Origin of the sequence: Rhizobium sp. NZLR1b (assembly GCF_019685155.1) — a bacterium.
Lineage (GTDB): Bacteria > Pseudomonadota > Alphaproteobacteria > Rhizobiales > Rhizobiaceae > Rhizobium.
Window position 1 is genome coordinate 1 of the sequence record NZ_JABDWC010000016.1, and the last position, 54,808, is coordinate 54,808.

Consider the following 54,808-nt stretch of genomic DNA (forward strand, 5'->3'; position numbering starts at 1 on the left):
TCGACATACGAAAACAGCGACCCCGTCCGATCATCCCCGCCGCGCATCCAAATTCCCTCGAAATCACTTGCAAGATGGAATCATGTGTCCAGCCCAAAAGCCAGTGGGTTTTTCAGCAGCCTGCTAGGCGCTATTCTAGGGGCACGAACAGGCCGAGTTTGACGTCGCGCAGCACGACATTGGTGTGCATGCGGCGGATCTGCGCGTTTTCCGCCATGATCAGAGCCGCGATGTCGTCATAGTGCTCGACGTCGCGGGCGGTAATGATGGCGATCAGATCGACCGCGCCGGTGACGTAATAGACCTGTTGGATATGATCCTGCTTCTCCGCCCAAAGGCGGAACTTCGCCAGTGCGTCGTAATTGTCCCGCTCGATCTCCATCCCGACGATGAACACCATCGATGTTCCCGTCGCCTTCCGGTCGACGACGGCGACCTCCGCCTTGATGATCCCTTCCTCGCGCAACCGCTTCAACCGTCGCTGCACGGCCGAGACCGACAACCCGATCCGTTCGGCAATCGTTTCGGCCTTCAGCTGGCAGTCACGCTGAACGATGTCGAGAATGTCACGGTCAAAACGATCCAGCTGTTCCATCATTCAGTCCAATTCCAGTTGCGGCACTTCATACATTCTGCCGCATTCGATGCGCGAGGAAGATTATTTTGCACATAATATGCAAAAGAGGTGATAATTGCGCGAAAAAACCGCGTTATTTTATCATTATCCTTCGCAAATTCAGTTCAGCCGGACCACTGCATGTCGGATCAACCCTTTCCTGCTCTTCGCGTCGAAGATCTCCATAAAAGCTTCGGCTCGCAACAGGTCCTCAAGGGTATCTCGACGGAGGCCCACAAGTCTGATGTGATTTCGATCATCGGCTCGTCCGGCTCCGGCAAGAGCACCTTCCTCCGATGCATCAATTTCCTGGAAACGCCGGATCGCGGCCGCATTGCGGTGAACGGCGAGGAAGTCGCGCTGAAAATCGGTCGCGGCGGCCGGCTGCAGCCGCAGAGCTGGCGGCAGATCGAACGGCTGCGGACAGGGCTCGGCATGGTCTTTCAGAGTTTCAATCTCTGGGCCCATCGCACCGTGCTGGAAAACGTCATCGAGGCGCCAGTGCACGTCATGGGCATTTCAAAGCGCGAGGCGATCGAAAAGGCCGAAGCCCTGCTCCACAAGGTCGGGCTCTTTGACAAGCGCGACGCCTATCCCGCCTTCCTGTCCGGCGGCCAGCAGCAGCGCGCGGCGATTGCGAGGGCGCTCTGCGTCGATCCCGCCGTCATGCTGTTCGACGAGCCGACATCGGCGCTCGATCCGGAGCTGGTCGGCGAGGTTCTCAAAGTCATCCGCGATCTTGCGGAAGAAGGCCGGACCATGCTGATCGTCACGCATGAAATGCGCTTTGCCCGGGATGTTTCGAGCCGAGTTCTCTACCTGCATCAGGGACGGATCGAGGAAGAAGGTCCGCCGGAACAAGTTTTCGGGGCGCCGGTCAGTGCCCGCTGTCGGGAGTTCACCCGTCTCAGCGACCATTGATCACACCAGCCATCATCGACACCACACGAACCAGGAGAATCCCGCGAATGAAACTGCTCCCCACGCTTTTCGCCGGCGTTGCACTTGCGCTTTCCGCCGTCACGGCACAGGCCGAAGTCCGCTTCGGCGTCATGAACGAATCCTATCCGCCCTTCTTCGCCAAGGATGCCTCTGGTGAGTGGCACGGATGGGAAATCGATCTGATGAACGCCGTCTGCGACGAGATGAAGGAGAAATGCTCAATCGTCGAGATTTCCTGGGATGGTCTCATTCCAGCTCTCCAGAGCAAGAAGTTCGATGTGATCTGGTCGTCGATGTCGAACACCGCCGAACGCTCGAAGGTGATCGATTTCACCGACAAATATTACAATACGCCGAGCACACTGATCGGCCCCAAGGACCAGAAGCCGGGCGCCACTGCCGAGGACGTGAAGGGCAAGACGATTGGCATCCAGGTGTCGACGATCCAGTCGGAATATTACAAGAAGTATTTTGCAGGCGCTGCCGAGGAAAAGACCTACCAGACGCTCGACGAGGCTTTCCAGGATCTCGCCTCCGGCCGCATCGACTACGTCTTCGGTGATTCACTGGCGCTCGACGCTTTCCTGAAAAGCGACGGCGGCAAAGATTGCTGCGCCAAGATGGGTGATGTCGCCGACGACAAGGAGATTCTCGGAGCCGGCGTTTCGGGCGGGTTGCGCAAGGAAGACACGGCGCTGAAAGCCAAGCTGAATGCGGCGATCGCTGCCGTTCGCGCCAACGGTCAGTATGACGCCATCAACAAGAAATACTTCGATTTCGATATCTACGGCGCGAAGTAAGCGGTCTCGTTGATGGCGACCGCGCAACAAGGCATTCTGGACCTGCTGTCTCCCTATCCTCCGGGATGGGGCGGCGTTCTTTTGACAGGTGCAGTCTCCACGGTCGCCATCTCGGCCTGCGCCTTCGCAATCGGCCTGTTGCTCGGCACGGGCGGCGCGCTTGGAAAGCTGTCCAGCAATCGCGCCCTCCGCCTGCTGCTCGATCTCTATACGACGGTGATCCGCGCGGTTCCCGAGCTGATCCTGATCGTTGGGCTCTATTATGCCGGCACCGACGGTCTCAATCGGCTGCTGGCGGCATTGGACCTGCCGCCAATCAACGTGAACGGCTTCGTCGCGGCCGTCGCCGTGCTCGGCTTCGTGCAGGGCGCCTATATGACGGAGGTGCTGCGCGGCGCGATCCTTGCTATTCCCGCCGGCCAGATCGAGGCCGCCAAGGCCTTCGGCATGGGACCGATGCTGCGCTTCCGCCGCGTCCTGCTGCCGGCGCTATTGCCGAACGCGCTGCCGGGGCTTGCCAATCTGTGGATGTCGGTCACCAAGGACAGCGCGCTGGTGGCGGTCGTCGGCTACCAGGAACTGGCGCTTGCCACCCGCCTCGCCGGGGCAAGCACCAAACATTACTTCGTGTTTTTCCTGGCTTCGGCCCTCCTCTACCTCGCCATCACGCTCGTTTCCAACGTCGCCTTCAAACTGATCGAGGCGCGGGTGCGGCGGGGACAGCCGCGCCTTGCCTGAAGAAAGCGTCGCATGAATTTCAGCTGGATCTCTTCCTATTGGCCGCTGCTTCTGACCGGCGCCTGGCAGACCGTTGCGCTGCTGGTGATCTCCGTGGTGTTCGGCTTTGCCATCGCCATCGGTCTCGCTTTCGCGCAGGTCAGCGGCGGCAGGCTGACGCGGCTGCTCGCCCGCGGCTATTGCACCTTCTTCCGCGGCACGCCGCTGCTGATCCAGCTATGGCTTCTCTATTATGGGGTCGGCTCGCTGCTGCCCATGGTTCCCGGCATCCGCCAGAGCCTGTTCTGGCCGATCCTGCGCGAGGGCTTCTTCTTTGCGGCCGTCAGTTTCACGCTGAACTATGCGGCCTATGAGGCGGAGGTGTTGCGCGGTGCGCTGCTCGCCGTTCCCAAAGGCGAGCTGGAAGCCGGCCGGGCCTTCGGCCTGTCGCCATGGAAGCTCGTCCGCCGCATCTGGCTGCCGCGCGCCATCCGCATCGCCTTGCCGACGATTGCCGGAGAGATCGTCATGCAGCTGAAGGCGACGCCGCTTGCCTTCACGGTGACGGTGATGGATCTCTACGCCGTGGCCAACAAGGTTCGCCAGGACACGCTGCTGGTCTATGAGCCGCTGCTTGTCGTCACCGTCTTCTATCTCGCTTTGACCGCAGTAATTGCCCGCGTCTTTCGAGGTCTCGAAGCGCAGGTACCCGTTCGTCGTTAGGCCGACGAAAAAGGAACCGGCCATGAACTCCCTCGCGCACCAATCACTTGCAATCCGCCCACTTTGTTATGAAAAGCCCGCCGTCGGTGACGGCGCGACAGCCTGAATGGAAACCTCTTCATGAGCACGACACGAATTCTCGATGGCGGCATGAGCCGCGAGTTGCTGCGGCTGGGCGCCGAACTGAAACAACCGGAATGGTCGGCACTGGCGCTGATCAACGCGCCGGACATCGTCCGTGAGGTCCACAAGGAATTCATCGCGGCCGGTTCGCAGGTCATCACCACGAACAGCTATGCGCTGGTGCCTTTCCATATCGGTGAGGACCGGTTCCAGAAGGAGGGGGCGGCGCTGACCCGTCTCGCCGGTCGTTTGGCGCGCGAGGCGGCCGATGCCGCCACCGATCGCAAGGTGCTGGTCGCCGGTTCGCTGCCGCCGATCTTCGGCTCCTACGAGCCGCAAAATTTTCAGCCTTCACGGGTGCAAGACTATCTCAAGGTGCTGGTCGAAAACCTCGCTCCCTTCGTCGATGTCTGGCTCGGCGAGACGTTGAGCCTGATCGCCGAGGGAGAGGCCGTGCGCCAGGCGGTGGCGGCATCAGGCAAGCCGTTCTGGATTTCCTTCACCTTGGCGGATGACGAGGCAGACATCGAAAGCGGCGGGCCGAAGCTTCGCTCCGGCGAAAGCGTCGAGGACGCGGCATCCTGGGCAGTTTCATCGGGTGCGAAGGCCTTGCTCTTCAATTGCAGCAAGCCTGAAGTCATGCAGGCGGCGGTAGAGACGGTAGCGCGCGTATTCCGGAAGACGGACGCTCAGATCGAAATCGGCGTTTATGCCAATGCCTTCGAAGGCGAACAAGGCACATCAGCCGCCAATGAAGGGCTGCATGAGACCCGTGACGATCTGAACGACGACGCCTATTCGCGCTTTGCGTGCTCCTGGGCCGAAGCCGGTGCGACGATCATCGGCGGCTGCTGCGGCATCGGCGCCGCCCATATCCATCGCCTCAGCAAGACGCTTTTAAGATAGGCTCGACGCCGGTCGGCTCATCAGGCTTGGGCGGTCTTCTGCAGCTCGAGGAGAAGCTCGATCAGCTTCGGCGCCATCTCCCTTATTTCCGAGAGGTGGGCGGCGCTCAGTCTCACCAGAAGCGCGTCGGCCTTCTCCGTCAGAAGTATCGTCTGACGGCGCCTGTCGGTCGGATCGGCATGGCGTTCGACCAGGCCCGCGTCCGACAGCCGCCCGACAAGCTCGGTCGCCGTATGCGGCGCGATGATCAGCCGCTCGGCCAGCATGCCGATGGTCATGGCATCGCCGCGGTGCCCCTTGATCGCCAGCAGCGCCTGATGCTGCTGTACAGGCAGCCCTTCCAGCTGGGCGGCAGAGGCGCTGAAGTCCATGAATTGCCGAAGTGCGAATCTGAGATCGGCGAGCGCCTCATAATCCTCGTGTCTCAGCGCCGGCACGGTTTTCTTCAAACGCATTCTCCTCTGCCGCAACGGCTGCCAAGGTCGCGAGCCATCCCGCCATCTCGAATAGATGGGCATCCGACAGCCGGTCAAGTGAGGCATCTCTACAGACATTTTCACCTTCATGCCTTCACCCATTGATTTATATCGTATCACGATATATTGACGTCGCTCAAGTGTATCCATTTCCGGCGTAGCAGAGGCTTCCATGGCGCAGCATCAACCAAGCAACCGGCCGCACGATTTCACGGGCGGCCTTTCCCGGCGCGAGGCCGGCGATTTCACCACCGACAGGCGGGTCCTCCTGCTGATCGGAATGTCCATCATCGTCGGCACCGGCGGCGCGTTTGCGGCCTGGTGTCTCGTCAGCCTGATCGCGCTGGTGACGAATGTCATCTGGTTCGGGCAGATCGGCATTCAGCCTGCTTCGCTGGCTGCCGTGCCGCGCTCGCTGTGGGTGGTGCTGGTGCCGCCGCTCGGCGGGCTGGTCATCGGCCTGATGGCCCGCTTCGGATCGGAGAAGATCCGCGGCCACGGCATTCCCGAGGCCATAGAGGCGATCCTGATCGGCGGCAGCCGGATGTCGCCGAAGGTCGCGGTCCTGAAGCCGCTGTCCTCGGCAATCTCGATCGGAACGGGTGGTCCGTTCGGCGCCGAGGGGCCGATCATCATGACCGGCGGGGCGATCGGATCGCTCTTCGCGCAATTCTTTCACATGAGCGCTGCCGAGCGGAAGACGCTGCTCGTCGCCGGTGCAGCCGCAGGCATGACGGCGATCTTCGGCTCACCGATTGCCGCGGTCATGCTGGCGGTCGAACTGCTGTTGTTCGAATGGAAGCCGCGCAGCTTCATTCCTGTCGCCGTTGCCGCCTGCGTGTCGATCTGCTGGCGCCCGCTGCTGTTCGGCACCGGCCCGCTGTTTCCGACCCATTTCCAAGTAGATTTGCCCTGGTGGGGGATCTTCGCCTGTGCGGCGATGGGCATCATATCGGGGCTGCAATCGGGGTTGCTGACGACGCTGCTCTACCGGATCGAGGACCTCTTCGAGGCACTGCCGATCCGCTGGATGTGGTGGCCGATGCTTGGCGGTCTTGTCATCGGCCTCGGCGGTCTGATCGAACCGCGTGCCATGGGCGTCGGCTACGACATCATCGATGGCCTGCTCAACAACCGGCTGCTCGCACCGGCGGTGATGTCGATCCTGCTGGTGAAGACGATCATCTGGCTGTTTGCGCTGTCGTCCGGCACCTCGGGCGGCGTGCTTGCTCCGCTTCTCATCTTCGGCGGTGCTCTCGGATGGCTGGTCGGCCTTGTCATGCCGGGCAACGATCCCGGCTTCTGGGCGCTGCTCGGAATGGCGGCGATGATGGGCGGAACCATGCGCGCGCCGCTGACGGGGACCTTTTTTGCGATGGAGATCACCGGCGATGTGAGCACGCTCGTTCCGCTGCTCGCCGCAACGGTGGTGGCCTATGCCGTCACGGTTCTTCTGCTGCGCCGCTCGATCCTTACCGAGAAGATTGCGCGCCGCGGGCAGCACATCACCCGCGAATATGGCGTCGATCCGTTCGAGCTCTCCCGTGCACGGGAGATCATGATCAGCAATGTCGACACGCTTCCCGTCACCATGACGGTGGGGGAGGCCTGCGATTTCTTCGCCTCTCAGGAGAAAACCCATCGGATCTACCCGGTGATCGACGCGGCAGGCAGATTGGCGGGCATCGTCTCGCGGGCCGATGCCCTGCGCTGGCAGGGGACGCCGGACCTGACCCTCCAGACGCTTGCCGAAAACGTCACCGACGATTCCGTTCCCGTCGGGCATCCTGATGATACCGTTGCCTTTATCGCCGACCTCATGCTGTCGACGGGCGATGGGCGTATTCCGATCGTCGATCCCGCTTCCGGCAAGCTGTGCGGCCTGATCGCCCGCAAGGATCTGCTGCGGCTACGCAGTTCCTTGAGGTCGCAGGAACTGGATCGGCGGCCGTATCTGACTGCCGGGGCGAGGAGCAAATCGTGATAGCCGCCTCAGGTTTCTTCGGCCCCGCCAATTGAACCGCTCGATCCCGCCGCTTGCAAACTCACCCCAGTCCAGTTATATAGTCACTATAGTCATTCTGGTCAGGAGCTGAGCAATGCAGCCATCACGGCAAGACAATGAAAGCTGGACCGTTGCCAGTGCAAAGGCGAAGCTTTCCGAAGTCATCGAACGCGCGCAATCCGCGCCACAGACAATCACAAGGAACGGCAAGCCGAGCGTTGTCGTCGTCTCTGCCGAGGAATGGCAGCGCAAGACCGCTCGCCAAGGGACGCTTGCCGAATTTCTGATGGAGTCGCCGCTGCGCGGCGCCAATCTGGACCTTGAGCGTCAACGCGACGAACCGCGTGATCCGGCGCTGTGAGACTTTTGCTGGACACCAACGTCCTGTCCGAGGTGACGAAGCCGAAGCCTGATGCGCACGTCTTGCAATGGTTGGACAGGCTCGACGAGGATCGCTCCTTCATCAGCATCGTCTCGGTCGCAGAGATCCGACGTGGTGTTGCCCTGATGGACGAGGGACGAAAACGCGACGCGCTGGCTGAATGGCTTGCCCGGGACCTGACGCAGCGCTTCGAGCACCGCATCATCCCGGTGGATGAATCGGTTGCCCTGGCCTGGGGGGACCTCATGGGCCATGCAAAGCGGAGCGGCCGTGGCCTGCCGTCGATGGATGGCCTGATCGCTGCCACCGCGGTTGCTCACGATCTCACGCTCGCGACGCGCAACACGAAGGATTTCGACGGCTTGGGGATCGAACTGATCAATCCCTGGATCCTTTAGTCCTGGCGAAGGCTACAGCGCAGCCGTCAATGCAATCCGAACAGGTTCAGCAACTCCTCGCGGTGGCGAACGAATTCCGGTGCGCTGCGGTCGCGCGGTCGCGGCAGATCGATGTCGATCAGGCGCGGTTCGCCGCCCTTCTCCCGTGGCAGGATGAGGATCCGGTCGGCGAGATAAATCGCCTCCTCGAGATCGTGCGTGACGAGAATGGTCGTCACATCCTCATCGCGCCAGATCCGGGCGAGTTCCTGCTGCATGCCGATCTTGGTCATCGCGTCGAGCGCGCCGAGCGGTTCGTCGAGCAGCAGGATCTCGGGCTGAACAGCCAGCGCCCGGGCGATCCCGACGCGCTGCGCCATGCCTCCGGAGAGCTGCCGGGGATAGGCGGCCTCGAATTGCTGCAGGCCGACAAGCTTGACATAGTGGCGCGCCCGCGCCCTCGCCCGCTGACGGGTGAGACCACTTGTTTCCAGCCCGAAGGCGACATTGTCGAGCACATCAAGCCAGGGCAGAAGGCGCGGTTCTTGGAAGATGACGGCGCGCTCTGCGCCGACGCCCCGCACCACCTTGCCGTCGACGAGGACCTCTCCGGTGTCGGCATCCTCGAGACCTGCAAGAACCCTGAGCAGGGTCGTTTTGCCCGAGCCGCTGGCACCGACGATGGCGAGGCTTTCGCCGGAGCGGATGTGGAGATTGATATCCTTGAGAACCTGCAGCGGCGTGCCGTTCAACTTGTAGGATTTGGAGAGGCGACGGATCGTCACCTCGCCGCGGCGAATGTCCTCAGCAATGCTCATCTCGGTTCCTCAGTTGCTTGCCGGCTTGGCATCGGCCGTGAAGAGGATGTCCTTGGCCGCCAACTGGCCTTGCTTCAGCTTGCCTTCGCGAACCAGGACGTCGATCCAGAACTGGATGTCGCGCTCGACCGGCAGACCGCCGGCGCGCACGCCATAGCCGCGGAAATATTGCGCGATATCAGCGTTCTCGCCACGCTCGCTGAGCGCCTTGGCCAGGATCTTCTTGGTTTCTTCAGGATGTTCGCGGGCATAGTCGAGCGCGCGGGCCGACTGCTCGACGAAAATCTTTGCGGCCTCGGGATGTTGCTGAATGAAATCGCGGCGCAGGACCACAAACCCCCCGGCAATGTCGCCGAGCACGTCGGTATCGTCAAAAACCGCGCGCAGGCCGCCATTTTTGAGCGCCGCACCCTCGAAGGTCGTCTGCCAATAACCGAAGGCGGCAATATCGACCTGCTTGGAGCGCAGCACCTGTTCGAGTTGCGGCCCGGGAACGACGATCTGATTGGCGGAGTCGCTCGGCAGGCCGACGGAATGCAAGGCCTCGCGGATGGTATAATCGAGGTGCGCGCCAAGCGTATTGACTGCTATGCTCTTGCCGGCAATGTCCTTGATACTCTTGATCGGGCTGTCTTCCAGCACATAGAAGGTCGACTGCACCTCGTCATCGATGCCGTTCGACGGATAGGCGGCGACGAAGTCATTGCCGCCGATGATCGAATTCAGCACGGCGGAGGTGGCCGCACTGCCGATCTCGACATCATCGGATGCGAGGGCGATCAGAGAGGCCGGCCCGCCTTGAGCATAACCGACATTTTCGAACGTGATGCCGGTGCCCTTGAAATAGCCGAGCTCGTCGGCGAGCTCATGGGCGGCAAGACCGCCTTGGCTGGCGAGGTAGCGCAGCTTGATCGTGTCGGCAGCTGCGGCCGGCGTAGCAAGGCCGAGCGCGATGACGGCCGGGAGGAGAAGGTTGCGGGGATGGAATGTCATGACGTATCCCTTTCGGAAGAGGAAAATCGGGGGAAGCAGGTTAGCGGCTCGGCTGAGACCAGCGGCAGAGACGGCGCTGCAGGAGAACGAGCAAGGCATTGGCGGCAAGCCCGAGAAAGGCGAGCAGAAGGATCGCCGCAAACATCAGCGGGATCTGGAAATTGTACTGGGCGTTCATCACCTGGAAGCCGATACCCTTGTTGGCGCCGATCATCTCGGCGGCAATCAACAGGAGAAGCGCAGTCGTCGCCGAGAGACGCAGGCCGACGAAGATCGCAGGGACGGACGCCGGCAGAATGACGCGGCGGAAGATGGTCAGCGGTCCGGCGCCATAAGTCCGCGCCATCTCAATAAGCTTCTGGTCCACCTCCTTGACGCCGCCGATCGTGGCGAGCAGCACCGGAAACAGGGTGGCCCAGAAGATCACGAAGATCTTGGAGGTTTCGCCGAGGCCGAGCAGCAGGATGAAGATCGGATAGAGCGCCAGCGCCGAGGTCTGGCGGAAGAGCTGCAGGATCGGATCGAGCGCCTGCTCGACCGCACGAACCTGGCCCATGAACAGGCCGAGCGGAATGCCGATCACGACGGCAAAGGCGAAGGCGGTTCCGGCTCGCTGCAGGCTGATGGCGATGTCGTCCAGCAGCGCGCCGTTGGCAAGATTGGTCCAAAGAGCAGACAGGATCACGTTCAGGGGCGGGAAGATGGCCGGATTGATCCAGCCCCTGGTGCTCGACACCTGCCAGAGCGCGAGGAAGGCGAGGAGCAGGCCATAACGCGGCAAAAACGATGCGAGCAACCCGCGCCCATGGGAGCCGAGAGTGGAAATGGTGCTTTCGCTGCTTTTCAGGCGGCCGAAGCTTCTCGGGAGAGTCTGGTTGATTTCATAGGCCATGGTCCGTTCCCTCATTCTGCTGCCTGGAGAGCTGCGTGTCCGGCAGCCCATCGATTGGCGGGGAAAGGCAGGCCGAGGTTTTCCCGGAGCGTCTTGCCCTCATAGGCCGTGCGAAACAGTCCGCGGCGCTGCAACTCCGGGATGACCAGATCGACGAAATCGTCGAGGGCCGTCGGCAGCCAGGGCGGCAGAATGTTGAAGCCGTCGGCCGCTTCGTTCTCGAACCATTGCTGTAGCGTATCGGCGATCTTTTCAGGCGTTCCGACGATGGTGTAGTGACCGCGGGCCGACGCGATCCATTGATAGAGCTGGCGGATGGAAAAATTGTTTTCGTCTGCGATCTGGCGGATGAGGGCCTGGCGGCTCTTCATGCCTTCCGTCGGCGGCGCCGGCGGCAGCGGCCCGTCGAGATCATAACCGTGCAGGTCGAGCGTACCGCCGGTCAGGCCGTTAAGGAGGCCGATTCCATCCTCTTCGACAATCAGCGAGGTCAGACGGTCGTACTTCTCGCGTGCTTCCGCTTCGGTCCTGCCGACGAAAGCGGAGACGCCGGGCATGACGAGGATGTGATCGGGGTTGCGGCCGAGGCCGCGGGCGCGTGCCTTGATATCGCGGTAGAATTCCTGGGCTGTTTCGATGTGCTGATGGGCGGTGAAGATGACTTCGGCCGTTGCCGCGGCAAGCCCGCGCCCGTCGTCGGACTGCCCGGCTTGCACGATGACCGGATGTCCCTGGGGCGAGCGCGAGACGTTGAGCGGGCCACGCACGCTGAAATGCTCGCCGCGGTGGTCGGTGTCGTGCAGCTTCGCCGGATCGAAGAATACGCCCGACTCCTTGTCGCGGATGAACGCGTCGTCCTCGAAGCTTTCCCAGAGTTTGCGGACAACGTCGACATGCTCGGCAGCACGGCGATATCGATCGGCATGTGGAAGCTGCGTATCGCGGTTGAAGTTCTGTGCCGTGAGGTCGCCCGTCGTGGTCACGACATTCCAGCCGGCGCGGCCCTCGGAGATCAGATCCAGCGAGGCGAATTTGCGAGCAGTCGTATAGGGCTCCTCATAGGTGGTGGAAGACGTCGCGATAAAGCCGAGATGGGTGGTGAAAGGCGCAAGCGCGGAAAACAATGTGACGGGTTCGAAGCCGGCGACGCGGGCATTGCCGCCTTCGCGCGCTCCGCCAAAACCGACAGCCAGTCCGTCGGCCAGGAAATAAGCATCGAAGAGTCCGCGCTCGGCTGTCAGGGCGAGTTGCTTGTGAAACTCGAAACTGGTGGCACCGTCGGCCGGCTGGTCAGGATGCCGCCAGGATGCAACATGCTGTCCGCCACCGGGAAGAAATGCCCCAAGCCTGATTTTGCGTGTCATTTCGCGTCCTCTCCGTTTGCCGCCCACAGCCCGGTGTTTTCCAGGGCCATGGTATAGGTTGGCTGTCAGGACTCTACACTACGTTCTCCATAAATTTTATAGAGAAACTTCATTTCATAATTTCGGAGGAAGAGTGAATAGTTTTGCGGGATTGGCTTGAATCTGGAAATCGACGATCGAGGCGGCCAACAAGAGATGTGTCGTCTTGCGGCCGTCTTTGATGTTTTCCATGTCGGACAGGTCGACGAGCGACGTCCTGTTTCGTGATATGATTTTGGGAACATGCAGCCGGGCACGGGTCATGCATGAGCGGTGCGTGCCGCCGGATAGCGGTGCCTGGCTATGCTTGGGCATCAGCCCCGTTTTGGCCGGGAAGGGGCATGCTCCAGGCCGGCGGCGGCCTTCTTCAGGCAGTCGAGGTAGCGGTCCCGGTTCGCGATACCGTCGTCGCGTGGGGTGACGAGGCAGAGCGTTGCAGCTGCATGGCCTTCCTCGCCCCGCACCGGCACGGCAAAACAATGGGTAAAGCTGTCGACGATGCTGTTGAAGGTGAAGAAGCCTTCACGCTCGGCCTGGCGCACCTCGGCGATGAAGGTCTGGGGCTCGAGCCATTCACCGCCCGGCAGACGGAAATCCTGCGACGGAATGAAGTTCAGGATGTCCTGATCCGACAGATGCGCGACGAGCAGGCGCCCCGACGCCGTCCACGGAATCGGCACCGACTGTCCCACATCCGTCGAAATGCGGAACGGCCGCGCCCCCTCGCTCATGCGCACGACCGTATACCTGTTTCCATCCAGCATGCAGAACTGCGCCGTTTCCCGCGTTTCATCGGCAAGCCGTTCCAGCGTCGCCTCGCATTCGCGGGTGAAGTCGAAATGGTTCTCATAGGCGGCGCCGAGGAAATAGAGCTTGCGGCCGAGATAGACGCGCCCCTCGCCGCCGGTGAATTCGAGAATGCCGTTACTGAGCAGCAGGTTGACGAGTTCGTAGACGGACGAACGCGGCGCACCGATCTGCGCGGCGATTTCGTTCGGCTTCAAGGCCTGCCGTTTCTGGCGCAGGAAATCGAGGATTTCGAAGGCGCGGTCGAGCCCTCGGGCGCGTTTGCCGGCTGCTTCGTCCTGAACTGCATCCATTGCTATCGTCCTGTTCTTTTGTCCGGCCAAGCTTTTCAAGCCGCCTGCCGTATCTGTCAATTGATCCCGTCATTCAATCGCGAATGAAATTTCCCCACCCCTCTTGCGGGGTAAAAAAATCGGCATAAGATCGCCTCGTCCGGTATAAAGATCACATGTACGATATATTGGACATAGATGGCAAACCGTCAAGGTTGCCGCACAAAAAAGGGGATCGACATGAAGAATTTTGAAAACAGCATTTCCGCTTCGCTGCGCCGCCGCCTCCTCGCGGGCGCTGCCGCAGCCCTCCTGGTCTTTTCCACCGGCACTGCCTCGGCCGCTGCCAATTGCATCAAGGGCGACAGAAAAGCGCCCTATACGATCGGCTGGGCGAACATCTACTCCGTGCCGACCTGGATGAAGCAGACCGAAGGCACCATTACCGCTGAAGTGGAGGAGCTGAAGAAGGCCGGCCTCGTCAAGGACCTGATGATCACTGACGCGCAGGGCAACGCCCAGACGCAGATCCAGCATATCCAGTCGATGATCGACGCCAATGTCGACGCCATCGTCGTCATCGCCGGCTCCTCCAACGCGCTCGACCGCGTCATATCGGATGCCTGCGACAAGGGCATCGCCGTGGTCAATTTCGACAGCTTGGTCAACACCGACAAGGTGACGGCGAAGATCAATACCGATTCCAGCGAATGGGGTGCGACCGCTGCCAAGTGGATGGTCAGCCAGCTCGGTGGCAAGGGCAAGATCATCATCATGAACGGCCCGGCCGGCATCTCGGTCAGCGACGACCGCCGCAAGGGCGCCCAGCCGGTCCTCGATGCCAATCCAGGTCTCAAGGTGATCACCGAGACGAACACCGAATATAACGTCGCGCCGGCACAGGAAGCGATGACCAGCCTGCTCTTCGCCAATCCCGAAATCGACGGCGTGCTGTCGCTCGGCGGCGCGCTGTCGGCCGGCTCCGTCCTCGCCTTCGAGCGCCAGGGCCGCGACCAGGTGCCGACCACAGGTGAAAATGCAAGGCAGTTCCTGGAACTCTGGAAGGAGAAGAGCCTGAAAGGCTGGGCGACGATGCAGCCCAACTGGCTCGGCGCCCTTTCCGTCTACACTGCGGTGCAGGCGCTGCAAGGCAAGGACGTGCCGGCCTTCGTCAAGGTGCCGCTGCCTGTCATCGACGACAGCACGATCGGCAGCTACCTCGCACGGGCCGACAAGTTCCCGGCCGACGGCTATATCTACTCGGATTACGACAAGGCGCTGTTCGACAAGCTGCTTGCCAAGTAATCCGCGGTTGGGGGACGCCGTCATGACGGAAGAAGCGCCCCTGCTGGAAGCCCGGCAGGTGTTCAAGGGATTTTTCGGCAATCCCGTTTTGAAGGGTGTCGACATCGCCCTTCTGCCGGGCAGGGTTCACGCCCTGCTCGGTGAAAACGGCGCCGGCAAGTCGACGCTGATCAATCTCCTGTCCGGCTCCCTCCAGCCCGACGGCGGGTCCATCCTCGTCGACGGCAGGCCGGTCGGGCGTTTCAGCCCGGCGGCGGCGCGCGCGGCCGGCATCGCTGTCGTGCAACAGGAGCTGAGCCTCACGGCCAACCTGTCGATTGCCGAAAACATCGGGATCGGCGCGTTTTCGCGCCGGTTCGGTCTCATCGATTACGGAGCGCTTCATCGCGGCGTGCAAGAGGTTTGCGACCTGGTCGGGCTGACAGAACCGCTCGACGTGCCGGTTGCCGATCTCGCGCTCGGCCGCCGTCAGATGGTGGAGATCGCCAAGGCGCTGTTCCGCAAGCCGCGTGTGCTTATTCTGGATGAACCGACCTCGTCGCTCTCCGCGCACGAAGCCGGCATCCTCGCCCGGCTGATCGGGACGCTCAAGGGTCGCGGCACGGCACTTCTCTATATTTCCCACCGCCTCAATGAGGTGCAGGCGCTCTGCTCACATGTCACCGTGCTGAAGGACGGCGGCGTCACGGCCGACCAGTCGCTGTCCGGCATCGACGGCGAGGGTCTGGTGCGCCTGATGGTTGGGCGCGAAACCGGCGACCTGTTTCCGCCGCGCCCGGCCGCGGTACCCGGCGTGATGCGCATCAGCGTCGAAGGTTTTTCGGCCGGCATCGTGCGTGACATTGGTTTTTCCGCCCGCGCCGGCGAGATCGTCGGCATCGGCGGGCTCGTCGGGCAGGGCCAAGAAGACCTGCTGCTGGGCCTCTATGGCGCGATTCCAGCCTCGGCGACCCGGGCGGAGGCAGCGGGCAAACCCCGCCTGCCCGCCCATGTCGGCGCGGCGAATGCGGCTGGTATCGTCTACGTCCCGGCGGACCGCAAGCACGAGGGACTGGTGCTGCCGCATTCGATCGCCTCCAATCTCATCCTGCCCTCGCTCGGGCGGCTTGCCCGCAAGGGGCTGCGCGACGCGAAGGCGGAAAACGGCCTGGTCGCCGATCTCGCGCGCCGGCTGACGATCAAGGGCGATGCGGCCCGGCCGGTGCAGGCGCTTTCCGGCGGCAACCAGCAGAAGGTGGCGCTCGCCAAATGGCTGCCGCTCGATCCGTCTGTGCTGCTCCTCAACGATCCGACGCGCGGCGTCGACATCGAGACCAAACGTGAGATCTACCTGATGCTGCGCGCCTTCGCCGCCGAGGGGCGGCTCGTCATTCTGGCCAGTTCCGATACGCCGGAACTCGTGCATCTCTGCGACCGTGTCGTGGTCCTGCGCGAGGGGCGCGTCGCGGCGACGCTGTCAAAAGATCGGATCAGCGAAGGAGCGATCGTCGGCGCGGCCATGGGCGTGACGACCACGACGCAGGGAGAGGCGGCATGAATACAATTTCGGCATCCCGTCTCTACGGCGCGATCCAACTCCGCCGCAACCGCGGCCTCGCCGGCCTCTATCTGGTCGTCGCTGCCTTTCTCATCCTCTATGCGCTGCTCTTTCCCGGCATCCTTTCCATCGGCGGCTTTTCGAAGTTCACGCAGAACTGGTTTCCGCTCGCGCTGGTCACCATGGCGCAGGCGCTGCTGATGCTGAATGGCGGCATCACGCTGGCGATCGGGCCGCTGGTCAGTCTCGGCGCGGTGATCGCCGCGACGACGATGGAAGGGCCGCTCGGCGTGCCCGGCGGCATTGTCGCGGTCGCCGTCGCCGGCCTATTGATCGGCGCCGTCACCGGCGCCATCGTGACACATCTGAGATTGCCGGCGATCATCGTCACGCTGGCCGGCTCCTTCATCATCGGCGGCGTCGCGCTCATCCTGCTGCCGCGGCCGGGCGGATTCATTCCCGATTGGCTGTCGACGGTGCTTGCCGGCCATACGCCCGTCGCCTTCCTGCTGCTCGTCGTCATCCTCATACTCTGGAAAGCCTTTCTGGCAACGCCGCTCGGCCTCGGCATCTATGCGGCCGGCGACAACCCGGTCGGCGCATTCCGCTCCGGCGTGCCGGTCGAACGGGTGAAGGTCGCAGCCTTCGCGCTCTCCGGCCTTCTTGCTGCTCTCACCGGTCTCTTCGTTGCGGCGCAGACCGGCTCGGGCGATCCCATCATCGGCACGCCCTTCACGCTGAACTCGATCGCCGCCGCCGTGCTCGGCGGCGTGGGTTTCCTCGGCGGCAAGGGCACGATGCGCGGCGCGATCTGCGGCAGCCTGCTGCTCTCGGTGATGATCAACGTGATGTTCTTCCTGGGCTTTCCGCCCGTCGCGCAATATGTCGCGCAAGGCTTGATCATCGTCGGCGCAGTCGCCGTTCCGGAACTTCTTGGAGTATGGAGGGCAAGACGATGAACATCATCCGGTCTGCGTTCCGCAATCCGCCGCTCCTGACCTTTCTTCTGGTCGCGCTCGTCTGGATCGTTGCAAGCTTCACGCTTCGCGGTTTCGGCGCCTACGGCCATCTGCGTTATCTGCTGGAGCTTGCCGCGGTGATCGGCATCGTCGCTGCCGGCCAGACGCTCGTCATCCTGATGGGCGGCATCGATCTTTCCGTCGGTGCTGTCATCACCGTCACGGCGATCCTGCTGCCGCTGATTTCGCCCGCCTGGGATCCAACCGGCCTTGCCGGCATCGCGGCGGCCCTTGCCATCGCCACCGGCATCGGCCTGATGAACGGCGCGGGGGCCGCCTATCTTCGTGTGCCGCCGATCATCATGACGCTCGCGATGGCGACCTTCCTGCAGGGCCTGCTCGTCATCGTCGCCGGCGGCAGCGCCGTCACCGTCAGCAATCCGGCGGTCATTCTGCTCGGGCAGGCGCGGCCGTTCGGCATCCCCTCGGGCATCCTGCTGTGGCTCGTCGTCTCGGTCGTCGTCCTGCTGCTCATTCATCGCATGCCGATCGGCGCACGGTTTCTGGCGCTCGGGGCGAACCCGCTCGCCGCCCGGCTTTCCGGCGTCAGCGTCACCCTCAACACGCTGATCGTCCATACTCTGTCCGGCTTTTTCGCCGGGCTTGCCGGCATTCTCGTGCTGGGCATGAACCGGCAAGGTTATGTCGGCATCGGCGATCCCTATCTGCTGACGTCGATCGCCGCCGTCGTGCTCGGCGGCACCTCCATCCTCGGCGGCCGCGGCACCTATGCCGGCACGATACCGGGGGCGATCCTGCTCGTCACCACGACGGCGCTGATCACCGTCGTCAACGCCTCCCCCGGCTGGCGGTCTATCATGTTCGGCACGCTGATCCTCGCCCTTCTGCTCGTGTCCGGCCGTGAGGCACGCAGATGACGGCGCGCTACGACGGGCCGGTGATCGATCCGCACCACCATCTCTGGGACCTCAGCCTGCAGCGCCACCCCTGGCTTCAGAAGGCGCGGGCTTCCGGCGAAGAGATGGTTTTCGGGAGCCTCGCGCCGATCCTGCGCGACTACGGCATCGATGATTATCGTGCCGATGCCGGGCGTCAGAACGTCATTGCAACCGTGCATGTGGAGGCTGGCTGGTCCGATGCGCATCCGTTGGAAGAGAGCCGCTGGCTGGAGGGTCTCGACCGCAGCTCCGGCGTGGCGAAGCGTTATATCGCACGGGTTCCCCTCGACGGGCCAGACGCCGCGCGCCTGCTCGAAGCGGAAGCGGCGAGCCCTTATGTCGTCGGCATCCGCGATATTCTGAGTTGGCATTCGGAGCCGGCGAAGAGTTTTGCTCTGCGCGCAGATCGCATGGCCGATCCCGCTTGGCGGGCGGGGCTTGCTCACGCTTCACAGTTGGGGCTGGTCTTAGAGCTGATGCTCTACCCCTGGCAGATGGATCAGGCCCTCGAGCTGGTGCGCGATTTTCCGGACACGCTGTTCGTGCTCAATCACGGCGGCAGCCCCGCCGACCGATCGGAGGACGGCATGGCGCTCTGGCGTCACGGCCTGCGAGCGCTCGGCAAAGAGCCGAACGTGCGGTTAAAGATCTCCGACCTCGTCGCCTACGACAATGACTGGACGCTCGAAAGCCTGCGGCCGGTGATCGAGCATTGCCTCGATTGTTTCGGCCCTGAACGTTCGATGTTCGCCAGCGACTTTCCGGTCGCGGGCCTGCACGCCTCATTCGACGAGGTCTACTGGGTCTTCCGCACGGTCGCCGCGCAACTTTCTCTCGACGAGCAGCGCGATCTGTTCTTTGCCACCGCCAACGACACCTATCGCCTCGATTTGGCCGATCCGGCCGAGATCGGGAGAGGCCGCCATGTCTGACCTTCATGCCGCGACGGAAAACGGGCTGATCGACGACCGGGTGCGCGGCTTTCCGCCGGGCAACCCTCCGCTTTCGCCTGCTGCAATCGGAACGCAGGGATGGAAGCCCTATGACGGCAGGATGGCCCTGCCGCTGATCTCGCTCGACCGCCGGGCCTTCGCCGGCAATGTCGAACTGATGATGGCCTATGTGAAATGCCATGGCGCCGACATCGCGCCGCACGCCAAGACCCCGATGTCGACGGTGCTGGCAGACGCGCTTCTTTCGGCAGGCGCCTGGGGCACGACCGTTGCCGACATCCGCCAGGCAGCCGTCCTGCTCAAGGCGGGACAACGCCGGCTGATCCTCGCCAACGAGATCGGTGGGATCGCCGCTGCCCGCCGGCTCGCTGCCTTGCTCGGCCATTATCCGGATGCGGAGTTCCACATCTTCGTGGATTCGATAACGCTCGTCGAGGCGCTCCGCTCCGCCTGGCAGGAGCGCGCAGATCTGCCGCCTCTCGGCCTATTGGTGGAGTTCGGCGCCGGCCGCGCCGGTCTTCGCAGCGCCGCCGCTGCCGAGGTAATCCTCGATGCGATCCTGGCCATTGAGACGCCGGCCTTCCGGCTGACCGGCATCGCCGCCTATGAGGGTGCGGCCGCGACCGCCAATGCCGACGAGACGATGCACCGCATCGACGCGCTGATGGCCCTGACCGCCGATTTCCTGCCGAAGATACGCGCCCGCATCGGCAAGGAGCGGCCGCTTCTCGTCACATCAGGCGGCTCGGTGTTTTTCGACATCGTGGTGGCCCGGCTTTCAGCCGCCGTCGCAGCCGATCCCGCCTGCCGGCTGGTGCTGCGCAGCGGCGCGATCTTCTTCCACGATCACGGCATCTACGAGCGTGGCCTTGCCGGCCTCGACGCGCGCGGCGGTTTGCGTATCGGCGGCGAGACGGTTTCGGCGGCGGCCGGTTTCCGTCCGGCGCTGCGCGTCTGGGCCGAGGTTCTGTCGCGGCCGGAGCCGCAGCTTGCGATCTGCGGCATGGGCATGCGCGACGTGGCAATGGACCAGGGCCTGCCGCGGCCGCTGGCGCTCTATCGCCATGGCGCCCGCCTTACCGATTTGGGAAGTGCCGACGTTCTCCGGCTCAACGATCAACATGCCTTCGTCACGCTCGCCGATGGCAGTGATATCGCGGTCGGCGACGTCATCGAGTTCGGCATCTCGCATCCCTGCACCTGCCTTGACCGGCATGCAATCCTGTATGGCCTCGACCCGGATCATTCGGTGACGGCGGCCTATCTGACCAGCTTCGGCTGAATTCTCCCTGCAAAGCCAAGAAAAGGAAAACCCGCATGATCCAGCGTTACCAGAAAGGTTCGCGCATGAGCCAAGCCGTCAGCTATGGCGGTCTCGTCTATATTGCCGGTCAGGTCGCGGAAAATCGCAAGGCTGATATCGAGGAGCAGACCCGCGACGTGCTCGGCAAGATCGACGCCCTTCTGAAGGAAGCCGGTATCGACCGCTCGCGTCTCCTCGCTGTCAATGTCTTCCTGCCGGCGATTACCGATTTCGAGGCGATGAACGGCGTTTATGACAGCTGGATCGACATGGAAAACCCGCCGGCCCGCGCCTGCGTCGAGGCGCGCCTCGCCGATCCGGATCTGCGCGTCGAAATGACCGCGGTCGCGGCGCTATAATTGCACGGCAACCGCCCGCACTGGAGACTTCATGCACAGCGGCCTCGTCAATCCGATCGACTTTTCGCGCGAGGGCCGACAGGCTGGCCATCTCGCCATTCCCTATTCGATCGATCGTTCGCCCTATTATCAGATCCGCATTCCGATCCTCCGTCTCAGAAATGGTGAGGGACCGTCTTTGCTGCTGATGGCCGGTAATCATGGCGACGAATACGAGGGCGAACTCCAGCTCGCCCGGCTGATCCGCCTGCTTGAAGTTACTCAGATCCGCGGTGCCGTCACCATCCTGCCGATGGCGAACCTGCCGGCGGTGATGGCGGCCAAACGCTGCTCGCCCTTCGACGGCGGCAACCTCAACCGGGCCTTTCCCGGCGATCCCTTGGGGTTGCCGACGGCGCGGCTGGCGCATTTCCTCGAACACGAACTCTTTCCGCGCCACGACGTCATGCTCGACCTGCACTCGGGCGGCACGTCGATGGCGCACCTGCCCTGCACGCTGATCGAGCGGCAGGCCGACGCCGCCCGCTTCGAGCGATCCGTCTCGCTGATGCGGGCGATCGGAGCATCGCATGCCTTCATCGCCGACAACGGGCCGGCGGCGCCGACATCGATGGGGGCTGCGGCACGGGTGGGGACTGTCGGTCTTTCCGGCGAGTTCGGCGGTGGCGGGACCGTGACGCCTGCGACGATGGCCTTCACCGCGGCAGCGATCGACCGGTTGCTCCTCACGCTCCGTATCGTCGAACACCCGATCCTGTCGCGAGCGACCCTCGCCGAACCGGGGCCGTTGCAGCTTCTCTCGCTGTCCCGGCACAGCCAGGGCATCTATGCCAACCGCAGAGGCTGGTTCGAACCGGCCGTCACGCTTGAAGCCACCGTTTCTGCCGGCGATCTGGCCGGATGGTATCACGATCTGGAACGGCTGGAGCAGCCGGAGGAAGAGCTCCGCTTTGCCGAGAGCGGCATCGTCATTTCCCAGCGTCTGCATTGCGACAGCCAGGCCGGCGACTGTTTAATCCAGGTCGCCGAACCCATTGCAGCTTAGGTGATGGCGGCGACGGCCGCCTTGACCCAGTCGAGACGCTTTGCGGGGATGAGGCCGTAATTGTAGAAGTTCACGCCGTCGGCACCGGCATCAACGGCCGCCTTGGAGCGGGCCGCCAGCACAGCGGCTTCACCGACCTCGGGATAGAAGACGCGCAGGCCGACCCCGAGGAACTTTTCCGATCCAAGGGCTGCCCGGCCGGTGCGGATGACATCGCCGATCGAATCCGGCTCCATGTCGTAGCAGCAGAGGATCGCCCCGTCGCAGAGCCTGCCGACGGCTGCGAGATCGACGCCGCCGAGCCAGCCATCCTTCAGGTCGATGAGCACGATGCGTGTCGCCGGATCGGCTGCCGCCTTGATCTCGCCGATCAGGCTGGTCACCGGTTCGCTGCGCCAGGCAAGAAAGGCATGCAGATCGGGGTGGTCGCGGAAGGCGTCGTTGCCCGCTGCCGGAAAGTCCGGGAACTGCCGCTCCGGGACAGCCCTTTCGCAGAGTTCGGTGATGAAGCGCTTGACCGATCGGCGCGCGCCTTCGACCGGTACGCCGGCCTTGGTGGCGCGCGCCGTGCAATGGTCGCAGAAGCAGAGCGACAGCAGGAAATCGTCTTCGGCGTTCAGGCCGACACCATCTTTTTCGTGATGGTATTCATGCGCGAAACCCATGAAGTTCGGGCTTTCGAGTTCCACCATGTCCGGCCGGTAGTTCGTCGTGATGTCGCGCACGAGAGTGACGGCATAGGCACGCGCCGCCGGGCTGGAGGGGCAAAGGTTGTAATAGTTGGGATTGCCGAAGGCGTTCTGCGTCGCGTGGTCGGGGTGCAGCATGCCGAGGCGGCTATTATGGAGGCAGACCGTCCAGCAGGAGACCTTGAGACCGGTTGTCTCACGCTCCCTGACGAGCGCTTCCAGCATGTCGCCGCGCTCGGCTACATTCCTGGCCATCAACGGCCGGATCACCTTGTCCTGCCACAGGCTTTCATCCGGCCGGAAATAAACCGTCCCGTCCTCGGGAAAATAGGCCTTCTGTTGCGGGCTGCGCGGCTGGAGAAAGCGGCCGGCATGATAAGAGGTCGCAAGGCTGACCGTATTGAGGCCGGCCCGGTTGCGAAGCTCGGCGGCAATCGTGTCGACCCCCTGATCATGGATATCCCAGGGGTAAGTCCACATGGAAAGATGCATGGCGCGCTCCCAAATCTGTCCACTTTATAGAACACGTGTCCATAATAGTGTCCAGGCTGATCTTTGGGTGCAGGCCTTCGGCGCTCCCGCCGTGCATCAAATATCCACGACAAGGCCCTTGGCTTTCAGCACCGCGTCGAGATTGCTGACCTCGATGACCGACTTGCCCTCTTTGTACGCGGCGATATAGCCGGCTTCGGCGTCTTCGCGGGCCTGCGAGAGCCGGGCGGCTTCCCGCGCTTCCTGCCTGCGCACGACCACCAGTCCGTCGGCATCGCCGACGATGATGTCGCCGGGATTGATGGTTTCGCCGCCGACGATGATTGGGTCGTTCACCGCCGCAATAGTTTCCTTCACCGTGCCCTTGATGCAGACGCTGAGCGAGAAGACCGGGAAACCGAGTTCCCGCAGTTGCAGCGTGTCGCGCACGCCGGTGTCGGTGACGAGACCGCCGATGCCCTTCGCCAGGCAGGCATTGGCGAGCACATCGCCGAAGGATCCGGCCTCCTCGTATTCCCCTGCCGATACGACGATGATATCGCCGGGCTTTGCGTAGTTGATGGCAAGCTGCAGCATGATGTTGTCGCGCGGCGCACATTTCACCGTAAAGGCCGGGCCGCACAGTTTCATGCGGTAGTCGACGGGCTTGAGGCGGGAGGAAAGTGCGCCGCGGCGTCCCTGGGCTTCGTGGATCGTCGCCGGCGAAAACTTGGAAACGGCGTCTATATCGGCTTTATCAGGCCGCTCAGTGATATCTTTTATATGGATCATGGATGCCTCACATCGTTGGTGACGGCGGGCATGCCCCGCCGTCGGATTTCGTTTGGAAATCGTCACTTGAGGACGTTGAGGCCGGGAGGCCTCACGGGATCGGGTCGAACTTCAGCTCGGAGAGCGGCACGACCTTATCGGTGCGGGTCATCTTGTATTCGGTATCCGGGCCGAGCCACTTGTCCCAGATCTTGTTGATCTCGCCCGCTGCGTCGAGCTTGCGAAGGATTTCGTTGACCTTGGCGGTCAGCGCCGGCTGATCCTTGGCCATGCCGATGCCGATCGGCTGGTAAAGCATCGGCTCCTCGATCATCCGCATTTCCTTGCCCTTGCTCTTCGATTCATTGACGAACTTGGTCGTCGTCATGGTGTTGGCCACCATGCCGCGGGCCTTGCCCTGCTGGACGGCGAGATAGGCCGAGGCTGTATCCTGGAATGTCAGCGGGTCGGATTTGTTAAGCTTGATCGACATTTCCGAGGTCGAACCCTTGGTCGAAGCGAGGCGCTGGCCTGCATAATCGGCCTTCTTCTTGCCGGCATCGTCGGCCGGCACGATCAGCATCTCCTTTGCGAGATAATAGGGATCGCTGAACTGGATCTGCTCGGCGCGGCTCACCGTATAGGCGAGGTTTGCAACGGTGATGTCGACGCGGCCGAGCTTGACCTCGGGCACGCGGGCTTCGACCGAAACCGGCTTGATTTCAGCCTTGACGCCCAATTCCTTGGCGATGGCGCCGCAGAGATCGACGTCGAAACCGGCCATTTCGCGGGTCTTCGGATCCGGCGAAGCGAAGGGGGGAACGTCGGCGAAAGTCGCGCAGCGCAGGGTCTTCGCCGACATGATGGTGTCGAGCTGATCGGCTTTCGCGGGCAAGGCGGCCGCCATGCCGGCAAATGCGACGGTGAGGCTCAGGTATTTCCAGTTCATTGCTGTTCTCCTTTGTTTTTGGTCGTTGGTCTCAATGCCTGAGATCAGCGAGGAAACGCTGAGCCCGGGGATGGGTCGGATTGTTGAAGAAGTCCTCGGGAGTCGCCGTTTCGATGATCTGGCCCGCATCGATGAACCAGATCCGATCGGCGACGTCGCGCGCGAAACCCATTTCGTGGGTGACGCAGAGCATGGTCATGCCTTCGGACGCCAGGCTCTTCATGACGGCGAGCACCTCGCCGACCATTTCGGGATCGAGCGCACTCGTCGGCTCGTCGAACAGCATCACCGGCGGTTCCATGGCAAGGGCGCGGGCGATCGCCACCCGCTGCTGCTGGCCGCCGGAGAGTTGACCCGGATAGGCCCGGGCCTTGTCGGCGAGGCCGACCCGATCGAGCAGCTTGAGGGCCTTTTCGCGCGCGACATCGGGTGCCACGCCTTTCACCCGGATCGGCGACATCGATACGTTTTCGGCGACGGACAGATGCGGAAACAGGTTGAAGTTCTGGAAGACGAAGCCGATCCGGCTGCGCATCGTATTGAGTTCTCTCGCCCGCATCGAGGCGTGAATGTTTTGCCCGTCGAGCGTGATCGATCCGCTATTGATCTCCTCAAGGCGATTGATCGTGCGGATCAGCGTGGATTTTCCCGAACCGGACGGTCCGCAGATGACCACGACCTCGCCGCGCGCAACCTGCGCATCGATGTCCTTCAGGACCGGATAGTCGCCGTAGCTCTTGCAGACCTGCGAAAGCCGGATCGTCTGCGATTCCTGCGTTGAAACGGACATGGTCATAGCTGCTCCGATACGATTTTCGACGGCGTGACCAGGGCGGCGGGGACGTTGAGAAGTCCCGCACGCCGCCGCGTGATGCGCCGCTCGAGGCGATTTGCGAAGTAGGTCAGCGTCCAGCAGATGGCGAAGTAGACGATCGCCAAGATGAGGAAGACCTGGAAAGGCTGCGTCAGCAGCTGATTGTTGACCTGGCTTGCTGCAAAGGTCAGGTCCGGCACGTTGATCACGTAGCCGAGCGTCGTGTCCTTGATCGTCGACACGAAGGTGGAGAGGATGCTCGGGATCATGTTGTAGAGCGCCTGCGGCAGGATGATGTAGCGCATCGCGCCGATATGACCGTGGCCAAGCGCACGCGCCGCATCCATCTGGCCCGGTCCGAGCGCGACGATGCCCGCACGGACGACCTCGCTCAGGAACGCGCTCTGGTAGACCACGAGTGTCGTCAGCATGGTGACGAAGCTTGGCACGTCGGCGCCGGTCAGCAGCGGAACCAGGAAATAGCTCCACAGGATGAGCATCAGCAGCGGCACGCCCCTGGTGAAATAAACAAGGGCAGTGACTGGCCAGCGCAGCAGCGGCGACTGAGAGAGCCGCGCCATTGCAAATACGATGCTGACCGGAAAGGCGAGAGCGATGCTCAGCGCCGACAGGATCAGCGTATTGGCGAGCCCGCCGAGCGGTCCGTTCGGATATTGGCCGATCAAGAGCAGCAGCCAATAGTCTCGGAGAATGGCGATCATATCGTGGATCATGCGCGCGCGCTCCTGGCAGGATCCGCGCGCATCGACAGATAGGCGCCGATGCTCATGATCACGAGCGAGAAGAAGAGGTAGAGAACGGTGCCGATCAGGTAGATTTCGAAGGTCCGGAAGCTGAGGTTCTCGATTTCCTTGACCGCATGCGTCAGTTCCGACGCCCCGATGATGACGGCGAGACTGCTGTTCTTGAACAGCGAGACACTATGATTGACGAGCGGCGGCAGCGCGTTGCGCACGCCCTGCGGCATGATGACGAAACGCATCGCCGAGACATAACCGTGGCCCAGCGCCCGAGCCGCCTCCATTTGGCCGGGACCGACCGAGCGCACGCCCGAACGAAGATCTTCGCTGAAATAGGCCGCCTGGCAAAGCCCAAGCCCGATCACCGCGAAGATGGCCTCGGCATTATGGATGGCCAGCCATTCTCCCAGCCCGCTCGGCATCAGGGTGAAGATCCCGAAATACCACAGCATCAGCTGGACCAGGGTGGGGACGTTGCGGTGGTAGGATACGTAAGCGGCAACTATCGGATCGCCGAAGCGAAAGGGCGACAGACGCAAACTGAGCAGCAGAACTGCCAGCGCCATCGCTAGCGACCAGGATCCGGCAAAGATGATGAAGGTCATCTCGATGCCATGCAGCAGCATGGCGACATATTCCGGATTTCCGAGGATTGCCGAAAGGTCGAAACCGCTCACGGAGTTGGCTCCCCGGAGGGATCTGTCTTTAGCTGCGGCCTTGCGGTCTGCAGGCCACCCATGACCTGCAGCGTCGGCGTGATCTCCATATGTCCGATGTTGACGGCGACGGGGGCCGATATGGCGAAGGCGATCGCGTCGGCGATATCGCCCGCCTGCGGCAGTTCGAAACCGTCGATGAACTTTTCCCGAATGCTCGGATCATCGCCGTGGACGTGATTGAAAATATCCGTGGCGACGCGGCCGGGGCAGATTTCCGTGACCCGTACCCGCTTGCCGAAAGCGTCGATGCGCAGCTGGTTGGACAGCATGCTCACCCCTGCCTTGGTGGCGTGATAGGAGGAATTGCCGCCGAAATTATAGGCGCCGGCGATCGACGAGATGTTGATGACGTGGCCGCGGTCCCGCGCCACCATGCCCGGCACGACCAGGCGGCAGATGTGCAGGACGGCTCGCAGATTGACGTCGACGATGAGATCGATATCGCTTTCGTCGGCTTCCAGAAACTTCTTCGGCCGGTCGACGCCGGCATTGTTGACGAGGATGTCGAATTCCACCCGACGCGCGAGCTCGGCGATCGCCTCACGGTCGGTCACATCGATGGTGTGGGCGACGCAGCCTGTGCGTGTCGCCAACTGTTTCAGTGCTTCGGCACTGCGGGCAACGGCATGGACTTCGATGTTCTCTCGGCGAAGCCGCTCAACCACGGCTGCGCCGATACCGGAGGATGCGCCGGTCACCAGTGCGGTCTTGTAGTCGGAGAATGGCATTGTCGTTCCCTTGTTGTTGAAAGAGAGAGTAGCGAAGCTTCAACCCCTTGCCTAAGACCGATTATCTCTGGAGCAATAAGCAACGGTTATGGAGCCGGTGCGGTCTGCCGAAGAAGAGAAAGCGGCGATGCCGGCATTCTCTCGCGGCCTTGCCTCAGGCCGCGTCGCGTTGCAAAAGCGACGCGCGTCTGCAAACATGCCATCCGCAGATCAGCACGGTACCCCGATCCCCATGGACATCAGACGCCTCAAATCTTTCATCGTGATCGTCGACAGCGGCAGCATCACGCGAGCGGCGGATCTTTTGCATATCGCCCAGCCGGCTCTCAGTCAGCAGCTTGCGGCGCTGGAAGAGCATTTCGGCCACAAGCTGCTGATCCGCAGCCAGCAGGGCGTCAGCATGACCGATGCGGGACACGCGGTGTATCGCCATGCGCAGATTATCCTTCGGCAGATGGAGCAGGCGCAGGCCGATGCATCGGCGGCCGGAAATTCGCTTGCCGGACGCGTCTCCGTCGGCCTCGTGCCGTTCAGCAGTGCGGCGACGCTCTCGGTCGACCTGCTGGCGGAGACCCGGAAACGGCATCCCGGAATTCTCCTGCATCTGACCGAAAGTGTCGGTCAGACCTATAGCCAGATGATCATGAACGGGCGGCTGGAGATGGCGCTTCTCCACGGAACCGGACCGATCAAGGGCGTGCGGTTCGAACCGATCCTCAGCGAAGAGTTTTTCCTGGTCGCCCATCGCGACTTTGCCATTGAAGCGGATGCGAAACCGGTTCCGGTCAACACTCTCGACGGAATACCGCTGCTCCTGCCCCCGGTCTATAATTTCGTCCGCCGCGCGGTCGATACCGCCTTCACCCGCACGCGCACCAATTTGAAAGTCGTGGCGGAAGTCGAAATCGTCCGCACGCTCGCCCGCGCGGTGGACGGCGGTCTCGGCGCGACGATCATGCCGAAAGCCATCGCCGACCGCATCGTCTCTGAATCGAGCGAGCCGCTGATTTGCCGGCTCGTCTCGCCCCGGATCGAGGAAACCCTTTCGCTTTGCGTTTCCGACCAGAATCCCTTGTCGGAACCGGCCCTTGCCGTCCGAGACATCCTTCTGGAGTTGACGGCGCGGCTGAAAGCCTGAGACGCAATTGCCGGTCAGCGCATGTCCTTGCAGAACTGGGCTATGCGCGCGCAGCCTTCATCCAGTTTCTCCATGCTCGTGGCGTAGGAAATGCGGAAGAAGGGGCTCATTCCGTAAGCGGCGCCTTGCACGGTTGCGACATGATGCTCTTCCACCAGCCCCATAACGAAATCGACGTCAGTCCCGATCTTTCGACCGCCTTTGCTGGTCTTGCCGATCAGCCCTGAAATGTTGGGATAGATGTAGAAGGCGCCTTCGGGCCGATGGCAGCGCAGCCCTTCCACTTCCGACAATTTGGCGAGCACGAAGTCGCGTCTTTCCTTGTAGATCGCCGCACGCTCCTTCAGCAGATCCTGAGGCCCGTCGAGCGCTGCGGTCGCAGCCGCCTGCGTCAATGTCGCGATGCCGCCGCCATTCTGGCCGTTGACGTTGCTGATGGCGGAGATCAGGTCTTTCGGTCCGGCGCAAAAGCCGAGCCGCCAGCCGGTCATCGCGTAAGCCTTGGAGACGCCGTTCATCGTCAGGACGCGATCGTACAGTCCGGGCTCGACCTCCGCGATCGTGCAGAACTGGAAGTCGTCATAGACCAGGTGTTCGTAGATATCATCGGTCATGATCCAGACATCGGGATGGCGCAGCATGACCTCGGCGATGGCCGCCATCTCCGCCCGGGTGCAGGCTGCTCCTGTGGGATTATTCGGGAAATTCAGGAAGAGCCATTTGGTGCGCGGCGTGATTGCCGCTTCCAGATCCTCCGGACGCAGTTTGAAGCCGGTCTGCTCGTAGCAGGGGACCGCGACCGGGACGCCGCCGGCGAATTTGACGATGTCGGCATAGCTGACCCAGGAGGGTGTGGGAATGACCACCTCGTCACCCGGATTGCAGGTTGCCAGCATGGCATTGAAGATCACCTGCTTGCCGCCGGCCGAGACGACGATCTGGCTGGCATCGTAGTCGAGATTGTTGTCGCGCTTGAACTTCCTGATGATGGCTGACTTGAGGGCCGGCGTCCCGTCCATCGGCGGATATTTCGTATCGCCGGCAAGCGCCGCCGCATGGGCTGCCTCGATCGCGTGTGCCGGAGTGGGGAAATCCGGCTCGCCGGATGAGAGGCTGACGACCTTGATCCCCTTGGCGGCCAATTCCCGGGCGCGCTGTGTCATGGCGGCGGATGCGGATATGGAGACGTTTTTCAGGCGATCCGATATGGCGGACATCACGATGGTCCTTCGATGAGACTTTGGAAGAAAGACCGCCGGCAGGCGATCGGGATTGCGTCAGTCGGCGAGTTCGGTGGCCGGAGCGAGCGTCGCGCCCGTGGCCTCGATCTCGCCGCGCACGATGCCGGCAAGCTCAAGCGCGCCCGGCGTGTCGCTGTGGACGAGAATGGAGCGCGCCGGCATGGCGATCACGGCGCCGTCGATCGTCTCGACGCTACCGTCGAGCAGGAATTTTCGGACGCGGGCGCGCACCGCAGCTTCATCCTTGATCACGGCGCCGGGAAGCCCGCGCGCAACCAGCCTGCCGCCGGCGTCATAGGCCCGGTCGGCAAGGAATAGCGCCAATGTCTTCAGGCGCGCGCGTTTCGCCGCCTGCTCAATTCCGCTGCCCGATGTGACGAAGACGACGAGATTGGCGTCGACGGTGGCAATCGAGTCCATCATCAGGTCGGCGAGGACAGGATCGCGGTTGACCATATTGCCCATGGCCGCATGGAAGCTGATATGGGAGACAGCGACCCGCTCGCTTCTGGCGATCGCCATCAGTGCGCCGAGCTGATAGAGCATCTGCTGGCGAAGCTCGTCTGCCTGGAACGGTATTTCGCGTCGGCCGAAGCCCAGCCGATCGGGCAGGCCGGGATGGGCGCCGATGCCGACACCGTTCAGTTTCGCAAGCCGCACCATGCGCCCCATCGTCTCGGGGTCGCCGCCGTGGAAGCCGCAGGCGATGTTGGCCGAGGAGACGATTTTCATCATCGCTTCGTCATCGCACAGCCGGTAAGGACCAAATCCTTCGCCCATGTCGGAATTCAGATCGATCTTCATCAGTTCCTCCTTTCGCCTCCCTTAAGCCATCGCCTTCAGGGCGCGCTTGACCATCCCCGATGTTTGCCTGACATCGTCGACATAGCGGGCGACGGCCTGTTCGACGGCGCGCGCTTCCGCATGCGTTGACCGGACGAACTTCAGGCGGGCGCCGATGCGGGCCTGCCCGAGCCGCCACAGATCGCACTCGATCACGCCGGCAATCTTCGGATATCCGCCGGCGGTGTTGGCATCGCTCATCTGTACGATCGGTTCGCCGCCCGGCGGAACCTGGATCACGCCGGGCACGACGCCATGGGAGCGCATTTCGATGGATGCGGTCGGCGTGATCGGCTCGCCGGACAGGCGGTAGCCCGTCCGGTCGCTGCGGGAGGAAATCCTCCAGGTCTGGCTCCAGAAGGCTTCGCCGTCGCCGGCGAAAAGATCGTGCTCGCCGGCAGGCAGAGCACGGATTGGCAAGGCGCCGTCGATAGGAGCCGGAAAGACTTCACGTAGCGCCACCGCGGGCTCGACGACGGCGAGACCCGAGGCGGGCAGCATGGCGATCTCCGCATCCTCGCCGACCGCGATCCGATCGCCCTTCGTCAGAGGCCGGCCGGCATTGCCGCCGAAACCGCCGCGCAGCGACGTGCTCCGCGACCCCATGACGACTGGGATATCCAGCCCTCCTCCGACCGAAATATAGGAGCGCGCGAGCCTCGGGGGCTGCTTCAATTCAAGGACCTGTCCGGGCTCTGCCGTATAGGCGCACCATGGAAGCAGTTCCGATCCATCGAGATGCGGACCGCCGTCGGCCCCGGTCACGACAAAGACGGTGCGACGCTCGAAACACAGGCTGAACGGGAAGGTCTGCACCTCGATCACGGCCGCATTCTCATCATTGCCGGCAAGAATATTGCCGATCCTGACCGCAAGCGGGTCCATGGCGCCGCTCGCCGATACGCCGATGTCGCGATAGCCGGAACGCCCGAGATCCTGCGCCGTGTTGAACGGGCCGGTTTCCAAGATCTCGATCATAGTTCGATCCTTGCCGGCAGGAACCGCACCGTATCTCCCGGCGCCATCATGGCGGGGGTCGGCGAGGTTGGGTCGAACATCTGCAGTGATGCGAAGCCGATGGAATTCCAGCCATTAGGACCGGTCAGCATGGCGACGCCGGTCTGCATGCCGCCGATGGTCACGCAGCCCTTCGGCATCTTCAGCGACGGCACGGTCTTTCGCGGCATATAGATGCGCGGATCGAGGCCATGCAGATAGCCGAAACCGGGCGCGCTGCCCAGGGCGAAGACACGGTAGGTCGCTTCATGATGGATGCGGACGACTTCGTGGTCGCTCAAGCCGGAGAGATCGCAAAGGGCGGGAAGATCCGTCGCATGTTCGCCGCCGTAAGTGACGGGGATCTCGATAGTGTTGCCATCGAGATCGATGCTCTGCGCATTCTCCCATGCCTCCAGCAGCCGGGTGACCACTGCATCGGGGTCTTCGGGCGTCTCCTTGAAGATCACCAGCAGGTTGGTCATCCCGGGAATGTTTTCGGCAAGATCCGTCCAACCCTTCACCGTCTGGGACAGGGCCCAGATCCGCCGCTGCGCGATGAGGTCGAACTCGCCTGGCGCCTCGAGCAGGAAGGATCTGGCCCCGATCGAGGAAACCCGTGCCCGGCTTTGGGTGGCCGGAACGATTTCGCGCTGCGCTGCATGTCTGGATGCATGTCGGGTTGTCGTGACGATCATGATGGCAGCTCGATTTCGAACAGAGGATCGCCGAAGCCGACCAATGCGCCGGACTCAGCGAGCTCTTTGGACAAAACACCGGAATAGCCGGCGCGAAGGGGAAGCAGCACATGCCCTATCTTGATGAAGCCGAGGATATCCGCATCGGATACGGAGCGCGGCAAAGTTTGGGGCAGGACGGCGGCGGCCGGATGTTCGGCGCAGAAATGTCCTGCGATCGGCGCCTTCACGATGACAGGTGCGTGGCCTGGAGCGCGGGGTGTAGCTTCTTGTACGCCGATCCGGGCGCCGCCCTCCCCTGAAATGACGATGCGAATCTGCCCGTCCGGCCGGGAGATTTCGAGGCCCTCCACGCCGGCGGCCGTCAGCGCGTCGGCGAGGAATGCGATGGTTGCGGGATCGCTGAAATCGATGGTGCTCATGCCGCCGTCCTCCTCAGCTTCAGCCATTGCTCGAGATAGTGGATATCGGTCTCACCGCGCGCGAATGCGTGATCCTCGAACAGGGCGCGCAGGAAGGGGATATTGGTGGCGATGCCCTCGATCTCGATGCCGGCAAGCGCCTCGCACATTCTGGCCATCGCTTTCGCCCGCGTCGGTGCGTGGACGATCAGCTTGGCGATCAGCGAGTCGTAATAGGGCGAGACCCTGTAGCCGGAATGAATATGCGTATCGACGCGGATGCCTGATCCCTGCGGCAAAGCCAGATGCGTGACGACACCTGCCGACGGCAGGAAGGTGTCGGGATCCTCGGCGTTGATGCGGCATTCGAAAGAGTGGCCCTCGCAGGTGACATTGCTCTGGGCGAGATCCAGAACGTCACCCTGGGCCACCTTTATCTGCGCCTGGACGATATCGACCCCGCTGGTCAGCTCGGTGACGGGATGCTCGACCTGAAGCCGCGTGTTCATCTCGATGAAATAGAAGGCGCCATCCTCATAGAGGAATTCGAAGGTGCCGACGCCGCGGTAGCCGATCTGAAGGCAGGCCTGGACACAAGCCCTGCCGACCGGCTGGATGATCTCGGGCGCGATGCCGGGCGCCGGCGCTTCCTCAACCACTTTCTGGTGGCGGCGCTGCATCGAGCAATCCCGGTGACCCAGCCACACCGCATTGCCGTGATCGTCGCAGATGACCTGGATCTCGATGTGGCGCGGATGCTCTAAGAATTTCTCGATGTAGAGCGACGGCGAGCCGAAGGCCTTGCGCGCCTCCTCGCGGGTCAGCGCGATTGCCTCATGCAGCTGGTCGGCCTTCACCACGACGCGCATGCCGCGTCCACCGCCGCCGCCTGACGCCTTGACGATGACGGGATAGCCGATCTCCAGCGCAATGCGCTCGATCGAGGCCGGGTCGTCGGGCAGCGCGGTATCGGGACCCGGAACACAGGGGACGCCGGCGGCCATCATTGCTCGCTTTGCCGCGATCTTGTCGCCCATGGTCGCGATCGATGACGCCGTCGGGCCGATGAAGACCAGCCCGGCCCTTTCGACGGCGTCGGCGAAGGCGGCGTTTTCCGACAGAAAGCCATAACCCGGATGGATGGCGCCAGCGCCGGTCAGACGTGCCGCGAGCAGAATGGCATCCTGATTGAGATAGCTCTTGCCCGCAGTCGACGGGCCGATGCAGAGAAAACTGTCGGCAGTCTTGCCGTAGGGCGCTTGCCTGTCCGCCTCGGAGCAGATGGCGACCGTCTTCAGGCCGAGTTCGCGGCAGGCGCGTTGAATCCGGACAGCGATCTCGCCGCGATTGGCGATGAGGACGGTATCGAAACGGCGGCCTGAAGCGGCGGATTGTTCAGATGTTTCCGGCATCAGGCGATCTCCGCCAGCAGATCGCCGGTCTCAACCTCGCCATTGTCGATATCGGTCAGGTGCGTGATGCGCCCGGACCGCGGCGCGGCGATCGTGTTGAAGACCTTCATCGCTTCGATGATGAAAAGGGTCTGCCCCTCCTCCACCGCGTCGCCGATCGCGACGAACGGCGGCTCGCCGGGCGTCGGCGCCCGGTGCAGAACGCCGAAGACGGGCGCCTTCACCGCATGGGAGGTTTTCTCGACACTCGGAGGCGTATCGGAGACGAGGCTTATCGCCGATTCCGGCTTTTGCGGGGGCTCAGCAGCGTCTGCCTCTCCCGGCGACGTGCGGAAAATCCGAACCGTCACGGCCTTTTCCGTCACGGTCAGCTCGGTAATGTTCGATCGTCCGACAAAGTCGATCAGCGTCTTGATCTTCGAGAGGTCCATGTGCGTGCTCGGAATTTCAAAATTCCACCGCGCATAGCTGAAGTTTCAGATCGCCCGGTGTCGTGATTTTCGTAGCACGACGTATGGGTTGATGGGGTCAGACGAAGTTTTGATGGAGTGCAATCGGCCCGGCGGGGACCTGTCGCCGGCCCCGCCGGAATCCTCCAATGAGAACAGGTCGTTCGGCGATGCCCGCTCTTGATGGGAGATTCGAACCGGCGAGCACTCGTTTCTTGCTCGGTTCAGTCTCATCGGATGGCGCGACTGACAGACAGACTGCGCATTAAGGCGGTGGCTGGCGAAGTCGCAGACCGCCAACCAGCGTCGAGGTGATCGCTCGAAAATCAGACGACTTTGAATCCTTCTTTGGCGTCTTGAAACTTACCGTTCAATTCTACGGCAACCCACAAGACCGTCTCCATCGGAGCGCCAAGCTCGGGCTTGGCAACCACCATCAAAAAGTCATCCGCAATCGTAGCATGGTCATCAATAGATACTTTGATTTTTGAAATTTTATTACCGCCATTTTTGTCGGTTGATATATATACATCGAGCTCTTTTTTGCCGAAGCCATGACCTACGAGTTTAAAACTCTTATTGGCAAATAACGGAGCCTCTACAGGATCCGGGTCTAAATTGTCGATTTTAACCTCTACTTCAGACTTGTCGTCGGACATGTTAGCCTCCCTGGTCTGTCCCCAACTATAGATTAATCGTTGTCGCCCGATCTGCGCGGTATGAATCCGCCTGATCTTGACATCACGCCGCCGGAGCGGGACAGGGCGCCGCCCGATCGGGACATTCCGCCATTCGCCATTCCTCTGGGATCGGCTGAAACCTCGGCCGAGAGCAGGATTTGCTCAAAGGTTCCCGTCTCGGCATCGAGTCTCATCGAGAGATCGGCCTTGTCATAGATCCAGACCCTCATCTCCCTAGCGAGAGCTCCAATTTGGGAACCGAGGCCCGTTCGAGCACTTGAACCAGGGGAGCGAGACAAGCTGTCGTACCTGAGGGAGCTCGGAGGGGGACCGTCGGGATCCGCGCCGGAGCCGTGGACAATGAAGATTGCTGGCCGCCCCAGTTCAACGAAAACTCCCTCGAAAGAGAAGGCATAGATTCGCGCGAGAGTGGCCTCGCCCGAACCAAGCTGGCGCCTCAGAAAATTGTTCTTCCCTGTTTTAGGTATCTTGAGAGACCCGTAAACGCTGCCTCTAACAATCAGATCACTGAGTTCACGCCCAAACAGATATACCGCTGATACTCCGAGTAAGGTTTCTTCGTCAGCCACGTCTGCCTCCATCTACTGATTATTGACCGATGCCTGATCTCGACAGCAAAATTTTCTCGCGATAGCTCATCTTCGGAAGCCCGAGATAGTCTATCGGCAGTAACGTCCGAGCAGAGTGGACATGACTGTCATGCTCGCCGCCTTTGAGGTGCAGGCCCGCGTGCATCTCACCAATCGCCCGCCGTCTGAAGTTTCTGTTGATGATCCGTGCGAACTGACCGCCGCTTTCGTCCTGATCAATTGCAAGCATCGTTCTCGCTACGTCGCCGTAGTCGAGAAAATCGGGAGCGAGAGCCCACAAGGTTTCCGCCAGATACGTCCCGACGATATCGCGTGCGTCGAGCAGTGCCTCGACAAAGCCATCAGCGTTCTGCGCGAAAGCGCGGTCGAAAGTATGCTGCACCGGCGCCTCGGCGGCCGGATCGAACTCCGCAATATCGGCGAGATCTTCAACCGCATGGGAGATCAAGCCGCGCGCCACTAGGCTCTCATGAAAGATGTCGACGAGGATGTCGAATATCGCACCGGTGAGCGGTTGCGAGAGCTCATGCTCGTCTTTCCAACCACGCGCGAACTCGGCCATCGTCCGTTTGTTATTTGCCGACCGTATCTGGCGATGCGGCGAAAATTCCGAAAAGCGTGATAGGCGGTTTGCGCGGTAGAGGTTACCGCGCGTCTCTTCGAGAACATTGTCGATCACGGACGGAAAATGCATGGCCGCGATCAGCGACACGCAGTCGGAGAAGGCCTCCTGGAAGCCAAGATATTCAGGATACTCGGCTTCCGGACGCGGCACGCCCAAAACGCTGAAGATGATCGCGTGCCCCACCTCATGCGCGATGACGTCGAAATCCAGGCTGAAGGGAAGGATGCGCCCGTCGCTCTCGAACTGGCTCCCGACTTCGAGGAAACCATAACCGTACTGGGCGTTGTCCCATTGCGGCAGGATCGAGATTTCCAGGCGGTCATAATGATCACGAAAATGCCAGGTGAGCGGCTGGCCGAGATAGCGCTCCCACACATCCAGCGTGAATCGCACGCATCCAAAAACATGCGCGGCTTCGAAGCCAGCCATCGAAGGTCGGAGATAGTCGAAATTGCCGCACGCGTCGGGGGTGGCGGGCTCGAGGATTTTCCCGGTCCAGGGCGGCAGATAGATGTACGGCGTTCCGAGCGGCCCGCGGTTCACACCGTAAGGACCGGTCTTGCCGACCGGCTCCACAACGAACATGCGATCGTCGGCCGGGCCGGCTGTCGCGCTACCCAACGGAGACGAAACTTCGAAGATCTCGGGACGAGACCGAGCATCTTCAAATGGAGGCTGTACAAAAAGCCTGAACCGGGTGCCCATCCGCTCCCCCTCAAAAGACTTTTATGATTGCCAGTTTAAGTTGACGATCGGCGCTTGCAAGAAGTTTAGCAAGTAATAAAATAGAATTAGAACTAACCTGCCAAAATCTACGGGGCGTTATTCTGACAGCTCAACCAAGCTTAAATAGCGTGGGTGACTGCGAATGGGATCGAGGTCGGAATCGTTCTTGAACCATAGCCGCATCTCGATGCCGACCTGAGGCATCCAGACCTCGAGCAAGTCTATCGCTCGCTCAATCTCGCCAAGCAGTGCATAAGTGCAAGCGGCATTGTACTGAATGTTGATATCGTCGGGATCCGTCGCCAAAGAGCGGGCCAACCACTCCAGAGCCTGATCGCGGACACCGAGAAAGGCCAGCGCCGTCGCTCCCAGGCAGGCAACATTGGCATTCTCCGGATGTCGCCGCAGTTCTTCCTCCGCCTTTTTCAACGCGATCCGAGCATAGCTTCTGGCCTTGTCTGTTTGCCCGAGCGAACGAAGGACGTTCACAAGCATGATCGGCGCGCCATAATCGGCAGGCTTGATTTCCATCGCACGCTGAAAGTGCGTAGCCGCGAGTTCGAAATGACCTTCGGTGACGCAAAATTCGGCATAGTACCGATTTGCCTCGTGGCAATTGGCGTCGAGCGACAAAGCCTGTTCGAACGCAGAAACTGCCTCGGTGCGATTGCCGGCCACCGCCAACGCAAATCCCTTGGCCGCATGGGCCTCCGCCAGATTGGGATCGATAACGAGCGCCATCGTCGTATTCGCGAGAATGTCCTCCACCGAAATCTCGGCGCCGAACTGAGATCGCAGACGCGCATCGCAAACCGCGATACCGGCATAGGCGCGCGCATAATTCGGATCCAGTTCGATGGCTCGGGCGAAGCTCTGCCTGGCCATCAGATGGTTCGAGCGCGAGGCAATATGGTAGTATTCGCGCCCCCTGAGGAAGTGCGTATAAGCTTCGACGCTCTCTGTCGGCGCCAGCTCGATTGCCTCCTTTTCCTCAGGGAGCAGCTTGACCTTGAGTTGCTCGACAATTGCCTTCGTGATCTCGTCCTGCACTTCGAAGATATCGGTGAGGTCGCGATCGTAACGCGCGGCCCAGACGTGGCCGTCGCTGGCTGCGTCGATCAATTCGGCATTGATCCTCACGTGGTTGCCGGCCTTGCGGACGCTGCCCTCTACGACATAGGCAACCCCGAGTTCCCTGGCGATGCGCTGCAGGTTCTCGCTCCGGCCTTTCCATGTGAAGACAGTGTAGCGGCTCAGGACAAACAGGCCTGAAACATTCGACAGATCAGTGATGATGTCCTCGGTAATGCCGTCGCTGAAAAACTCCTGGGCGGGATCGTCGCTGATGTTGGCAAATGGCAGGATTGCCACGGATGGTTTGTTGACGGGTGCCTGCGTGTGGCCGTTTGCCGCAAGCGGCACCCCTTCACCGGAGGCGACATTGCCCCAATCGGCAAAATAGACATGCACAGGACGGGAGATGTTCTTGACGGTCTTTTCGCCCTGGTCTGCGAAATCGAGCCCGAGTTTGTTTCCGACTTCGTGGCGCACAGCCGCCGAACAGGCAATACCGCCCGGAGCTGCAAGGGCTTGTAGCCGGACCGCCACATTAATGCCGTCCCCATGAAAGTCATCCGCATCGAAGACGATGTCGCCCAAATTCAAGCCTATTCGAAACGCAAAGTGCCTGTCGGCTGGAATCCCCATGTTGCGCTCCAGCATGCCGCGCTGGATATCGACTGCGCATCGTGCAGCACTGAGCACGCTGCCGAACTCGACCAGGAAACCGTCGCCCATCACCTTGATTATACGCCCGTCGTGGGTCGTGACAGCTGGTTCGAAGAGCTCGCGGCGATGCTGCCGAAGGGCATTGAGCGTCTCCTCTTCGTTTGCCTCCAGGAGACGGCTGTACCCCACCACATCGGCAGCCAGAATAGCCGTCAATCGACGCTCGACAAGCTCTGCACACATGCCCGTCTCCCCAACGTGCTGGTGGCAATACTATTCAATTCGAGAAGCTAGCCAGTAATGTTGCCGGACGATCGTATGACTGACAACTAAAATCGCCGTCTCGCCCGTAAGAACTCCCGGAGAGCCTCGAGGTCGCGGATTACGGCAGCGAGAAGTTGCACACGGCGCTTCAGGGTGGCACCCTCCGAATGAGGGCCTGGCGTTTCTGTACGGGATGCGCGAACCGGTTCCCCATCGTCAACTCTTCGGAGGGGCAATACTTTCCCGCAGGATAAGCCTGCTGCGGATGACGGTGGGCACAGAAGCAGGGTTCTGGCTCTGGCCAAGGGCGTCGAGCAGGAGATCCACTGCGGCGCGGCCCATCTCTTCCACCGGCTGCTCGATCGTCGAGAGCGGTGGCGAGGAGAATTCGCAGACGGGCGAACCGTCGAAGGAGACGACGGACAGATCATCGGGAATGCTCAAGCCTGCTCGCTTGACGCAACTGACAAACGAGATGGCCATGTCATCGCTGGTGGCGATGACTGCCGTTGGTTTCTCGTCCAATCCAGCGAAATCGTCTGCCGCCTGCACGCCGATGTCGAAACCATGCTGATAATCGAGACGACCGCCCGAGCGACGCACGGCCTCCTTCGATAGGCCGGCTGCCGCAAGCGCCTCGAGCACGCCGCCATAGCGCTCGACGTCATGATAATTGCCTTCAGGTCCTGCAAGGTAGAAGAACCGGCGATGGCCAAGCCGGATCAGTTCGGCGGTGACGTCGCGCACAGCCTCGCGGTCGTTCGTCACGACGCTCTGCAGTCCCGCATCGCTCATGTCGAGCAGCATCGAAACGATCGGCAGGCCGGAACTTGCCAGCGAGCGCCCATCGACCTCCGGAAGCTTCGACGACAGGATAATGGCTCCGCGCACGCTGCCGCCGAAGGCGAGGTCGAGAATGTGCCGCTCGGAAATCTCGTCGCGATCGAGGTTGGCGATCATCAGGTTGTAGCCGCCCTGGATCAGCGACTTGTTGATGCTCTGCAGGACCTGCGGAATGATCTGTGAGACGCCATAATAGAGCGATCCGGGCAGGATGATCATGATGATGTTGGATTTGCCGACCCTGAGACCGCGCGCCATCGCATTGGGAGTATAGCCGAGCTGCTTGGCCGCCGCGTTGATCTTGGCGCGCGTCTTCTCGTTGACCCGTCCTGGATTGGCGAGCGCGCGGCTGACCGTTGAGATCGCGACACCGGCGAGCCGCGCGACATCGGCCATCAGCGCGCCCGGCTGCTCCTCTATGGCCACATCCTTGTTTTTATTCACGTTTGTTTCATTCTCCCGGATGCTTCGATTTGCAACTCTAAGGCAGCCGCCGATTTATAGCAAACGTTTGCCAAAAATCGCTTGCTTAAAAAACCAGCTTGATTATCATCTAGGCATGGCAAACGATTGCCATTCCTTAATGCGTTGAAAATTCATGATTTATTGATTGCGGAACTGATCTTCCGCACGCGAGTAGGTCATGCCTTAAGAAATGGATGGATTATGGCTACTGGCGACAGGCTCCGATTCGGCGTCGATCTCGTGACGTTCTTCGATCCCGGCTTCTGGGGCGTCGATAGCCATGACGCGATCATCGACTATGCGCGCACCGAACCGCGCGCCTTCTGGGACAAGATTCTCGACAGCGTCCAGGCCTCCGGCGTCACCGGCGTCGAGCTGACCTTTTCTCCGTTCAACTGGCAGGATGCGATCAAGACCTATGGTTCCGTCGATGCTTTTGCAGCCGAGCTGGCAAGACGCCGCCTGACGCTCTGCAGCGGCTTCTTCGCGGAACTGGAGGCGGCGGGCGACTTCGCCGAGCCCGAAGCCCAGCGCGCGCTGATCCACAAGGCGGAGCGATATGCCGACTTCCTGAAAGCCTGCGGCAGCGACATCATGGTGATCGGCGCCCCGCTTCGCCAGACGCTCGGCGCCCAGCCGGTGCAGTTTTACGATTTCGACCGCGCCAAGGTGATCGCCGATTTCCTGAACCGGCTCGGCGCGACCCTCTATGCCAGGGGCGTGCGGCTGGCGCTGCACACCGAGGCGCATTCGATTTTTGCCGCTGCACGCGACGTCGACCTGATGATGCTGCTGACCGACCCAGCCTATGTGCATATGTGCCCGGACACTGCCCATATCATCGTTGCCGGCTCCGATCCCATCCAGCTCGTTGATCGCCACCACGAGCGCATGATCATTGCCCACTGGAAGGATGCGGTCGGGCCTATGCCCGCCGACACGCCGATCGACAAGCACATACACGATCGCCACCAGCCGTATTTCTGCAGCTTCGGCTTTGGACGGGTCGACTGGCCGGCCTGGATCCGACTGCTGCGCGACCGTGCCTTTGAAGGTTGGGCAATTCTCGAACTCGATGCCGCGCCGGATCCCGTCCGCGACATCGCCAACGGGCTGACGCTCGTCCGGCAGGCGCTCCTGCCGATCTACCGCTGACGATTATTCCCAAGACAACGAACGCCCCGCAAAGAGGGCATTTTCAAGAGGTGGAACAATGAAGACAATGATGAAGCTTTTTCTTGCCGGTGTGGCATTCGCCGGTCTCTTCGCTTCGGCGCATGCCGAGGACAAACCGACGATCGAGATCATGTCGTCCTGGACGTCGGGCGGCGAAGCGGCAGCCCTCAACGTCATCAAGAACGAGTTCGAAAAGCGCGGCGGCGTCTGGAAGGATTCCTCGATCGCCGGCTTCGGCGCCGCCGATGCCGCCTTCCAGAACCGTATCGTCGCCGGTGACGCGCCCGGGGCCAAGCAGGGCGTCATCGGCCTCGCGGCCGCAGATTTCATCAACCAAGGTCTGTTCAATCCGATCGACGACGTAGCCGGTGCCGGCAAATGGGCCGACGTCCTGCCGAAATCGATCCATGATCTCATCTCCTATGACGGCAAGGTCTATCTCGCGCCGACCGGCGCCCATGGCGAAAGCTGGGTCTTTTATTCCAAGGAAGCCTTCGGCAAGGCCGGCATCGCCGAGGAGCCCAAGACCTGGGACGAGTTCTTCGCCGACTTCGACAAGCTGAAGGCTGCCGGCATCGTTCCCGTTGCCTGGGGTGGCCAGCCCTGGCAGCAGACCAAGGTCTTCAATATGATCCTGCTCTCGCAGGTCGGGATCGACGGCTTCCTGAAGATCTATGTCGACAAGGACAAGAGCCAGGCCTCGGTCGACGGCGTGAAGAAGACCCTCGAAATTCTCGCCAAGCTGCGCGGCTATGTCGATGCGGGTGCCGCCGGCCGCAACTGGAACGACGCAACGGCCATGCTGATCACCGCCAAGGCCGGCGTGCAGTTCATGGGCGACTGGGCGAAGGGCGAATTCACCGTTGCCGGCAAGGAGCCGGGTAAAGACTATGGCTGCATGATCGTGCCGGAGTCCAAGGGTATGGTCTATATCGCCGACTCCCTCTGGTTCCCGAAGACCGGCAATGCCGCGACCGACAAGGCGCAGAAACTTCTCGCCGAAGTCGTGATGGATCCGAAGGTGCAGGTCGAATTCGCCTTGAAGAAGGGCTCGGTTCCGATGCGAACCGATGTCGACAAGTCGAAGCTTGATGTCTGCGCTCAGAAGGGTGTCGAGCTGATGGCTGCCGGTGCGATCGTCCCGGATCAGGCGATCGTGCTTACTCCTCAGCAGGTCGGCGCGCTCGACGATTTCGTCGACGAATACTGGAGCGGTGGCTCGAACGATGCAGCTACTGGGGCCGAGAATTTCTTCGCTGTCTTCGAGTAGAATAGTGCCCGCGGCGTCGGCCTGATCCCGACGCCGCGGCCGACGTCGCTGCCTCGCGGTGGCGTGTGCCCCGCTTTTTCAGTCAACGAGCCGGCCGATGCCCATCAAACGCAAATCCAATCTTTCCGCCACCATTGCGCTGCTGCCGACTTGGTTCGTCGCGGTCGTGGTCTTCATCGGCACCATGGCCTGGTCGATCCGCCTGTCCTTCACCAATTCGACGCTCTTTCCATCTTCAACCTATGTCGGCTTTTCGCAGTATTCGAAGCTGTTCTCTTCCGCCAAGTGGCTTGCATCGCTGCAAAACGTGTTGATCTTCGGCGTCCTCTACGTCGCGGGCTGCCTGTTGCTCGGCTTCCTGCTGGCCGCGGCGCTGGACCGCAAGATCCGTTTTGAAAGCGCCTTCAGAACCATATTTCTTTATCCCTATGCCATGTCCTTCGTGGTGACCGGGCTGATCTGGCAATGGATGCTCAATCCGACCCTTGGCATCCAGGCGAGCGTGCGTTCGCTCGGCTGGGAGAGTTTTGTCCTCGACTGGGTGGTCAATCGTGACATGGCGATCTATGCGCTGGTGCTTGCCGGCGTATGGCAGGGTGCGGGGCTGGTGATGGTCATTGCGCTCGCCGGCATGCGCGGCATCGAAGGCGAGCAATGGAAGGCGGCGCGGATAGACGGAATTCCCGTCTGGCGGATCTATGTCTCGATCGTCCTGCCGCAGCTCGGACCGGCGCTGGCCGCGGCCGGCATGCTGCTCGCTATGGGGGTGATCAAGACCTATGACATCGTCGTCGCCATGACGAACGGCGGCCCCGGCAATGCGACGGAGGTGCCGGCGAAATTCATCATGGACAATTTGTTCGGACGTCAGAACCTCGGCCTCGCCACTGCCGGCGCGACGGTGCTTGTCCTCGGTGTGATCATCGCAGTCGCGCCGTTCCGCTACGCGATGCACATGCGCGACAGAGCGAAGGGAGCCGCGTGATGGCCGGTCCTCATCCGAACGGTCCGAAGCCGGCGCAGATCACCGTCGGGCGCATCGGCCTCTATGCCTTCCTGGTCGTTGCCGCACTTTTCTTTCTTCTGCCGCTTTACACGATGGTCGTCACCTCGCTGAAGTCGATGGAGGAAATCCGGCTCGGGCAGATCTTCGCCCTGCCGGCGACGCTCGATTTTTCCGCCTGGACGACCGCCTGGTCGGGCGCCTGCATGGGGACCGTCTGTGTCGGCATTCGCAGCGGCTTCTGGAATTCGGTGGCGATCACCCTTCCCGCGGTTGCGCTCTCGGTCTTTATCGGCGCCGTCAACGGCTATGCGCTGTCGCTCTGGCGGCCGCGAGGGGCAAACCTGCTCTTCGGCCTGCTGATGGCCGGCGGCCTCATCCCCTACCAGATCTTTCTCTATCCGATGGTCCGGGCGATGGCGAATATCGCCCTCTACAATTCGCTCGCCGGCATCATTCTCGTGCATGTCATCTTCGGCCTGCCGCTGGTGACGCTGCTCTTCCGCAATTATTTCATCAGCGTGCCGGAGGAGCTCTGCAAGGCGGCGCGCGTCGACGGCGCCGGCTTCTGGCGTATCTTTTTCGAGATCATGCTGCCGATCGCCGTGCCGATGGTGGTGGTGGTCTCGATGCTGCAGTTCACCGGCATCTGGAACGACTTCCTGCTCGGTCTGGTATTTGCCGGGCGTGACAACCTGCCGATGACCGTGCAGCTCAACAATATCGTCAACACCACGATGGGCGAGCGGACCTACAACGTCAACATGGCGGCGACGATCCTGACCGCCATCGTTCCGCTCGCCATCTATTTCCTGTCCGGCCGCTGGTTCGTGCGCGGCATCGCGGCCGGCGCAGTCAAGGGGTAATGCTTCCATGCAATCTGCCGTCTCCGTCAAGGACCTGAAGATCGCCTATGGCGACCATACGGTGATCGAGAAGCTGTCGATCGATATCGCTCCCCGGGAATTCCTGGTTCTGCTCGGCCCTTCCGGCTGCTGCAAGTCAACGCTTCTGAGCGCCATTGCAGGCCTCCAGGACATTACATCAGGCGAGGTGTGGATCTCAGGCAAGAACGTCAGCTGGGAGGAGCCGAAGGACCGCGGCATCGGCATGGTCTTTCAGTCCTACGCGCTCTATCCACGCATGTCGGTTCGCAAGAACCTGTCCTTCGGCCTTCGCGTCGCCGGTCTGCCGAAAGCCGAGATCGAGGCCCGCGTCGCCCGCACGGCCGCGCTCCTCCATCTCGACACGCTGCTCGACAGGCGCCCTGCCGAGCTGTCGGGCGGCCAGCGCCAGCGCGTCGCCATCGGCCGGGCGCTGGTGCGCGAAGTCGATGTTTTCCTTTTCGACGAACCGCTGTCGAACCTCGATGCCAAGCTGCGCAACGAATTGCGCGTCGAGATCAAGAAGCTGCATCAGCGCCTCGGCAACACTATGATCTACGTGACCCATGATCAGGTAGAGGCGCTGACGCTTGCCGATCGCATCGCCATCATGCGCGACGGCGTGATCCAGCAGCTCGCTTCGCCGGCTGAGATCTATCGCCGCCCGGCCAATCTCTTCGTTGCCGGTTTCATCGGCGCGCCGGCAATGAATTTCATCGAAGGCAGGATCGAGCGCGCCGCCTCCTCACCGGTCTTCCGGAGCAAGGGGCTCGCCGTCGATCTCTCCGGCTATTCCTTTAGCGCAGGCGCGGCGGAAGGACCGGCAACGCTCGGCTTTCGCCCTGAGCATCTTGTGCTCGATAGGGCGGTAAGCAGCCTGCCCATCATTCCCGGCTGTGTTTCCGTCGTCGAGCCGATGGGTTCGGACGCCGTCGTTTGGTTTGACTGGGCGGATCAAAGCCTCTCGCTGAGGCTGATGGGCGACGTCACCCTGCAGCCCGGCGATGCCCTGGCTCCCGGGCTCGATATCGCCAAGGCGTCGCTCTTCGGCGCCGACGGATCGCGGCTGTGATGCCTCGTCCCTTTGTTTTCCCGCAATTGCCGGCGCGTTGCGCGCGGTTTTGAGCAATTGCTCCAGGACAGGATTTGGAAATGTCTGAGATTGTCTACGATGCGCTGGTGATCGGCTCCGGCGCGGCGGGTTCCTTCGCGGTCAAAGAGCTGACAGCGCAGGGCCTTTCGGTGCTGCTTCTCGAGGCCGGCCCCGCTGTTGGGCCGAAGGATTTCGATCCCGCCCGCAAGAAGGCGCCTGCAAGCAGCATCAATATCTGGGAGCGTGCGCGGGCGACACTCAAGGGCCAGCCGATCCAGGCGCGGGCGGCGTTTTTTACCGAGCGCTTCAGCCACTTCTTCGTCAACGACCGCAAGAACCCCTATACCACGCCGAAGGGCGAGCCTTTCCTCTGGATCCGTGGCCGCCAGGGCGGCGGCCGCCTCCACAGTTTTGGCCGCGTGCTGCTGCGCTGGACCGATGATGATTTCAAGATCCGATCACGCGCCGGAAAGGGCGTTGACTGGCCGGTCTCATATGGCGAATTGGCGCCTTTCTACGACGAAGTGGAGACTTATCTCGGGCTCTACGGCAACAAGGACGATGTGCCGACCCTGCCGGACGGCGTCTATGCGAAGCCGGCAAGCCTGACGCCCGCCGAACAGATCTTCAAGCAGGCGGTCGAAAGCCGCTGGCCGGAAAGGCACGTTGTCTCCTGGCGCTACATCGCGCCGGATGCCGAACGCATGCCGCGACCGCTGCGGGAAGCCAAGGCCACCGGCAGGCTGACAGTCCGCTACGATGCCGTCGTTCGCCGCATCACCACGGACGGGAGAACCGGACGTGCCACCGGCGCGGAGTTCACCGATCGCAATACCGGACAAGTATCGACGGCCCGCGCCGCGACGGTGGTTCTCTCCGCCTCGCCGATAGAGAGCGTGCGGCTGCTCTTGAATTCGGCTTCGGCAAAACATCCGGATGGGCTCGGCAACAGCTCAGGCGCTCTTGGCCGCTATTTCATGGACCAGCTTCCGTGCCTCGCCTTCGGTTCCTTTTCGAAGGCGAAGGGCTGGGCGCCCGATGGCTCCGCCCCGACGGATCCGTTCTACAATCCATCAGGCGGGATCTTCATTCCCCGCTTCGGTGAGGGCGACGCTGCCCGCGGCGATTTCGACTACCAGGGAAGCGTCGGCCGAGCGCCGGTCTCCGGCGACGCTGATGCGCGTCTCGCCTTCTTCGGTTTCGGCCGCATGCTGCCCTATGCCGACAATCGCATTACGCTTGATGTCAGGCGCAAGGACGCCTGGAACATTCCCGTTGCGCATATCCGCTGCGTGATGCAAGCGGAGGAGCAGGCGCTGCTTCGCCGGCAGGAAGAGACGCTGATCGCCATGATCAGCGAGGTCGGAGGCGATCTTGAATTCATCGGTTCGCCCACCGGCCTCAAGGAGATGGGCAAGGGCGCCTTTCCCGAGGCCGATGCCTTCAGCCGCTTCATGTTCCGCAGTTGGTTCCGCAAGACCATGTGCATGGGCGCGGCAATCCATGAAACGGGCGGCGCGCGCATGGGTGAAACCCCGGAAGCTTCGGTGCTCAACCCCTACAACCAGGTCTGGGATGTCCCGAACCTGATTGTCACCGACGCCAGCGCCTTCCCCGGCAGCGGCATCGCCGGCACCACACTCACCGTCATGGCTCTGACGATCCGCGCCTGCCGGAATCTTGTCTCGCAATACCGGACAGGACAGCTGTAGCTGCGCCTCAGCGGCTGTACTGCAAGATCGTTCACGCCGCTTTGGCGTCCCGACGCTCGGCAAGGATCTGTTCGAACAGGTCCATGGTGACAACCGGGCCGACGGCTGTGCCTGCCGCGGAGGCATGCGCAAGGTGAGCGACCGCGTCCGCATTGCCAATGGCAAACACACCCGGCCTGCTGGTCCGGCCTTCCCTGCCGGTCTTAGCTTGCCTCAACGTTCTGCGAAGTCGATGAGATCGGTCTCGCCAGCAACAAAGGCTGCGAAATCGGAAGACGATGCGTTTTCGCCTGGCTTATTACACCCGATGTAATTGAGGGCATTCCCCCTCCCGCGATATCAGTGAACGGCCTTCCTGCAGGAGGAACATTCCAGTCCTCAAACAGAAGCGGCCAATCCGGAGGATGTCGACGGCCAAACCGCTGTCAACCGTACGAGGCGGCCGAGGAGAACGACGATGACGACGGTGAACTTTACCAAGCGAGAGCCCCCGGAATGGCTGCTGACTTTCTGGAAAGAAATCGATGACAAGACCTTCGGCGAAGGCTTCGATTGCCTGGCGCAAAACGCCACCTGCAATCTCGGCGTCGCCGACTGGAAGGGGCGGGAGGCCATTCGCGAGAACCTGCGCGCTTTCATCGATACGGGTTTTTCAGCGCTTCACGATGTGACGGAATATTGGGACGGCGGCTCGCTTAAGATCTTTCGCGGCACTGTCACCATGACACCCGACGAGAAGGCGCAACCGGTCGTCAAGCCTGTCATGACACACTTTTTCTACATGGACGAACGAGAACCTGCCAAAGTTGGTCGCTGGTACGGGTCTGTCGGCCCCGTTGCATTTTAATCCACAAATCGCTGGCGGGAGCGCTATTGCCCGCCAGTTACCAACGGGACGGATAACGGAGACCGCCGGAAGATGAGCTCGACGCACAACCGTTTAAGCAGAGCGCCGACCGAGCTTGGGGCGCAGTTGCGTGCCTGGCGCGGCACGCGAGGCAAGAGCCAGTTGGCACTCTCGCTCGACACCGGCATATCGCAGCGCCAAATCAGCTTCATCGAAAGTGGCCGGAGCACGCCTGGCCGCCACAATCTGCTGCATCTCGCCGACGCCCTGGATGTGCCGTTCCGGGAGCGCAATACGCTGCTGCTCGCCGCCGGCTATGCGCCTATTTATGCAGAAAACGGTATCGACGATCTTGAAATGAAAAGCGTCACGGATGTGCTTAAACGCATGCTTTTTCAGCATGAACCATTTCCGGCCGTGGTGATGGACCGGTATTGGAACGTGGTGATGGCCAACGATGCGACGCAGCGCTTCTTCAATTGCTTCATCGACATGGCAGCACGGGAAAAACCGCGCAATCTGCTGCATCTGATATTCGATCCGGCCGGTTTGCGGCCCTTCATTCCGAACTGGGAGGAAACGGCAAGAAGCCTGATGGCGCGGATATTCAGGGAGTCCGTCGGCCGCGTCATCGACATGCGCACCAAGGCACTGATCGACGCGCTGCTTGCCTATCCGGATGTGGATAGTGCCTGGAAGGTCTCCACGACAGCGGACAGCACACCCGTCATCCCCTTGTCGTTCATGAAGGATGGGCAGCTTCTAAGTTTCTTCTCGCTGGTGACGACGGTCGGCACCGCACAGACAATAACGACCCAGGAACTGAGGATCGAATGCATGTTCCCGTTGGATGATATCACCGAGATAGAATACGCCAAGCTGATGAAACAGGCCGATGCGCGTCAGCGCCGGACCGTGACGTGAGCGACCACGGCCAAGGCAGAGCGCCGATGGTCCACCATCGCTACTTGAACCGTCATACAAACTTCGCAGTGACATGCTCCTGTCAAAAAAAGCAGGAAGGAAAAGCCCATGTCTCAAAACCATCAGGACCAACTCAGCCGGATAAAGGCCGAAATCGCCGACAGCTTCGATGAAGAGCTGGAAATGCAGATGGAGGAAGACCGGCTGGACGATCTGGTCGCCGAAGGAATGTCGGAAGCGGCGGAGCCGACGCTCGAGCGAAAGACCTACTTCCGGGAACTGTTTCGGCTGCAGCACGAGTTGGTGCGGCTGCAGGATTGGGTTCAGCACACGAAGTTGAAAGTGGTGGTGCTTTTCGAAGGCCGCGATTCGGCCGGCAAGGGCGGCGCGATCAAGCGGGTGACCCAGCGGCTCAATCCACGCGTCTGCCGGACGGTTGCGTTGCCCGCCCCGACCGAACGGGAACGCCATCAATGGTATTTCCAGCGCTATGTCCCGCATCTTCCCACAGCCGGCGAAATGGTGCTCTTCGACCGAAGCTGGTACAACCGCGCCGGTGTCGAGCGCGTGATGGGCTTCTGCACCCCTGATGAACTCGAGGAGTTCTTCCGCTCGGTGCCTGAATTCGAGCGGATGCTGGTCCGTTCCGGAATCGTGCTGATCAAATACTGGTTTTCGATCACCGACGAGGAGCAGGAATTCCGCTTCAAGATGCGTATCCACGATCCGCTGAAGCAATGGAAGCTTTCACCGATGGATATGGAAAGTCGCGTCCATTGGGAGGAATATACCAAGGCCAAGGAAGAAATGCTGGCGCGGACGCACACCAAGGATGCACCCTGGTGGGTGGTGCAGGCGGTAGACAAGAAACGGGCGCGTTTGAACTGCATCGCCCATCTTCTCGAACAAATCCCGTACGAGGATGTTCCGAAACCGGAAATCGAGTTGCCGGATCGCATCCGCCATGCCGATTACAACAGGGCGCCGGTTGCGTCTGAAATGCTCGTGCCGGAGCGCTATTGAAGGCATAACCATACCGGCCTTCCCGGCCGGAGATGACGAGCGGATTTCAGCGTCGCTGACGCTTTCGGCTCCGCCACACCACGTGTGAGCGTGGTGTGGCGGTAGCTCGCGGCCTTTGAATGCGATCAGGCGGCGATGTTCCCGATCTGGTTGAGTTCGTCGACAGCCTCATCCGGCAGAACAAGCGCGGCAGCGGCGAGGTTCTCCTTGAGGTGGCCGACGGACGAGGTGCCGGGGATCAGCAGGACGTTCGGGGCGCGGCGCAGCAGCCAGGCAAGTGCGACCTGCATGGGCGTAGCATCAAGGCGTGCGGCGACATTAGACAGGCTGGACGACTGCAGCGGTGTGAAGCCGCCGAGCGGGAAGAAGGGCACATAGGCGGTGCCCTCGCGGGCGAGCTCGTCGATCAGGCGATCGTCGGCCCGATGCGCAAGATTGTACTGGTTCTGCACGCAGACGATCTCGGTGATCCCGCGCCCTTCGGCGATCTGCTTCGCTGTGGCGTTGCTTAAGCCCAGGTGACGGATCAGTCCCTGCCGTTGGAGATCGGCAAGCACCGTCAGGGGTCCTTCGATCGAGCCTTCGGCAGGGCCATGCACGTCGAACATGAGCCTGAGGTTGACGACGTCAAGCACATCCTGACCTAAGTGACGAAGATTGTCGTGGACTGCCGCCGTCAGTTCTTCTGGCGAAAAGGCCGGAATCCATGATCCATCCGCGCCGCGCCGTGCGCCGATCTTGGTGACGATGACGAGGTCGTCACGATAGGGATGGAGCGCTTCACGGATGATCCGGTTGGTGACGTGCGGACCATAGAAATCGCTGGTGTCGATGTGGTTTACGCCGCTTGCGACAGCCTCGCGCAGCACCGCCAAGGCCGCGCCGTGATCCTTGGGCGGGCCAAACACGCCGGGCCCGGCAAGCTGCATGGCGCCGTAGCCGAGCCGTTTGATGCTGCTGTCGCCGAGATTGAAGGTGCCGGCCTGATCGATGGTGGACATGAACTCACTCCTTTCAAGAGTCGACGCCAAGATAGGCGTTGTCGGCGCGCCTGATAATTCGTTACAATCCGCACAGGCTGTGCGGAGTGGCGAACAGTGAAAGTCGATTTGGGTGATCTGAATGCCTTCCTTGCCGTGGCGCGGGCCGGTGGTTTTCGCGAGGGCGCGCGTGCAAACGGCGGCAGTGCTTCCTTCCTCAGCGAGGCGGTGCGTCGGCTGGAGGCCGAGCTCGGTGTGAGGCTGCTCAACCGCACGACACGCAGCGTCGTGCCGACCGAAGCCGGCAAGGGCCTGCTGGAACGGCTCGGCCCTGCCTTGACCGAAGTGGAGTCCGCACTCGATGTGGTCAACGGATATCGCGACAGGCCGGCCGGTGCGTTGCGGCTCAATGTGCCGGTCAGCGCGGCGCGGCTGGTGCTGCCCGCCATCGTTCCGCCATTCCTCGCCGCCTATCCCGACATTCGGCTGGAGGTGATCGCCGACGAGAGCTTCGTCGATGTGCTTGCTGCCGGGTGCGACGCCGGCATCCGCTATGACGAGCGGCTGGAGCAGGATATGATTGCCGTGCCGATCGGCCCGCGTGTTCAGCGCTTTGCCACCGCCGCCTCCCCTGACTATCTCGACCGCCATGGCCGGCCGCAACATCCGAGCGATCTGCTCGGCCATGCCTGTCTGTTGGGCCGCTTTGCCAGTGGTGTGCTGACGACGCCATGGGAGTTCGAACGAGATGGCGAGGTGGTGCGGGTCGAACCTTCAGGACCATTGATCGTCAGGGTCGGCGGCGCGACCGATCTTACCGTCGATGCAGCGATATCGGGCACTGGGATCATCTGCGTTTTCGAGGACTGGCTGCGCCCGTATATTGACAGCGGCGCTCTCGAGCCAATTCTCGAACCCTGGTGGCAGCGGTTTTCCGGGCCATTTCTCTATTATCCTGGACGGCGGCTGGTGCCAGCGCCGCTGCGGGCCTTCATTGATTTCGTCAAGGCCTCGGCCAAGCAGGCTTGAAGAGCGCTGCGATCCGTTAAAGCTTGACCTCGGCGTTGTCGCCCATATCCGGTTTGCTGTTCGAGACCGCTGCAGCTGCCATTTTGATATAGCTGATGATGGTGCCCGGGCTATCCCAATATTCCGCCGAGGACGGGGTAATCTTGAGGATGCGGATGGAGGGATCGTCGGGATTGTCCCACCACGCCTTGGCCGGCGTTGCCCATAATTCCCTGATCTTCTCGCGATCGTTCTGCACCTCGGCCGTCCCAGACACGGAAACATATTTCTGTCCCTTGGTGTCGGCAAAGGCCAGGCACGCATTTGGCCAGTGGGCGATCTCGTCGTCCTTGTGGCTGGCCACATCCGTCAGAAAATAGACCGCATTCTCCATCTGGGCGGTATAGGCGGACATCGGGCGGGCGCGCAGATCGTCACTGCTGCGGGTCGTCAGCATGCAAAACCCTATTCTGTCGATCAGCTCCCACACCCGTGTCGCATCATCATGCTCGGCCATCGTCATCTCCATCTGTGCAAAAGACGAAATAACCGTCTGCCGGCGCCGATGTTCCCGTGGTTCATCCCGCCAATTCCCGCAATCGATCGACAGGCGGGATGGAATGTTCCTGCTGCCTGCGTTTATCCTCAATGCACGCTTGGGGTTTCCATGACCATGGCGAAGTCCTCAGCGACCAGTTCACTGACGGCGATCAGGACCTCCTCGCGGGAAAAGCCCGACGTCAATGCGCGTTGGATCAGATCCTGCAGATCCGGCTCCACGACATCGCGGCAATCCTCGAGGCGTTCTTCTGAAACGGTGAGGCTATTGAGTTCGTCCATTGTCTGTCCTTTCCGGGGAATGTTGTCGTCGAAGCCTGGGAAGGCCGGCCGGGATGGCCTGTTAACGGGCGGCCGTCCGCTTCGGCCCGGCGATCAGGCCTTCACGCTGCAGCTTCTTGCGTGCGGCTTTACGGTGCCGACTGATCGCCTGCGCCTTTTCCCTGACGCGTCGTTCGGAGGGCTTCTCATAGGCGCGCCGTTCCTTCATTTCGCGGAACAGCCCTTCGCGCTGCATTTTCTTTTTCAAAACCCTGAGGGCCTGATCGACGTTGTTTTCTCTGACGAGTACCTGCATTTCGAATTCTCCTATGTAAGGGACGCTCAGCCGAGCTGCTCGGCGATGAGCGCCCGCAACTCGCGGCGGGTGAGAAGGCAGGGTGATGGCTTCCAAGTCTTGGCAGCGCGGCGGACGGCCACGTCACCCTCACGCGAGTTCACCACCGCAATCGCAGTGGCTGTATTTGTGTCGTTCAAAAAGAAATCCTTATACCGGCCATTGCCGGCTTCATCGATCGTTGTGGATTTGACCATCGCGCTGCCTCAAGGGCATGCGCCGATTCAGCCGATGTACAAGCGTCTCGTTCCCAAGCCGGCGACGGCTTCGATTTCCGCTTTAGCCCTAAAATAGTTGGCGGAGCGCGCGATTGCAACAGCTGACCCCGATGGCTCGGTTTAACGGCCGGAATCATCCTTAGATATATTCATTGCCGATGTTCAAGTTAGCCGGGTATAGATTCGGTCAAATTTTCTTCAATTTGGTGTGAAAACGAAATTATTCGCCCAGGAATTAAGCAACGCCCATATCGGTTACGAAATTAACCTTTCGTTAAATAACCCATTGACTTGCAGTATTAATAGGTTGTTAAAGGAGCCGCTCGCTGAGGTCGAAACTGACCCGTCTATAACAATTTGAGGAGAGAGCGATGGCTTCGCCGATACACGCAACTGATGATAGTGCAACATTTCTAGAAACTGACGTTATTTCCGGAAATCTCCTTTCCAACGATACATCCGATAATGGCCACCTTTTCCTGCGCGCCTTCGACGGCGAGACCGTTGGCGCCAAAAGCGGCAACAGCCAGATCACCGAAATCCATGGCGACTACGGCACGTTCTTCGTCAAGCCGGACGGCAGCTACACCTATGTCCTGAGCGATGCTGCCAAGATTGGCTTCGCCAACGGCGAATCGTACCAGGAAAAGGTTTCCTACAAGATCTCCGACGGCAGCGGTCATACCGACGTCGGCCTGTTCACCCTGAACATTCAGGGCGTAACCCAGGTCAAGCCGATCGCAGTTGACGATGTCTACAGCTTCACCGAAGGCCATGCCATCGGCGGCAACGTTCTGGACAA

General features: G+C 61.6%; 60 protein-coding genes (1 of these 60 cut by a window edge). 28 read left to right on the forward strand and 32 right to left on the reverse strand.

The window, feature by feature from the left end; all coding sequences use genetic code 11:
* Window positions 1-130 precede the first annotated feature (130 nt).
* Complete coding sequence (locus tag HJB84_RS21190) at window positions 131-595, reverse strand: Lrp/AsnC family transcriptional regulator (protein ID WP_164013069.1); 465 nt, start codon at window positions 593-595, stop codon at window positions 131-133.
* A gap of 162 nt (window positions 596-757) precedes the next feature.
* Between HJB84_RS21190 and HJB84_RS21195 the strand changes: the two genes are divergently transcribed.
* The 5 genes from HJB84_RS21195 to HJB84_RS21215 all read left to right on the forward strand — a co-directional run bounded on the left by HJB84_RS21195 (window position 758) and on the right by HJB84_RS21215 (window position 4,827).
* Window positions 758-1,537, forward strand: a complete 780-nt coding sequence (locus tag HJB84_RS21195) for an ABC transporter ATP-binding protein (protein WP_221116795.1) — start codon at window positions 758-760, stop codon at window positions 1,535-1,537.
* Between the two features lie 47 nt (window positions 1,538-1,584).
* Window positions 1,585-2,358, forward strand: coding sequence for a transporter substrate-binding domain-containing protein (locus tag HJB84_RS21200; RefSeq protein WP_207584999.1), 774 nt, complete (start codon window positions 1,585-1,587; stop codon window positions 2,356-2,358).
* A 12-nt stretch (window positions 2,359-2,370) separates the two neighbouring features.
* Window positions 2,371-3,096, forward strand: a complete 726-nt coding sequence (locus HJB84_RS21205; protein ID WP_207585000.1) for an ABC transporter permease — start codon at window positions 2,371-2,373, stop codon at window positions 3,094-3,096.
* Between the two features lie 12 nt (window positions 3,097-3,108).
* Window positions 3,109-3,798, forward strand: coding sequence for an ABC transporter permease (locus tag HJB84_RS21210; protein WP_207585001.1), 690 nt, complete (start codon window positions 3,109-3,111; stop codon window positions 3,796-3,798).
* Between the two features lie 120 nt (window positions 3,799-3,918).
* The gene (locus HJB84_RS21215; RefSeq protein ID WP_207585002.1) at window positions 3,919-4,827 is read left to right on the forward strand and encodes a homocysteine S-methyltransferase family protein; all 909 of its coding nucleotides are present in this window, start codon (window positions 3,919-3,921) and stop codon (window positions 4,825-4,827) included.
* Between the two features lie 20 nt (window positions 4,828-4,847).
* Here HJB84_RS21215 and HJB84_RS21220 read toward each other — a convergent pair whose 3' ends face one another.
* Window positions 4,848-5,276, reverse strand: a complete 429-nt coding sequence (locus HJB84_RS21220) for a MarR family winged helix-turn-helix transcriptional regulator (RefSeq protein ID WP_221116884.1) — start codon at window positions 5,274-5,276, stop codon at window positions 4,848-4,850.
* Between the two features lie 199 nt (window positions 5,277-5,475).
* On the opposite strand from HJB84_RS21220, the gene HJB84_RS21225 reads away from it, so the two are divergent.
* The 3 genes from HJB84_RS21225 to HJB84_RS21235 all read left to right on the forward strand — a co-directional run bounded on the left by HJB84_RS21225 (window position 5,476) and on the right by HJB84_RS21235 (window position 8,088).
* Window positions 5,476-7,287 carry a chloride channel protein gene (locus tag HJB84_RS21225; protein WP_221116796.1) on the forward strand — a complete coding sequence of 604 codons (1,812 nt, stop codon included), beginning with the start codon at window positions 5,476-5,478 and terminating at the stop codon, window positions 7,285-7,287.
* A 115-nt stretch (window positions 7,288-7,402) separates the two neighbouring features.
* Window positions 7,403-7,669 (forward strand): type II toxin-antitoxin system Phd/YefM family antitoxin, encoded by a 267-nt coding sequence (locus HJB84_RS21230; protein WP_207585004.1) that lies wholly within the window; start codon window positions 7,403-7,405, stop codon window positions 7,667-7,669.
* Entirely contained in the window at window positions 7,666-8,088 is a 423-nt protein-coding gene (locus tag HJB84_RS21235; RefSeq protein WP_221116797.1) for a type II toxin-antitoxin system VapC family toxin, read from the forward strand. Before HJB84_RS21230 ends, HJB84_RS21235 begins: the two co-directional genes overlap by 4 nt.
* Window positions 8,089-8,114: 26 nt before the next feature.
* On the opposite strand, the gene HJB84_RS21240 is transcribed toward HJB84_RS21235, so the two are convergent.
* The 5 genes from HJB84_RS21240 to HJB84_RS21260 all read right to left on the reverse strand — a co-directional run bounded on the left by HJB84_RS21240 (window position 8,115) and on the right by HJB84_RS21260 (window position 13,273).
* Entirely contained in the window at window positions 8,115-8,885 is a 771-nt protein-coding gene (locus tag HJB84_RS21240) for an ABC transporter ATP-binding protein (protein WP_207585006.1), read from the reverse strand.
* Window positions 8,886-8,894: 9 nt separating this feature from the next.
* A complete protein-coding gene (locus tag HJB84_RS21245) occupies window positions 8,895-9,878 on the reverse strand; it encodes an ABC transporter substrate-binding protein (RefSeq protein ID WP_221116798.1) in 984 nt (327 codons plus the stop codon).
* 40 nt (window positions 9,879-9,918) lie between these two features.
* Entirely contained in the window at window positions 9,919-10,770 is an 852-nt protein-coding gene (locus tag HJB84_RS21250; RefSeq protein ID WP_207585008.1) for an ABC transporter permease, read from the reverse strand.
* Window positions 10,771-10,781: 11 nt separating this feature from the next.
* Window positions 10,782-12,134, reverse strand: a complete 1,353-nt coding sequence (locus HJB84_RS21255) for an LLM class flavin-dependent oxidoreductase (RefSeq protein WP_207585009.1) — start codon at window positions 12,132-12,134, stop codon at window positions 10,782-10,784.
* 353 nt (window positions 12,135-12,487) lie between these two features.
* Window positions 12,488-13,273, reverse strand: coding sequence for an IclR family transcriptional regulator (locus HJB84_RS21260; protein WP_221116799.1), 786 nt, complete (start codon window positions 13,271-13,273; stop codon window positions 12,488-12,490).
* 219 nt (window positions 13,274-13,492) lie between these two features.
* Here HJB84_RS21260 and HJB84_RS21265 point away from each other — a divergent pair, with 219 nt between their 5' ends.
* Genes HJB84_RS21265 through HJB84_RS21300 form a run of 8 tightly spaced genes read left to right on the forward strand, consistent with a single transcriptional unit; the run spans window position 13,493 to window position 21,672 of the window.
* Complete coding sequence (locus HJB84_RS21265; RefSeq protein ID WP_221116800.1) at window positions 13,493-14,557, forward strand: ABC transporter substrate-binding protein; 1,065 nt, start codon at window positions 13,493-13,495, stop codon at window positions 14,555-14,557.
* 22 nt (window positions 14,558-14,579) lie between these two features.
* Entirely contained in the window at window positions 14,580-16,094 is a 1,515-nt protein-coding gene (locus HJB84_RS21270) for a sugar ABC transporter ATP-binding protein (RefSeq protein ID WP_221116801.1), read from the forward strand.
* A complete protein-coding gene (locus HJB84_RS21275) occupies window positions 16,091-17,053 on the forward strand; it encodes an ABC transporter permease (protein ID WP_207585013.1) in 963 nt (320 codons plus the stop codon). The genes HJB84_RS21270 and HJB84_RS21275 overlap by 4 nt, the downstream gene beginning before the upstream one ends.
* Window positions 17,050-17,991, forward strand: a complete 942-nt coding sequence (locus tag HJB84_RS21280) for an ABC transporter permease (protein WP_207585014.1) — start codon at window positions 17,050-17,052, stop codon at window positions 17,989-17,991. The genes HJB84_RS21275 and HJB84_RS21280 overlap by 4 nt, the downstream gene beginning before the upstream one ends.
* Window positions 17,988-18,944, forward strand: coding sequence for an amidohydrolase (locus tag HJB84_RS21285; protein WP_221116802.1), 957 nt, complete (start codon window positions 17,988-17,990; stop codon window positions 18,942-18,944). The genes HJB84_RS21280 and HJB84_RS21285 overlap by 4 nt, the downstream gene beginning before the upstream one ends.
* A complete protein-coding gene (locus tag HJB84_RS21290; protein WP_221116803.1) occupies window positions 18,937-20,247 on the forward strand; it encodes an alanine racemase in 1,311 nt (436 codons plus the stop codon). Before HJB84_RS21285 ends, HJB84_RS21290 begins: the two co-directional genes overlap by 8 nt.
* Before the next feature lie 35 nt (window positions 20,248-20,282).
* Complete coding sequence (locus HJB84_RS21295) at window positions 20,283-20,627, forward strand: RidA family protein (RefSeq protein WP_207585017.1); 345 nt, start codon at window positions 20,283-20,285, stop codon at window positions 20,625-20,627.
* Between the two features lie 31 nt (window positions 20,628-20,658).
* Window positions 20,659-21,672, forward strand: a complete 1,014-nt coding sequence (locus HJB84_RS21300; RefSeq protein ID WP_221116804.1) for a succinylglutamate desuccinylase/aspartoacylase family protein — start codon at window positions 20,659-20,661, stop codon at window positions 21,670-21,672.
* Here HJB84_RS21300 and HJB84_RS21305 read toward each other — a convergent pair.
* From HJB84_RS21305 to HJB84_RS21335, 7 genes are all read right to left on the reverse strand, one after another.
* Window positions 21,669-22,853 (reverse strand): hypothetical protein, encoded by a 1,185-nt coding sequence (locus tag HJB84_RS21305; protein WP_207585019.1) that lies wholly within the window; start codon window positions 22,851-22,853, stop codon window positions 21,669-21,671. The genes HJB84_RS21300 and HJB84_RS21305 overlap by 4 nt on opposite strands.
* A 96-nt stretch (window positions 22,854-22,949) precedes the next feature.
* Window positions 22,950-23,624 (reverse strand): 4-carboxy-4-hydroxy-2-oxoadipate aldolase/oxaloacetate decarboxylase, encoded by a 675-nt coding sequence (locus HJB84_RS21310; RefSeq protein WP_207585020.1) that lies wholly within the window; start codon window positions 23,622-23,624, stop codon window positions 22,950-22,952.
* Window positions 23,625-23,715: 91 nt separating this feature from the next.
* Complete coding sequence (locus HJB84_RS21315) at window positions 23,716-24,552, reverse strand: ABC transporter substrate-binding protein (RefSeq protein WP_221116805.1); 837 nt, start codon at window positions 24,550-24,552, stop codon at window positions 23,716-23,718.
* A gap of 31 nt (window positions 24,553-24,583) precedes the next feature.
* Complete coding sequence (locus HJB84_RS21320) at window positions 24,584-25,348, reverse strand: amino acid ABC transporter ATP-binding protein (protein WP_221116806.1); 765 nt, start codon at window positions 25,346-25,348, stop codon at window positions 24,584-24,586.
* The gene (locus HJB84_RS21325) at window positions 25,345-26,100 is read right to left on the reverse strand and encodes an amino acid ABC transporter permease (RefSeq protein WP_221116807.1); all 756 of its coding nucleotides are present in this window, start codon (window positions 26,098-26,100) and stop codon (window positions 25,345-25,347) included. Before HJB84_RS21325 ends, HJB84_RS21320 begins: the two co-directional genes overlap by 4 nt.
* Window positions 26,097-26,804, reverse strand: a complete 708-nt coding sequence (locus tag HJB84_RS21330) for an amino acid ABC transporter permease (RefSeq protein ID WP_207585024.1) — start codon at window positions 26,802-26,804, stop codon at window positions 26,097-26,099. Before HJB84_RS21330 ends, HJB84_RS21325 begins: the two co-directional genes overlap by 4 nt.
* Entirely contained in the window at window positions 26,801-27,574 is a 774-nt protein-coding gene (locus HJB84_RS21335; RefSeq protein WP_207585025.1) for an SDR family oxidoreductase, read from the reverse strand. Before HJB84_RS21335 ends, HJB84_RS21330 begins: the two co-directional genes overlap by 4 nt.
* A gap of 232 nt (window positions 27,575-27,806) precedes the next feature.
* Between HJB84_RS21335 and nac the strand changes: the two genes are divergently transcribed.
* The gene (nac, locus tag HJB84_RS21340) at window positions 27,807-28,712 is read left to right on the forward strand and encodes a nitrogen assimilation transcriptional regulator NAC (protein ID WP_207585026.1); all 906 of its coding nucleotides are present in this window, start codon (window positions 27,807-27,809) and stop codon (window positions 28,710-28,712) included.
* Window positions 28,713-28,726: 14 nt separating this feature from the next.
* Here nac and HJB84_RS21345 read toward each other — a convergent pair whose 3' ends face one another.
* The 12 genes from HJB84_RS21345 to HJB84_RS21400 all read right to left on the reverse strand — a co-directional run bounded on the left by HJB84_RS21345 (window position 28,727) and on the right by HJB84_RS21400 (window position 40,673).
* A complete protein-coding gene (locus HJB84_RS21345; RefSeq protein ID WP_207585027.1) occupies window positions 28,727-29,929 on the reverse strand; it encodes a pyridoxal phosphate-dependent aminotransferase in 1,203 nt (400 codons plus the stop codon).
* A gap of 60 nt (window positions 29,930-29,989) precedes the next feature.
* Window positions 29,990-30,757, reverse strand: coding sequence for a 5-oxoprolinase subunit PxpA (locus HJB84_RS21350; RefSeq protein WP_221116808.1), 768 nt, complete (start codon window positions 30,755-30,757; stop codon window positions 29,990-29,992).
* 21 nt (window positions 30,758-30,778) lie between these two features.
* Window positions 30,779-31,774: a biotin-dependent carboxyltransferase family protein gene (locus HJB84_RS21355; RefSeq protein WP_221116809.1), complete on the reverse strand. Its 996-nt coding sequence runs from the start codon at window positions 31,772-31,774 to the stop codon at window positions 30,779-30,781.
* Complete coding sequence (gene pxpB, locus HJB84_RS21360) at window positions 31,771-32,490, reverse strand: 5-oxoprolinase subunit PxpB (RefSeq protein ID WP_207585030.1); 720 nt, start codon at window positions 32,488-32,490, stop codon at window positions 31,771-31,773. Before pxpB ends, HJB84_RS21355 begins: the two co-directional genes overlap by 4 nt.
* The gene (locus tag HJB84_RS21365) at window positions 32,487-32,912 is read right to left on the reverse strand and encodes an acetyl-CoA carboxylase (RefSeq protein ID WP_221116810.1); all 426 of its coding nucleotides are present in this window, start codon (window positions 32,910-32,912) and stop codon (window positions 32,487-32,489) included. The genes pxpB and HJB84_RS21365 overlap by 4 nt, the downstream gene beginning before the upstream one ends.
* On the reverse strand, window positions 32,909-34,303 hold the full coding sequence (gene accC / locus HJB84_RS21370; protein ID WP_221116811.1) for an acetyl-CoA carboxylase biotin carboxylase subunit: 1,395 nt from the start codon (window positions 34,301-34,303) through the stop codon (window positions 32,909-32,911). The genes HJB84_RS21365 and accC overlap by 4 nt, the downstream gene beginning before the upstream one ends.
* Window positions 34,303-34,734, reverse strand: coding sequence for a biotin/lipoyl-containing protein (locus tag HJB84_RS21375; protein WP_221116812.1), 432 nt, complete (start codon window positions 34,732-34,734; stop codon window positions 34,303-34,305). The genes accC and HJB84_RS21375 overlap by 1 nt, the downstream gene beginning before the upstream one ends.
* A gap of 344 nt (window positions 34,735-35,078) precedes the next feature.
* Window positions 35,079-35,411: a hypothetical protein gene (locus HJB84_RS21380; protein ID WP_221116813.1), complete on the reverse strand. Its 333-nt coding sequence runs from the start codon at window positions 35,409-35,411 to the stop codon at window positions 35,079-35,081.
* 32 nt (window positions 35,412-35,443) lie between these two features.
* On the reverse strand, window positions 35,444-36,034 hold the full coding sequence (locus HJB84_RS21385; protein WP_221116814.1) for a hypothetical protein: 591 nt from the start codon (window positions 36,032-36,034) through the stop codon (window positions 35,444-35,446).
* A gap of 7 nt (window positions 36,035-36,041) precedes the next feature.
* Window positions 36,042-37,373 (reverse strand): hypothetical protein, encoded by a 1,332-nt coding sequence (locus HJB84_RS21390; protein ID WP_221116815.1) that lies wholly within the window; start codon window positions 37,371-37,373, stop codon window positions 36,042-36,044.
* 117 nt (window positions 37,374-37,490) lie between these two features.
* Window positions 37,491-39,365 (reverse strand): adenylate/guanylate cyclase domain-containing protein, encoded by a 1,875-nt coding sequence (locus HJB84_RS21395; protein WP_221116816.1) that lies wholly within the window; start codon window positions 39,363-39,365, stop codon window positions 37,491-37,493.
* Window positions 39,366-39,602: 237 nt separating this feature from the next.
* Entirely contained in the window at window positions 39,603-40,673 is a 1,071-nt protein-coding gene (locus tag HJB84_RS21400) for a LacI family DNA-binding transcriptional regulator (protein ID WP_221116817.1), read from the reverse strand.
* A 222-nt stretch (window positions 40,674-40,895) separates the two neighbouring features.
* Between HJB84_RS21400 and HJB84_RS21405 the strand changes: the two genes are divergently transcribed.
* The 6 genes from HJB84_RS21405 (at window position 40,896) to HJB84_RS21430 (ending at window position 47,832) form a co-directional block, all read left to right on the forward strand.
* On the forward strand, window positions 40,896-41,849 hold the full coding sequence (locus HJB84_RS21405; protein ID WP_221116818.1) for a sugar phosphate isomerase/epimerase: 954 nt from the start codon (window positions 40,896-40,898) through the stop codon (window positions 41,847-41,849).
* A gap of 58 nt (window positions 41,850-41,907) precedes the next feature.
* Complete coding sequence (locus HJB84_RS21410; protein WP_221116819.1) at window positions 41,908-43,140, forward strand: ABC transporter substrate-binding protein; 1,233 nt, start codon at window positions 41,908-41,910, stop codon at window positions 43,138-43,140.
* 97 nt (window positions 43,141-43,237) lie between these two features.
* Window positions 43,238-44,125: a carbohydrate ABC transporter permease gene (locus HJB84_RS21415; protein ID WP_221116820.1), complete on the forward strand. Its 888-nt coding sequence runs from the start codon at window positions 43,238-43,240 to the stop codon at window positions 44,123-44,125.
* Entirely contained in the window at window positions 44,125-45,009 is an 885-nt protein-coding gene (locus HJB84_RS21420; protein WP_207585042.1) for a carbohydrate ABC transporter permease, read from the forward strand. Before HJB84_RS21415 ends, HJB84_RS21420 begins: the two co-directional genes overlap by 1 nt.
* A gap of 7 nt (window positions 45,010-45,016) precedes the next feature.
* Window positions 45,017-46,099, forward strand: coding sequence for an ABC transporter ATP-binding protein (locus tag HJB84_RS21425; RefSeq protein WP_221116821.1), 1,083 nt, complete (start codon window positions 45,017-45,019; stop codon window positions 46,097-46,099).
* Between the two features lie 80 nt (window positions 46,100-46,179).
* Entirely contained in the window at window positions 46,180-47,832 is a 1,653-nt protein-coding gene (locus HJB84_RS21430; RefSeq protein ID WP_207585044.1) for a GMC oxidoreductase, read from the forward strand.
* Window positions 47,833-47,863: 31 nt separating this feature from the next.
* On the opposite strand, the gene HJB84_RS21435 is transcribed toward HJB84_RS21430, so the two are convergent.
* On the reverse strand, window positions 47,864-48,001 hold the full coding sequence (locus HJB84_RS21435; protein ID WP_246762854.1) for a hypothetical protein: 138 nt from the start codon (window positions 47,999-48,001) through the stop codon (window positions 47,864-47,866).
* 288 nt (window positions 48,002-48,289) lie between these two features.
* Here HJB84_RS21435 and HJB84_RS21440 point away from each other — a divergent pair, with 288 nt between their 5' ends.
* From HJB84_RS21440 to ppk2, 3 genes are all read left to right on the forward strand, one after another.
* Entirely contained in the window at window positions 48,290-48,679 is a 390-nt protein-coding gene (locus tag HJB84_RS21440; protein ID WP_221116822.1) for a nuclear transport factor 2 family protein, read from the forward strand.
* Window positions 48,680-48,751: 72 nt separating this feature from the next.
* Window positions 48,752-49,603 carry a helix-turn-helix domain-containing protein gene (locus tag HJB84_RS21445; protein WP_207585046.1) on the forward strand — a complete coding sequence of 284 codons (852 nt, stop codon included), beginning with the start codon at window positions 48,752-48,754 and terminating at the stop codon, window positions 49,601-49,603.
* Between the two features lie 108 nt (window positions 49,604-49,711).
* Window positions 49,712-50,626, forward strand: a complete 915-nt coding sequence (gene ppk2, locus HJB84_RS21450) for a polyphosphate kinase 2 (protein WP_141335705.1) — start codon at window positions 49,712-49,714, stop codon at window positions 50,624-50,626.
* Window positions 50,627-50,751: 125 nt separating this feature from the next.
* On the opposite strand, the gene HJB84_RS21455 is transcribed toward ppk2, so the two are convergent.
* A complete protein-coding gene (locus HJB84_RS21455) occupies window positions 50,752-51,627 on the reverse strand; it encodes an aldo/keto reductase family oxidoreductase (protein ID WP_207585047.1) in 876 nt (291 codons plus the stop codon).
* A 96-nt stretch (window positions 51,628-51,723) separates the two neighbouring features.
* Here HJB84_RS21455 and HJB84_RS21460 point away from each other — a divergent pair, with 96 nt between their 5' ends.
* Window positions 51,724-52,635: a LysR family transcriptional regulator gene (locus HJB84_RS21460; protein ID WP_207585048.1), complete on the forward strand. Its 912-nt coding sequence runs from the start codon at window positions 51,724-51,726 to the stop codon at window positions 52,633-52,635.
* Between the two features lie 16 nt (window positions 52,636-52,651).
* Here the strand turns inward: HJB84_RS21460 and HJB84_RS21465 are convergent, their stop codons facing one another.
* From HJB84_RS21465 to HJB84_RS21480, 4 genes are all read right to left on the reverse strand, one after another.
* Window positions 52,652-53,131, reverse strand: coding sequence for a pyridoxamine 5'-phosphate oxidase family protein (locus tag HJB84_RS21465; RefSeq protein WP_221116823.1), 480 nt, complete (start codon window positions 53,129-53,131; stop codon window positions 52,652-52,654).
* A 128-nt stretch (window positions 53,132-53,259) separates the two neighbouring features.
* Window positions 53,260-53,454 carry a hypothetical protein gene (locus HJB84_RS21470; protein ID WP_116409581.1) on the reverse strand — a complete coding sequence of 65 codons (195 nt, stop codon included), beginning with the start codon at window positions 53,452-53,454 and terminating at the stop codon, window positions 53,260-53,262.
* 61 nt (window positions 53,455-53,515) lie between these two features.
* Window positions 53,516-53,749, reverse strand: coding sequence for a 30S ribosomal protein S21 (gene rpsU, locus HJB84_RS21475; protein ID WP_207585050.1), 234 nt, complete (start codon window positions 53,747-53,749; stop codon window positions 53,516-53,518).
* A gap of 26 nt (window positions 53,750-53,775) precedes the next feature.
* A complete protein-coding gene (locus tag HJB84_RS21480; RefSeq protein WP_207585206.1) occupies window positions 53,776-53,985 on the reverse strand; it encodes a hypothetical protein in 210 nt (69 codons plus the stop codon).
* 392 nt (window positions 53,986-54,377) lie between these two features.
* Here HJB84_RS21480 and HJB84_RS21485 point away from each other — a divergent pair, with 392 nt between their 5' ends.
* Window positions 54,378-54,808, forward strand: the 5' portion of a protein-coding gene (locus HJB84_RS21485; protein ID WP_207585051.1) for an Ig-like domain-containing protein. 283 nt of this gene lie beyond the right edge of the window; the window shows 431 of its 714 coding nt (coding positions 1-431); its start codon is at window positions 54,378-54,380; its stop codon lies off the right edge, out of view.

Excerpts from the sequence above, each read along its gene's own strand:
- HJB84_RS21190 (WP_164013069.1), bottom strand. The coding sequence starts at position 595 with ATGGAACAGCTGGATCGTTTTGACCGTGACATTCTCGACATCGTTCAG.
- HJB84_RS21195 (WP_221116795.1), top strand. The coding sequence starts at position 758 with ATGTCGGATCAACCCTTTCCTGCTCTTCGCGTCGAAGATCTCCATAAA.
- HJB84_RS21200 (WP_207584999.1), top strand. The coding sequence starts at position 1,585 with ATGAAACTGCTCCCCACGCTTTTCGCCGGCGTTGCACTTGCGCTTTCC.
- HJB84_RS21205 (WP_207585000.1), top strand. The coding sequence starts at position 2,371 with ATGGCGACCGCGCAACAAGGCATTCTGGACCTGCTGTCTCCCTATCCT.
- HJB84_RS21210 (WP_207585001.1), top strand. The coding sequence starts at position 3,109 with ATGAATTTCAGCTGGATCTCTTCCTATTGGCCGCTGCTTCTGACCGGC.
- HJB84_RS21215 (WP_207585002.1), top strand. The coding sequence starts at position 3,919 with ATGAGCACGACACGAATTCTCGATGGCGGCATGAGCCGCGAGTTGCTG.
- HJB84_RS21225 (WP_221116796.1), top strand. The coding sequence starts at position 5,476 with ATGGCGCAGCATCAACCAAGCAACCGGCCGCACGATTTCACGGGCGGC.
- HJB84_RS21230 (WP_207585004.1), top strand. The coding sequence starts at position 7,403 with ATGCAGCCATCACGGCAAGACAATGAAAGCTGGACCGTTGCCAGTGCA.
- HJB84_RS21240 (WP_207585006.1), bottom strand. The coding sequence starts at position 8,885 with ATGAGCATTGCTGAGGACATTCGCCGCGGCGAGGTGACGATCCGTCGC.
- HJB84_RS21245 (WP_221116798.1), bottom strand. The coding sequence starts at position 9,878 with ATGACATTCCATCCCCGCAACCTTCTCCTCCCGGCCGTCATCGCGCTC.
- HJB84_RS21250 (WP_207585008.1), bottom strand. The coding sequence starts at position 10,770 with ATGGCCTATGAAATCAACCAGACTCTCCCGAGAAGCTTCGGCCGCCTG.
- HJB84_RS21255 (WP_207585009.1), bottom strand. The coding sequence starts at position 12,134 with ATGACACGCAAAATCAGGCTTGGGGCATTTCTTCCCGGTGGCGGACAG.
- HJB84_RS21260 (WP_221116799.1), bottom strand. The coding sequence starts at position 13,273 with ATGGATGCAGTTCAGGACGAAGCAGCCGGCAAACGCGCCCGAGGGCTC.
- HJB84_RS21265 (WP_221116800.1), top strand. The coding sequence starts at position 13,493 with ATGAAGAATTTTGAAAACAGCATTTCCGCTTCGCTGCGCCGCCGCCTC.
- HJB84_RS21270 (WP_221116801.1), top strand. The coding sequence starts at position 14,580 with ATGACGGAAGAAGCGCCCCTGCTGGAAGCCCGGCAGGTGTTCAAGGGA.
- HJB84_RS21275 (WP_207585013.1), top strand. The coding sequence starts at position 16,091 with ATGAATACAATTTCGGCATCCCGTCTCTACGGCGCGATCCAACTCCGC.
- HJB84_RS21280 (WP_207585014.1), top strand. The coding sequence starts at position 17,050 with ATGAACATCATCCGGTCTGCGTTCCGCAATCCGCCGCTCCTGACCTTT.
- HJB84_RS21285 (WP_221116802.1), top strand. The coding sequence starts at position 17,988 with ATGACGGCGCGCTACGACGGGCCGGTGATCGATCCGCACCACCATCTC.
- HJB84_RS21290 (WP_221116803.1), top strand. The coding sequence starts at position 18,937 with ATGTCTGACCTTCATGCCGCGACGGAAAACGGGCTGATCGACGACCGG.
- HJB84_RS21295 (WP_207585017.1), top strand. The coding sequence starts at position 20,283 with ATGATCCAGCGTTACCAGAAAGGTTCGCGCATGAGCCAAGCCGTCAGC.
- HJB84_RS21300 (WP_221116804.1), top strand. The coding sequence starts at position 20,659 with ATGCACAGCGGCCTCGTCAATCCGATCGACTTTTCGCGCGAGGGCCGA.
- HJB84_RS21305 (WP_207585019.1), bottom strand. The coding sequence starts at position 22,853 with ATGCATCTTTCCATGTGGACTTACCCCTGGGATATCCATGATCAGGGG.
- HJB84_RS21310 (WP_207585020.1), bottom strand. The coding sequence starts at position 23,624 with ATGATCCATATAAAAGATATCACTGAGCGGCCTGATAAAGCCGATATA.
- HJB84_RS21315 (WP_221116805.1), bottom strand. The coding sequence starts at position 24,552 with ATGAACTGGAAATACCTGAGCCTCACCGTCGCATTTGCCGGCATGGCG.
- HJB84_RS21320 (WP_221116806.1), bottom strand. The coding sequence starts at position 25,348 with ATGACCATGTCCGTTTCAACGCAGGAATCGCAGACGATCCGGCTTTCG.
- HJB84_RS21325 (WP_221116807.1), bottom strand. The coding sequence starts at position 26,100 with ATGATCCACGATATGATCGCCATTCTCCGAGACTATTGGCTGCTGCTC.
- HJB84_RS21335 (WP_207585025.1), bottom strand. The coding sequence starts at position 27,574 with ATGCCATTCTCCGACTACAAGACCGCACTGGTGACCGGCGCATCCTCC.
- nac (WP_207585026.1), top strand. The coding sequence starts at position 27,807 with ATGGACATCAGACGCCTCAAATCTTTCATCGTGATCGTCGACAGCGGC.
- HJB84_RS21345 (WP_207585027.1), bottom strand. The coding sequence starts at position 29,929 with ATGTCCGCCATATCGGATCGCCTGAAAAACGTCTCCATATCCGCATCC.
- HJB84_RS21350 (WP_221116808.1), bottom strand. The coding sequence starts at position 30,757 with ATGAAGATCGATCTGAATTCCGACATGGGCGAAGGATTTGGTCCTTAC.
- HJB84_RS21355 (WP_221116809.1), bottom strand. The coding sequence starts at position 31,774 with ATGATCGAGATCTTGGAAACCGGCCCGTTCAACACGGCGCAGGATCTC.
- pxpB (WP_207585030.1), bottom strand. The coding sequence starts at position 32,490 with ATGATCGTCACGACAACCCGACATGCATCCAGACATGCAGCGCAGCGC.
- HJB84_RS21365 (WP_221116810.1), bottom strand. The coding sequence starts at position 32,912 with ATGAGCACCATCGATTTCAGCGATCCCGCAACCATCGCATTCCTCGCC.
- accC (WP_221116811.1), bottom strand. The coding sequence starts at position 34,303 with ATGCCGGAAACATCTGAACAATCCGCCGCTTCAGGCCGCCGTTTCGAT.
- HJB84_RS21375 (WP_221116812.1), bottom strand. The coding sequence starts at position 34,734 with ATGGACCTCTCGAAGATCAAGACGCTGATCGACTTTGTCGGACGATCG.
- HJB84_RS21380 (WP_221116813.1), bottom strand. The coding sequence starts at position 35,411 with ATGTCCGACGACAAGTCTGAAGTAGAGGTTAAAATCGACAATTTAGAC.
- HJB84_RS21385 (WP_221116814.1), bottom strand. The coding sequence starts at position 36,034 with ATGGAGGCAGACGTGGCTGACGAAGAAACCTTACTCGGAGTATCAGCG.
- HJB84_RS21390 (WP_221116815.1), bottom strand. The coding sequence starts at position 37,373 with ATGGGCACCCGGTTCAGGCTTTTTGTACAGCCTCCATTTGAAGATGCT.
- HJB84_RS21395 (WP_221116816.1), bottom strand. The coding sequence starts at position 39,365 with ATGTGTGCAGAGCTTGTCGAGCGTCGATTGACGGCTATTCTGGCTGCC.
- HJB84_RS21405 (WP_221116818.1), top strand. The coding sequence starts at position 40,896 with ATGGCTACTGGCGACAGGCTCCGATTCGGCGTCGATCTCGTGACGTTC.
- HJB84_RS21410 (WP_221116819.1), top strand. The coding sequence starts at position 41,908 with ATGAAGACAATGATGAAGCTTTTTCTTGCCGGTGTGGCATTCGCCGGT.
- HJB84_RS21415 (WP_221116820.1), top strand. The coding sequence starts at position 43,238 with ATGCCCATCAAACGCAAATCCAATCTTTCCGCCACCATTGCGCTGCTG.
- HJB84_RS21420 (WP_207585042.1), top strand. The coding sequence starts at position 44,125 with ATGGCCGGTCCTCATCCGAACGGTCCGAAGCCGGCGCAGATCACCGTC.
- HJB84_RS21425 (WP_221116821.1), top strand. The coding sequence starts at position 45,017 with ATGCAATCTGCCGTCTCCGTCAAGGACCTGAAGATCGCCTATGGCGAC.
- HJB84_RS21430 (WP_207585044.1), top strand. The coding sequence starts at position 46,180 with ATGTCTGAGATTGTCTACGATGCGCTGGTGATCGGCTCCGGCGCGGCG.
- HJB84_RS21440 (WP_221116822.1), top strand. The coding sequence starts at position 48,290 with ATGACGACGGTGAACTTTACCAAGCGAGAGCCCCCGGAATGGCTGCTG.
- HJB84_RS21445 (WP_207585046.1), top strand. The coding sequence starts at position 48,752 with ATGAGCTCGACGCACAACCGTTTAAGCAGAGCGCCGACCGAGCTTGGG.
- ppk2 (WP_141335705.1), top strand. The coding sequence starts at position 49,712 with ATGTCTCAAAACCATCAGGACCAACTCAGCCGGATAAAGGCCGAAATC.
- HJB84_RS21455 (WP_207585047.1), bottom strand. The coding sequence starts at position 51,627 with ATGTCCACCATCGATCAGGCCGGCACCTTCAATCTCGGCGACAGCAGC.
- HJB84_RS21465 (WP_221116823.1), bottom strand. The coding sequence starts at position 53,131 with ATGGCCGAGCATGATGATGCGACACGGGTGTGGGAGCTGATCGACAGA.
- HJB84_RS21470 (WP_116409581.1), bottom strand. The coding sequence starts at position 53,454 with ATGGACGAACTCAATAGCCTCACCGTTTCAGAAGAACGCCTCGAGGAT.
- rpsU (WP_207585050.1), bottom strand. The coding sequence starts at position 53,749 with ATGCAGGTACTCGTCAGAGAAAACAACGTCGATCAGGCCCTCAGGGTT.
- HJB84_RS21480 (WP_207585206.1), bottom strand. The coding sequence starts at position 53,985 with ATGGTCAAATCCACAACGATCGATGAAGCCGGCAATGGCCGGTATAAG.